The organism is Microcoleus sp. M2_D5 (genome assembly GCF_036701935.1).
In the GTDB taxonomy this organism is placed as follows: domain Bacteria; phylum Cyanobacteriota; class Cyanobacteriia; order Cyanobacteriales; family Microcoleaceae; genus Microcoleus.
This window is the reverse complement of sequence record NZ_JAUBRP010000016.1, coordinates 39,623-95,041: the sequence shown is the minus strand read 5'-3', so window position 1 is coordinate 95,041 and position 55,419 is coordinate 39,623. Positions and strand designations below refer to the sequence as shown.

Here is a 55,419-nt window from a genome sequence, read left to right as displayed (position 1 = left end):
AAACCGAAGGCGAAAAAAGCAACTTGTATGTAATTAATCGGGACGGTTCAGGATTGACTAAATTGACAAATGACAAAGATTTGTATCCTAGCAATCCGGTTTGGCAACCGCAGTAAACTTAAGAGCAACAATATGCTGTAGGGGTGAGTTTTAGCACAGATCAACCCCGCAGCACGGGCCATATTGGCATTCCCCCGCAGCGAAAGCGGGTTACTTAACAAGAAAAAATCCACCAAACTCAACACTCAGAAAAATTCTCAAATTGGGGAAGATGAAAGAATTTTTTTCTCCTTTAATGGCTGGTGAACTTGCAATTCATTTGACTCAACTTCCTGCTGTTTTTCATCCTGCACCTGTTTATCAATTTTGGGCAACTTTAAAATCGCTCCAGCTAAAACCCAATAATACACCGACACTGGATCTACATCCAGCGGATAATATTGAGTATTGATCGTAATAAATGCCACAAACACCCAAAAACTAGCTCCGTAACTCCGCAAACTTTTGTCCTTGACAGATCGGTAAGCTCTAAAAGTTAGAAAAGCTAAGTGTAAAAGCATCATCTGAAAACTAATCATTCCCGGATAACCGAGTTCGTAGATCAACTTAGGTTGAAAAGTTTCAATTAGCTGCGTTGCACCAAATATTCGCGTTGAATTAGTTGCACGTCCCACACCTCTACCCAGAGGTTTGTCAATGATAAAATTGTTGCTCTGCTCGAACTGATTAAAGAGAAACTGTTGGGGCGGTGCAGCATTCCAGCGACTAACAAAACTATCCCACCGCTGCTCGATAATTCCCGGGTTAATAGCTGCACCGACAAATAGCAGAATCGCCAGTCCAGCACCAATGGGAATAAATCGTTTTAAATTAACTAATTGACCGGTGAGAACTAGCAGGATTGCTGTAGCAACGGGAACCATAACTAAAGCAGCTCTTTGACCCGAAATAACTGCATTGGCAAATACTAATGCCATGCCAAATAAACCGATAACTCGCCACCAGAAGGAAGGATCGCAAAAGGCAGAGGCAAAGGTTAAAAAAGCATTAGAAATTAAAAACCACGCCCACTGCCAAGGCGCGACAAAAGTTCCCGGCAAGCGGACAAACTTGACTTCTGGACTGAACACCAAGGAACCGCCGACAAAACATCTAGCTTCCAACGTTGCTTTATATAATTCTGCTCCGATCATGCCTCTGGTTCCCGCACACTTTCCACTTTGCAGCAACAGGTACTGAATCAAACCGAGAAGGCAGCAAACGATCGCCAAAACGATGTGCATTCGACTAAAAAATACCAAATCCTTCTTAGTGCGGAGCAGATAATAGGTACAAGCAATCAGCGGTATGTAACCTATCAATACTTTTAAGCCGAGAATTCCTTGCAGAATTGGTTTGTCGCCCCCCCTAGGGTTGAGCTGCATCTCCCCGTTGACAAAAATTAAAGTCAGCATTGCCATCATCAACAGGATGCTGAAGGTAGAAAGCATTTGTTTGGGAATGAACAGGGGCAACTGTTTCTTTTTGCAGCTTTGAATTAGGGCGATGAGAGCTGGTATGTAGAAAGCATCTTTGGCTACTTGAAATGCAGCATTCCCGCCGCCAATTGCGTAGGTAATTGTACCGCCAAAAGGCAGGTAAATTAGAAAAGTCCACAAAGCTTGACGGGGGTATTTGTAGGAAAGCAGCAAGATGGCTGCGGCTGCGCCTCCTCCAATAGCAATCTTAGGGCCGGCTACGAAAAACACGGGAATGCTGAGAGCAACAGTGATTAAGCAGCTTATGGCGATCGCCTGCACCACTTCATTGCGCTTTTGGGAAATTTTGCGTTTTTGTGCAGTTACTTCTTTTTTGCTGAGCGCTGTTGTTTTTTCGCTGTGCTTGTGTTTGGATTTCTTGGATTTGCGCTTGGTTTTCAACATAACTTCTAAAAGGCACTTATGTAGAAGGCTGAAGGCACTCTGATGTAGAAGACACTCTGATGTACAAGGTAGAAGGCAGAATGAAGAGAATCAAAAATAGGTCGGCAGATATGGTTAGGGATGAGAATTAAATAAAATCCACTTTTCATGACTGTTGTGGGATGGGCCTGAAAGCCCGTCCTTTCTGGACGGGCTTTCAGGCCCATCCCACAAGAAAAAAGGGAAATGATTTAATTGACGATCGTTACTTATTCTTAAAGTCAAGATAAGAAAAAGTCTCGGTCGAGATTGTCGGTGTGACGCGGGCACAAATTAGACTGGCGACCTTGTAGAATATAACTGCTGCATCTATACTGTACAATGTACAAAAATGTACAAATCTCGAAAAAATAATTTTAATGTTGCGGTGAATATGAAATTAACAAAATTTGTATCGATCGGCATTGCCCTACTTTTAGGAGCAAGCGGGAGCATATTATCTAGCAGCAGTAGAGCATTAGGGGCCGAAAAAGTTGTCCTCACATTTGGCCCGATCAGACAAGCCATCAACATCAGCGACTTAGAAGAATTTGCTAAAAACGGCACGACGACGCCAACCCTCCAACAAATTATCCGGTTCTCCAAAATGGACGCGCAAATACTGCGGGGGTTCATGGGTTTAGAAATTGGTTTAAAGCCTGCTAATCTGGCGAGGGTAGTTTACAGCACCCCAGGAGAAAAAATCACTGACGACATCGGTCAAGCAATTCGGACTCAGCGCCGCACAGAAAGCGGAAAAGCTTTGCGGGCAGCGGTGATCCTGGCATCCGGGGATGACGGTAAGGTATCGCTGCTGGAAATTCTGAAAAAGTATCCTCTCAACGAGGTTTATGTAGATGTTGCCAGCCTTCGCACCGCCGCCCAGAAAGTTCAGAGTATAGCCGGAACTCTGCAAAGCCTGCTTCAAGATGTGACGCGATCGACAACTCGCACAACTGAAACAAATTCCACCGAAAGTCCGATCGAACCTCGCCGCAGCGTGCAGCCCACAACTCCGCCTCCAGCGCCGCGCCGCGCCGCGCCATTGCCAGCACCCGCACCGCAGCCTGTGACGCCGGTCAGAGGGCTTTGGTGAAAAAATTATAAATTTGTCCTAAAGGCGGGTTGAAGGGGCTGTTGTGGCATTCTGCAGACACTTTTGAGACCCAACCTGCCCCCGCCCTACCCAGGGCTGTTTCATTCTCAGGGAAATCATCGTTTTGTAGGGGTAGTGCTACCCCTACTCCCCGTGCCTACCCCCTCCACGGACGAGGGAATCGGTGTTTCAAATATAGGGGCTGCCACGGGGGCAGCCCCTACAATAGAATGAAACAGCCCTGCCGCCCTACCCCGATCGCAACCGCCAAGACGGTTAGGACTGTTGTGAAAACTCCCAAAGCAATCAATTTTTATCGAGCAATTTTTTGAGCAACTTCGGAACCTCAGAAGGCCGAGCTGCCACAGGTATGTCCGCCTCTTCAAAGGCCGCCATTTTGTTTGGGGCCGAAACTCCAAAGGCTTTCTGGGCAGCCGCGCGAGAACTGATCAGGATGCCGGCGTGGCCCAAAGACGGGCCCTTGGGAGCGTAGCGGCCGGCCAGATAAGCAACCACGGGTTTGTCGATCGCCGAGGCGATGTAAGAAGCAGCAGCTTGTTCGCTCCACCCGCCAACTTCCCCCACCAAAACTATCGCTTCCGTACTGTCGTCTTCGTCCAAAATTTGCAGCCACTGCATAAAAGAAGAACCGACAATCGCGTCGCAGCCAATACAAACCGCCATCGACTGTCCCAACCGGGCCTCCGTCAGTTCTAGGGCAACTTCGTAAGTCAAACTGCTGCTGCGGCTGATCACTCCCACCGGGCCGGGAGTGTAAAATTCCTTGGGGTGAGTTCCCAGCAGCAGTTTGTCGGGCACAATAATCCCCGGACTGTTGGGCCCGATTACCAAAGTTTCCGTGGCTTCTGCTTTTCTGACTAAGTGAACCATATCCAGAGGAGGCACTCCCCCAGTAACGATCGCGATTTGCCGAATTCCTCCGGCGATCGCTTCTAGAGCCGCATCCAGCACCGAGTAAGCATCTACCAAAATTACCGCAGTGTCAACGTGACCCACTGCCGCCACTGCTTGTTCTACCAAATCAAAAATCGGAATTCCCTCCACTTCCTGCCCCCCCCGACCGGGACTGACACCGGCGACTACATTCGTGCCGTATGCTTTCATCATCAGGGCGGCGCGGGTAGACGCGGGAGATTCTGTAATGCCCTGTACTAGGACTTTGCTTTCAGGAGTTAAATTCATCTTTCTTCCCCCTTGGAGACTCCCGCTGTACCTGTACCCAGGTCACCGGCGAGAGGAAAAGGGGGGCAAGGTTTATGCCGCATACGAATAACCATCTTTTCTGTGAATAACTGAACAATACTTGTGGCTAATCCCTGACACTAATTCTGAGGCGGAAATATTGAATGAGCCACTGGTTCTTACGGCAACACGTCCAACGTATGTACCAATTTTTTTGCCAGAGGTTACAATCGCTTTGACAATATCTCCCGTTTGAAAACCTTTAACAAACTTAAACCGGGGAACATAGCGAGATGGAAAGCCGAATTTACCAGTGCGGCACATTTGACGTGTCCCGTGACCAGTTGCTTTGATCGATAGTGGCTTGCTTGTTAAAATCTTCAATGACTCAACCTTTCCGATACAAGCTGCATCTAGCCAATGAGTTTTAGGTAAATTTAATTGAATGCGGTTGAACTTCGTTAAGCCACCACTACCTGTAGAAACAGGCAAGCCAGTTGTACGGAGTCGATTAAATAATGTCCAACGAGTTGAGTTAACGGCTGCTGCGTCTTTTAACGGACGTTTTGCTTGAGATAGAATCCGCTTCAAAATCTCTGGCTTTTTAGACAAGAATTGCTCAACATCTTGAGTACCTTTCTTTTTGTTGCAAGCATCGCAAGCAAGGCAAAGATTAGAAATGCGATTAGCTCCGCCTTTGGCTTTGGGATGAATGTGATCGACTTGTAATGGTGTATTTATTTCACCACAGTAAGCGCATTTTCTCTCCCATTTGTTCAACAAATACTCGCGGATCTCATAGCCATGCAAAACGCCTTGTTGGTACTCGATTCCAGCAATCTCTGGGTTTTCTAATTGCTGTAAGTCAAATCGGACAAGCTCTTGAGCAATAGAAGCAATGGGGGCGAGTTTAATCAATCTAGTCACCCATGTTAGGGTTGTTTCGACACGATGTTGCAAACTTGGTGCTAACCAACCTTTAGGGCGAGTCCTGTTTGAGAATCTAGCCCGACGATAGCGGGTATGGCGATTTCTCCTGACTCTACGCAATGAACGGCGAGATTCAAGGCTGGCTTTAATAGCTTGTCCTCGGTGTGTTAGCTCTGCACCAAAGATTACGTTTTCTCCTTGTATTAACGCAATTCCAGTAGTTCGAGAGCCAGGATCTATTTTGAGAGTAATTGGTTTTTGCGGTACTGTTACCTCTACTTTGAGAATTAGGTTGAATGGATACCTTTTGAAGACAGCAGCTTTGCCATTAGTTAGCAATTTACGTGCCAATCCTGGGCGGATTGGATTGAGCGGTCGTTTTTTGGTATCAAGTACAAAAACCAAATTAGACATTTAAGTCCTCCCTTACGGGGTAATGTTTGCTTCGTCAATGTTTAAGGTCGGTAACTATCTTAAAAGCACTGGCTTAACCCTTACACCTGTTTAACTTTTAAGTTCTAGAGCAGAAAACTAGCACGCATTTTCTGGTAGGTACTTGAACGCTTACCTTAAACGTAGTGGGCGCACCACTTAGACTGGTCAACTAGGCAATTTCTGTGCCCGCGCTGTCTCGGTACTCCGAGCAGCGCCGGGTGATTGACTTTTTCCCACTTGACACTCGATCTGTAAAAAGCAGAAGGCCTTCATCTGTAAAGAAATCTCATTTTTTGCCGGTCTACTGCCGCTACTTGACGGATGATACAGAAGCGGCCGCGGCCTCATCCAAAGTGCTAGCTAGCTGCACCGGCAACTGTCCCAAACGCTTTTTAACAGCATCAGCATCGATCTCTACCAGTCGCAGCACAACTTGGATGTGGCGGTTAGCGCGAGCTTTCCGTTCCAAATAGCCGGCTACTGCAGCGATTATTTCCTCGGTCTTGGAGGCGCTGCCCAAAATATTTACAAGTATCACCTTAACGCTTTTATCCTGAGCGACTAACTCCAGACCCAACTCCACGCGATCGCGCAGGGCATTTGCTGCATAGTAGCGGTCTAGAGAACCAATATTCACAAAATTAGCTGGTTTTCCTCCTTGGTGGGTTACAGCATCTAGAGTTGCCATTGTCAGGCCCACTCCGTTGCACAAAATCGCGATATTCCCGTCTAGTTCGATTAATTGCAGGGATTCGGAATTCGAGATTGGGGATTTAGATTTGGGGTCAAACTCCGGCGACTGCTGAACCTTGGACTGGGAATGGGAGCGATCGCCCCCAGAATGGGGACTTCTTCTTTCCCGTGCCAACCCGCCCAAGAGCTTCTTCTCCGAGAGTGCTGCCAAATCTGGATGTCGTCCCAAGGCATCGTCGTTGGCGGTGACTTTACCGTCTAAAGCCATTACCTCTCCCCTTGGACTGATGCCGAGAGGATTGATTTCTACTAGGTCTAAATCTTTTTCGACAAACAGTCGATACATTTTTTCGACAATAGTGCTCACCGATTGAATCAAGTCTCCCTGCAATCCCATTTTCAGCGTGAGACGCCTCGCATAGAATGGCGAAAATTCTTGATCTACGGCAACTTGCTGCATTTGCTCGATCGACCCTTCGACATCCATACCTCCTTGGCTCGAACCCAGAAGCACCGGGCGGCGCGCTACGGGGTCTAGGAGTACCGCTAAGTACAATTCTTGGTCGGCGTTGTACTTTGCTTCTGCCAGCAGGACTTGGGGATATTCATCCTCGATCGGCAAATTAAAAATTGTTTGAGCCGCTGCTACTGCATCGATCGTATTTTCCACAAACTTGATACCGCCCGCCCTGCCCCGTCCCCCAGCCCGCACTTGCGATTTGAGTACAACGGGGTAAGGAATTTTCAGTCCTTTGAGGTCGGCGGGATTGTCAATCCGCTGCGACGGCAAAATCGGAATTGCCATCTGGCGAAATAATGATTTAGCTTGGTACTCTAACAAATCCATTTATCAATTACGGGTGACGGGTAGTTGGCAACAAGCAATTCGTCCTAATTGGCAATTCATAATTAATAGATAGTAATTGGTTTTTTGTCAAGTTAAAAGTTAAAAATTCTCGCTTTTATCTTTTAATTTTAGACTTTTGTATGGCCGATTACTTATTCGCTATTACCGCTCGCCGATTACCTATTACCTAAGCTGTTTCAAAGTGTTTTTTTCTCGAAATTGCCAAATTTTACTCTTAGGATCTGGCAGGGAGATATTTGGCGAGCGTTGGTGTTTTTTTGTCTCGCAAAATCTTCGGACTTTCGGCCATACTGTGCCGATATATTTCTGCGAATTGTTTACTTGAGGCTATTAACAGCGCCTTGATGGACGGTTTTGACCCATTTGAGCCGCTTGGGCCGTACCGCAATCCGAGCCGTTACAGTCCCTACGAGCAGCCAGTGGAACATATACACAGTACCCCGCAGCGTTTGCAGCCCGGTGACAAAAACTCGCCTTACGTCAAATTTGGTTTCTTTGCGAGTGCGGCGCAAACCGACAAACATTCCCACCACCGACAATGTAAGGGTCATAAAAGTTATGGGACTGGCGATCGGCATCCGGCGCAGCGCAATTGACATCACAAAGTCGGGTAGGGCTACTGTGGGCAAGAAATATTGAGATACCCAAAATCCAAATAAATCCCAAGTTTTCCCAGTTCCCATGCGGTTTCGCAAAATTAGCCGCCAGTAGTCAAGATAACGCTGATAGCCACCTTCTGCCCAGCGATTGCGCTGGTGCCACAGAGCGCGAGCGTTAGTGACTCCTTCTTCTGACACGGCTGGGAAAGCGAGAAATTCAATGTCCCATCGGTTTAGGTGCAGCCTCACCGTCAAATCCAGGTCGTCGGTAATCGTCTCCTCGTTCCAGCCTCCGCAGCTTTCCAAGGCGGTGCGGCGCATGAATTGGCCGTTACCGCGCAATTCTCCAATGCCGCCGATCGCAATCCGCTGCTGCTGGAAAAAACTGTCGAGAGCCATTTCTGCTTCTTGGCCGCGAGTCCAAAAATTTACCGCAGCATTGGCGATGGCTTTTCTGACTTGCACAGCCCCTACCTTTTCTCCATCGAACACCGGCAGCACCAGGCGCAGCAAATCCGGCGTTACCGTCGCGTCGGCGTCAAATATTCCCACAAATTCCCCGCGAGTCAGGGGCAACACTTGATTGAGTGCTCCAGACTTGCCGCCGCTGGCATTTGCTCCTCTGCGAAATACTTTGAGCTGGGGGTACTTTTTGGTTAGCTGTTCCAATACTAGCGGCGTGGCGTCGCTGCTGTGATCGTCGATCGCCCAAACTTCGTAGCGGTCGATCGGATAATCTACATTGCAGATGGATTCTACGAATCGGGCAATCACCGCTTCCTCATTTTTCGCCGCCACCAGCAGCGACACGTAAGGCCAATCCTCTCGATTTTCATCGGCAAGAGGCGGCAGTGCGGGCTTGGGTTCGGCAAACAACACTCGAAATGCTTGCATCCACAGCAGTCCCGTCAACCCCCACACTACCCACGCACCCCAAGAAATCAAGTGCAGGGCGATCGTGCCGGCCCAAATCGCAGTCAGCACTGCGGCGGCTTTTCCGCGCCTTCCCCGGTACAGATTTTGAGGAAAAGAGGGAGTTCCCGGCACAGAAACCGCAACCGGGAGCTCTGCTTTTGTTTCCGCGTCAAACACCCTGTCGCCCATGTCTGGTATAGCAAATACTTTGCTGAGCTTCGAGTGCGAGGTCAAACTCTTGAGCTCTTCTTGAGCTAAATCAGAGATGTCCAAGTTAAGCTCGCTGCGAGCGTCGTTTTCTGGCCAAGAACTCTCCTGCATAGGTTACTTGATTCAACCACCAATAGTTTTTGATTTTAGATATAAGCATCTACTGTATCAGTTTCTGGGCTTTTGTCGAAAGCAGGCGCTTGCAGGGCACCGCAGGAGAACCTGTTGCTGGTACGGCCCTGGTAAACCGGCACTGCATACTGGATAAACTATTTGGCTTTACCCGCAAATGGATGCAAGCCTCCAGACTTCAGTTGTTCGCCACCCCAAATTTTAAACTCCCCTTCTTGCTGGCAGATTCATCTTTTGTGCTGTAAATCTAAAATCTAAAATCTAAAATCTAAAATCGACTGACTTTTGCTTGCGATCGACCAGGAATATCTGCTAGTTTTTTCTGGGGATCTAAACTATCTGTTAGTAATAATTGTCTGAGGTGGAAATATGTCTATTCCTCAACTCAAGCCAGCCGATGACAAAGAAGTGAAAGTCTACGCGCCTTTCTGTCAAGAGCCCAGGCGCAAGTTTTTGCCGCACGCTATTGGCCTCTACAAGCTCAAAACCTTGGAGGGGGCAAGAAAAATTGACGGCGGGGAGAGCGTGCCGTTTGTCGCTAGTTGGAATATCTCCTCGCTGCCGATCGACTTAACCCGCTGTCGCGTGTTGTTTGACGGCAATGCTGAACTCAGCTACGAAGTGACTATGCAAAGCTCTGAGTTTGTTAGTTGCTTAATTGAGGTTCTCCTGACTTTTCAGCGAACTCGTACCGTCGATTTTTCTAAAACGTTTTACCGCAAGCTGATGCGAATGGATGAATAACTTTCACCGCAGCAGCACTCTCGAAAGTCCGCAATTGACGATCGAGCAATTTAGTCCGGGGCCTCCGAATTGATTCGCGGATCGAGAAAAAAGCTCCTCGCTCCCCATCGCCAGCCCCCGGATTTATCAGTGGGGTTGCTTTCTTCAATCTAAAATCTAAAATCGATTGACTGGCGCTATAACTGCAGCACCAATAGTGTAGAGCGACGGTGGCAACATTACATGATTTGTGCGCCAGCTCTAGTTGAAAAGCGGAAAGAGTAAGTGAGTTCTTGGATCATTCTCAATAATCCCTTTGGGGGTCAGCACTTATCCCATTGCTAAAGTAAATCTACAGCAGTTTTCAGTTGAGCGCGATACAGATTTTGCGTAGGAACTTAGGCAAAACCTGAGTCCCTACCTGTATTTAATCCAATTGAAAACTGCTGTATTTGTTGTGGGACAAGCGCAAAAGCCTATTTCGGACATCGATTGGTGCTGCGCGAGTACGCGCGAGCGAAGCTATCGCCGTGAGGCGAATCGCGCCGTCCGATTTCGTTCCAATTTTGCGACTCGGTAGCTGAGAGGAAAGCGCTGTAGAGGCAAGGAAAATCAATATACAGCCCTTAAACTGCCATTGGGCTAGCATCGCAATCAGCCTAAAGGCTGCCGAAATTCCAGCCCGCGCCGCCCGACAATTTATGTGTTTAGGATCGCGAATTAAATAACTTACAATTTTAATTGTTATTGTGGGATGGCCGTCCCGCCCGTGCTTAAAAGACGGGCGGGACGCCCATCCCACTTTCAAGAGTGGAAGTTATTTAATTCTCATTCCTTAGAAACTAGAATTCCGATTCTAAGCAGCTTATTGCTCGCAGTGCCACCGATCGGTTTAAACGCGGTTACTCCCACTAATAATAAATAATACCTATCGATTTTCGATTGTATACAAAAATGAGCAGGCAATTACCAAGGTTTATTCCTACAAACTACCTATATTATAAAAATCACAAATGAGAGTTTTTTTACCCCACTTCAGCCTCCATTACCAAGGGTAGGGGGTAAAAAAATAACAAATTATTTATGACGTATATACACCAAACAAAAAATTAATCACCTATGTCTATACATATTTCGCCGTAAAAATGCACGTTTATCCGTCTCATTTTTTAATATTTATAAAATTAAGTTTAATCTTTTGGAGTGCGAAAAAGTAGGGCAAAAACTTGATAATTGAAGTTTGTTTTCCAAGTGGTTTTGAGCTATAAAATTTTATAAAAAGCTGCTGGAAAAACAAATAATTTAAAAACAGATTTTCCAAAATCAAGTAAAAAGAATGGGAAGAAAATGGTTGCGAACAGGTAAATAAAAATTTTTCGCTAAAAAACAATCTGCCCAAAAGCGACAAAATCGAGTATAATATAGTATTGCTAAACTGAGGCTCAGTTCAAAAATACTGTTGAAAAACTAAATTTATTGAAATAGACAGGTGCACATTGAGGATTGAAGGCGTACCCAAATTGACTAAATATTTGCTGATCGGTTCCACAAAAGCTTACAGTGGCAAGTCTGCCATCGCCCTAGGGATGGCACTCGGACTCCGGGGAAAAGGACTGGCCGTCGCCTACGGCAAACCTCTGGGAACCTGTTTGAGCTCGCCAGGAGCTGGGATAGAGGACGAAGACGTGCGGTTCGCCGTAGAGACGCTGAATCTCTCAGAAAGTCAGATGCCGTCAACACTGCTGTATTTGGATGAAGAGACGGTTCACAAGCGTTTGCGGGGAGAAGACAAGACAGATTACCTCCAGTCTTTAGCGCAATATTTGCAAGCTCCCAGCGGAGACTTGGCGCTGTTAGAAGGCCCAGCTAATTTGGAGGAAGGGAGTCTGTTTGACTTGTCTTTGGCTCAAGTCGCTGAGGCAATTGATGCCTCTGTGCTGTTGGTAGCCCGCCCGATCGATCTGTATGTAGACGATTTGCTGTCGGCTAAACAGCGTTTGGGTTCGCGGTTGCTGGGCGTGGTACTCAATGACGTTCCCTCGGACAAACTCGAATCGGTAACGGCGACTGTGCGGCCTTTTCTGGAGGCTGCGGGTATTCCAGTTTTGGGAATGCTGCCGAGAAGTGCTTTGCTGCGAAGTGTCAGCGTCAAAGAATTGGTGCACCAATTGAAAGCTGATGTGCTGTGCCGTCCTGACCGTTTGGACTTGATGGTGGAAACCTTGACAATTGGCGCGATGAATGTTAGTTCGGCTATGAAGTATTTCCGCAAAGCGAGAAATATGGCGGTGGTGACGGGGGGCGATCGCACGGACATTCAGCTAGCGGCTCTGGAGAGCTCGACTCAGTGCTTAATTTTGACAGGCCACTTGCCTCCTTCTCCCCTAGTGATTGGCAGGGCAGAAGAAATGGAAATTCCGGTTTTGTCTGTTGATTTGGATACCTTAACCACGGTAGAAATTATCGACAGCACCTTTGGCAGCGTGCGCCTGCACGAACCGATCAAGGTGGAATGCGTTACTCAGCTAATGGCAGAACACTTTGACTTGGATGGCATGATGGCATCCTTGGGCCTGGGCGATCTAGTCCATTAAGAAGAGAGCCGGAGCTGAGGGAAGAAGGTATTCGGCAGAGAGAACTTTTTGTTTAAATAAATAAAAAGGTAAAATTCTTAAATTCTCAATTTTTCTTGAATTCTACCTTGAGCTCTGGCTTCCTCAACTCTCCCGCTCCTCTAGTCCGATCGGGCAAATCAGCAATTCTTAACTTCTTTTTGGTGGCAATGGCTAGTGAGTCTGCTAAAATCCACAACGTAGTTTTATTTAATTTAATAAATTCTTTGAGTCAATCAATTGAGCTACCCAGAGTAGATGATTTTTTACAAGAACTTGCGGCGATCCAGCAAACCGGCTCCAAGCGGATTGCTCTTTTGGGTTCTCGCCACGTTCCTATTACCCACCAGCAGCTAATTGAGATGCTGAGCTACGCCATAGTTCTGGGAGGCAATCAGCTCATCACTTCTGGCGCTACAGGCACCAATTCAGCGGCAATTCGGGGGGCCATGCGAGCAGATCCTAATCTGCTGACAGTGATTTTGCCACAAAGTATGAGTCGCCAGCCCCGGGAGTCTCGCGACCAACTCGAACAAGTGATACATTTGGTAGAAAATCCCAAAAATGATAGCTTGTCTCTCCCGGAAGCAAGCGCCATGTGCAATCAGGAGATTATTTCTCGCTGCCAGCAACTGATCTGTTTTGCTTTTCACGAAAGCCACACTTTGCTGAAAACTTGCCAGGATGCGGAGGAACAGCGCAAGGTGGTTACTCTGTTCTATTTTGATTGAAATGCGAGGCGGATGATGCTCTTGGGATTGCCTGTGTCGGTTATTCTGCTTGATTGTATTGCTGCAGCTGCAGCGCTGGTTTACGCACCGTTTTTGGTGGTGGCGTTCGCCCGCTTGCAGCTAGGCTACGACCAAGCAGCCCCCCGCGCTATGTTTGATAGGTTGCCTGCTTACGCTCAGCGGGCAACTTGGGCTCACCAAAATTCGTTTGAGACGTTTATGCTGTTTTCAGCGGCGGCTTTGATGGCTTTTGTGACGGGGGTAGATTCGGAACTCGCGGGTTGGGCTGCGATCGCTTTTACGATCGCCCGGTTGTTGTTTTCGGTTTTCTATATCCTGAATATACCGCTGGGGCGATCGCTCATGTTTGCGATTAGTTCTTCTTGCACTGTTTCTTTATTCTATTTCAGTTTGATGGCTGTTAACGGCTAATTTTCAGTATTCATTGGTTATTGGTTATTGGTTATTGGTTATTGGTTAGTTGTTAATGCCCAATGCCCTGTTTTGCCAATGCCCAATGCCCAATGCCCAATGCCCCATTACCAATTATAATTTTATGGCAGGTAGCTATTCATTTGATATTGTCAGCGAGTTCGATCGGCAAGAGTTAGTCAATGCTGTTGACCAAACAACGCGAGAAATTCAAAGCCGTTACGACTTGAAAGATACCAAAACCACTCTAGAATTGGGCGCAGAATCCATTACTGTCAATACGGACAGCGAATTTACTCTCGACGCAATTCACACTGTTTTGCAAACGAAAGCCGCCAAGCGCAATTTGTCTCTGAAGATTTTTGATTATGGGAAAATTGAAGCTGCTAGTGGTACTAGAGTACGCCAAGAAATCAAACTGAAAAAAGGGATTGACCAGGAAATTGCCAAGAAAATCACTAAATTAATTCGAGATGAGTTTAAAAAGATTCAAGGCTCGATTCAAGGTGATGCAGTGCGCGTTTCGGCTAAGGATAAGGATGATTTGCAGTTGGTAATTCAACGGTTGAAGCAAGAAGATTATCCGATGGCTTTGCAGTTTACCAATTACAGGTAAATTTGATAGTTTATCGGGACTTCAGTCCTCATAGTTCTGGCGAATAAGGACTAAAGTCCTGATTAGAAACAACTTTTTACCTACTTAATATTAAATATCTAAACCCGTGACTGTTAAGTCGGGAGGATGTTCGACAACAAATTGATAATATAACTCTTGCTTTGCTTGCGCTGGCAGAGACATTATCCATTCCAGCAGTCCCATTTCACCTGCTACTATCTTCGGATTAGTGAGAGTCGATCGCACTTTAATTTGTTCATTGCGGCTGACTGGCAATTGCTCTTGTAGTGTCAGGTGTACCTGCACCTGATGCAAGTTTGTCACATTTAAGCGATAAGCGTAACTCGTGCGCCTCTGCTGACCGATCAGTTTTTTATCTACTTGTCTTTCTACTAATTCCCGCTCTATTTTTAGCCCTTCATCTATTCCTAAATTCAGTTTATATTCTTGGCCGGGGGAAACATTTTCTAACTGCACACTGCCGACAAAAGTGTTGTCGCGAAAGATATTTGCTTTACCGGGAAGCAGAGTTGCACCTGTCAGCGGATTCACCACAACTGCTTGCAAATAGGCAAAACTGACTAATCGCGGGACGGCAATATATTCAGGTTTAAAGGGATTATTTTCGCTAAAAATCGTGACTTTGTGCGGTGTGCCGTCGCTAGGAATATTAGTATTTCCGCCGACTTGAAATGTGATAGTGCCTCCTTCTCTCGATATTTGGGCTGTGGCGGTTTGAGCTTCTATGGGTTCGGGTGCTGCAGAAACACTAGGCTCAGTCATCATGGCTAATGCTACTTCTTTTGCACCTGATTTAGAATCGTATGATGCCATACTTCTTGTCATTCCCGCTCTGTGAAATTCTGCTGGAGGCGATTTTGAGCGAAGAATATCGATATACCAGGATTCTAATTTGGGGGGTAGCATTCCCATTCCGGGTTTGGCTGTAGATAAAGTAAGCCCTACTCCCGTCCAATCTTCGCCTGTATTTTGATTGACTTCGGCTAGGTAATTGAGATTAATTTGGTTGTTGGTAGTGTTGACTCGCAAGTCGTAAAGGGGAGTCCAACGGGCTCGCATGACTACATAGGAAACTTCTAGTTCAAAATTGCCGCTGCCGCTGGGTTCTACGGCGACAATGATGTTAAAACTCTGCTGGGAATGGGGAGTTTGTACTTGCCACAACTGCTGCTGCAAAGCTTCTATTTGCTTGTCTAATTCGTGCTGTTGTCTTTCGTGCTGGGCGATCGCACTTACATATTTTAGGTAATTAGTTCCTAAAAAGTTGAGCAATTCGCCAGTTTCGTTTAAACCTACCTGCTGTTTGGCGATGCTGCTGGAAAAGAAACCGACGCTTTTTTCGCTCAAACCTTCAACAAATTTGAGCTGAATTTTTCGGGCGGTTATTTTGTCGTTAATTGCCCGTTTTTGGGTTTGTAACTCCTGGATTTGTTGGGTTAATTCGGCAGTGCGATCGCCCACTGGTTCGCTGCTAAACACTGTTTCGGTTCGCACTCCCAGCAATCGCACTGCAACTGTACCCGCACCGGTGGCCCTGACTGACTCTGTTTCGAGGGTTGCGGGAACCGAGGCGATCGCCAATTCTCGTTCGTTTCCCGTCAAAGCGACTGTACCGCGGCGCGTCACCAAAGCGCGATCGGTGTAAACTGTAACTTCTGATATGCTAGTTTCTAGTGTTTTGATGGTATCAGAATTAAGGATTTCTGAGTCAGTCATTGCCAGTTGCTCCTATTAATAAGCGTTTAGTCGAGCGTGCATTTTGCAAAGTAGTTTATAGATCAATTTTGCCGATCGCCCATTCCTCTAGAAAACTCTTCAAGCGCATCCAAAGGCGAAGCAAACAAAATGCAGCGTTTGAGCAAACACAAGTCTAACTCCGGCAGTATTTCGCTGCTAGCAATGCGATCGTAACCTTCCTCTCGTAGATGGTAAAGCTCTAAAGTGCCATCTTCCCAAAACCAGACTTCCCGGACTCCCATCAGTCGGTATTTCTGAAGTTTAATCGGACTACCGCTAGTAATGACTACCTCAATACACAAATCGGGAACATCTTTATCTGTTCCGAAACAATAAGACAAATCTGCCTGATACTCGACTTTCCCCTCAACAATTTGACTGTAACTGCCACTCGGAAAAAATTGTATTCTATTAAATTGAAAAAAATTTATCAGTAGCGCTGCAATCAGACATCTAGTTGCCTCGTGAGGTTTACTAATTCCCACAATTTCTAAAACTCCCTCACAATAAAATAAGCGTACATTCGCCACATCCTCAAAGCCAGCTTGAATTGCCTTGAATTGATGCCATGTCAAACCGCGCCAAGTGAAACGCTGTTCGGCGGCAGGAGAAGTTGTTGGATTGTCTATAGTTTGAACCATGACTGTCCTGTTGATGTTCAAATGGGTAGCGCGGGATGGGCGGGTTTACGATTTTGCGAAATCGTTAGTTTTAGGAATTGATAGTGGGTAAAACCCGCCCCTACGTATAATCTTAGCTCAGCGGCTCGATTCCTGCCAAATCCAAAATTTGAGGAATTAAATCTTCTCGTTTGACTGCCATCATGTGAACTCCTTGACAAATCTGCCGCGCTAGCTTAACTTGTTCAGCAGCAATTTTTATGCCTTCCTGCAATGGTTCTGGAGCTTTAGCCAAACGGTCGATAGTCTCTTGTGGGATGTGAACTCCCGGCACGTATTTTTTAATAAATTCAGCATTTTTAGCTGATTTAAACAGAAAGATTCCTGCTAAAATTGGTTTGTTGCAGCCAGCAGCAATATTGTGCATAAACTTATCTAAAAGTTCAAAGTCTGTAATTAATTGACTTTGAAAAAATTGCGCTCCAGCCTCTACTTTTTTCTCAAATCGACTTTGCAAACCAGACCAACTGGGGCATTGCGGATCGACTGCAGCACCGACAAATAAATCGGTAACTCCGTCTGTTAAAGGTTTGTCATTCCAGTCTTGGCCGCCGTTCATTTTTTGAATGACTTGCAACAGCCGAACTGATTCCAAATCGAATACACTTTTTGCTTTAGGATGGTCGCCGGCTTTGACGGGATCGCCTGTCAGTGCTAATACATTGCGAATGCCTAAAGCGTGGGCTCCCATGAGATCCGCTTGCAAGCCAATTAGATTGCGATCGCGACAAGCAACTTGACAAATTGGCTCAATTCCGTGCTGCACTAAAATCGCCGAAACTGCTAGGGGACACATTCGCATCACTGCGCGACTCCCGTCGGTGATATTAATGGCGTGCACTCTGTTTTTGAGGCGTTGGGCCATTTGAATTGTGTGAGTCATGTCGCCACCTTTTGGCGGGGCAACTTCGGCGGTAATTATAAATTCTCCGGGGGTGGTGCAGGCTGTGCGAAAACGGTTCATGATTATTTGTCTGTTATTGGTTATTTGTTATTTTACAGTTGACAGTTGACAGTTGGCAGTTGTTAGTTGGCAGTTGGCAGTTGTTATTCTTAACCAGTAACCAATAACAACTAACCACAAACCACTAAACAGGTAAAGAATAACCGAAAGCTGTCTTAACCTTAGTTAGAGTTTGATTGGCAATAGCTTCTGCTTGTTCTCTTCCGCGACGCAGTACAGACTCTAAATATCCCGGATCGTCCATTATTTCCTTGTATTTATCCTGAATTGGTTTGAGCGCATTAATTGTCGTCTCTGTCAGCAAGGGTTTAAATTCTCCCCAACCCATATTTTCACACTCCGCTGCTACTTCTTCCTTAGATTTGCCGGAAAGCAGGAGATAAAGTGTCAGCAAATTTCTAGCTTCGGGGCGATCTGGGTCGTCAAAAGTCAAACCCCGCACGGCATCTGTTTTGCAGCGCTTAATTTTTTTGGCGATCGTATCTGGCGAATCCAATAAATTAATTCGACTTTGTTCGGAAGGGTCAGATTTCGACATTTTGCGCGTGCCATCTGTCAAACTCATCACCCTCGCACCGTCAGTCCGAATTAAGGGTTCGGGAAGTTTCAAGACTGGCTTTTCGGGTGTGCCGAATTGGTGATTTAATCTGATGACAATATCGCGGGTGAGTTCCAAATGCTGTTTTTGGTCTTCTCCCACTGGCACTTTGTCGGCATCGTAAAGCAAAATGTCTGCTGCCATTAACACGGGATAATTTAGCAAACCGGCGTTGACATTTTCACCTTGTTTAACTGCTTTTTCTTTAAACTGAATCATATCTTCGAGCCAGTTAATCGGCGTAATACAGTTGAGCAGCCATGCTAGTTCTGTGTGCGCCGAGACGTGGGATTGCACGAAAATAGTAGAATATTCTAAATCGATGCCGCAAGCTAAATACAGTGCCGCGATCGTGTAAGTGTCGGAGGCTAGAGTTGCTGGATTGTGCGGTGCGGTAATTGCGTGCAAATCGACTACGCAGAAGTAATTTTCGTACTGACTTTGATTTTCTACCCAGTTGCGAATGGCACCGAGATAATTGCCGAGGTGAAGATTGCCTGTTGGCTGAACTCCTGAAAGAACGCGCTGTTTGCCCATGAGGAAAGAATAGAATTGAACTCACATTTCTATATTGACACGTTATTTTGATTTAAGATCCTTTGATTTTTTGGCGATGGCCATTAGCAACGGGCTAGAAGCCCGTTCCACAAGACATAATTTTGGGGTAGGGATTAGCAACGGGCTAGAAGCCCGTTCCACAAAGCATTTTTTTTGATTAGGCTCCTACCCAATGCCCTATGCCCTATGCCTTATGCCCTATGACTAATTTCGATTACCAATCTGTCAGCAACCTTGCTTTACGCAAAACAAATGTCAGAACAGTTTCTTCGCCAGTAATAATATCGGCTCTGCCTTCCATTCCCGATTGAATCGAATACTGGCGGGGGACATTTGCCTGGGAGTTTCCGAAGAATTGGCCGTGGGCGGATTTGAGTTTTGTTAAATAAGTTTGTTCGGGCTTAATTGCCACTTCGTAATAAGCTGTACCTAAATTATTAGCCGGATTTTGAGTGGCGATCGCATCTGGGGCAATTTCGCTGACAGTTCCTTTTAATGTGCCGTAATCGGGGAAAGGCAAAGCCGAAATCCTGATCTGTACGGGTTGGCCGATTTGGATGCGGGCGATGTCTTGGGATGCCACCTTGGCTTTGACTACCAGGGGTACATCGCTGGGGACGATTTGGGCGATCGCGCTGCCGGCTTGTACGGTTTGACCAGTATTTCGTACTTCCAATCTGAGAATTGTACCATCAGCGGGGGCGCGGATTACGCTATTTTCGAGTTTTAACTCAATTTGATTTAGTTCTTTTTTAGCTTGAATTAATTGTTGTTGAAGGGACGATTCCTTGACGAGCAAAACCCGCCGACTTCGGCCCAGTCTTTCGGCGACATCCGGCAGCGGTGTGGCGATTTTTACTAAAGCTGATTCGATTAATTCCTGTTGGGCGGAACTTTCACTTTGGATGCTTTTAAATTGGGCGCTGGCCAAAATTTGATTTTCTAAGTCGCGCAGTTGCTGGTTGATTTGCAGTGCTGTGGTTTGAGACTGATTAATTATTTCTTCTAACTGTTTTTTTTGAGCGCCCAAACGCGAAGCGTCTACAACTGCGATCGCATCTCCTTCTTTTACTGTCTGATTCTCGCTGACAGCAATGCTTTCGACGGTTCCTTCGGTGGCGGCTTGCACGAGGCGCACTTCTCCGGCTGGACGGACGATCGCATCTGCTTTGACTGTAGCGCTGTATTTGGTGACGCTAGCAAGGGCGATCGCCCCGCCAAAGGTCGCCACCATCAAAATGCCCCCCAAAGTCGTCCAGTGGCTGACAGGGGGCAAAAACTGGTCGTTATCAAAGGTTTCAGCGGGTGTGGCTTCGGGAGTGAGAGACATGGCGGCTGGGGGAGAGGGGAATAGTTTGGAGTTTGGAGTTTTGAGTTGGGGGAGAGGCAGAGATCGCTGATTTGTTTTGTCACCTTTACTCTCACCTTTCCGGAAACCAAGAATAGGTTTAGAAGTCTAAATCAAAATTCACAGGGTAAAGGTAAAAATCCGCACAGCTTTGCCGTTCCCACCCACAAACTTCGCCAAATATCAAGAGGAGTGAAGCCAGAGGGCTACAGTCATTCGAGTTTAGATTTTAGATTTTAGATTTTGGATTGACTTGCGCGAGATAAATGCTCTTTCTTGAGAATTTTCGATTTGGGATTGATTCCACGGATAAATCACGTGGCGGGTATCACCTTTGAAATTCGCGGTCATGAAAATACGGCGTTTCCGCCATGAGTTTTGGCGCTGTTACCGGGTTTTTACTGTATGCGTAGGTAGTAAGTAAGTACATAGGTATTAATAGGAGTTATTTATGTCAGAAAATCAAGAAGGTTCACTCTTCATCGAACTAACCGATGGAGAATCTGCTACTGTCAACGGTGGCAGCATTACCAGCGGTGTTAGCGGTGCTAATAACAACAGCGAGACGGATAACAGCAGCAGCTATGGCCTGAATATGCTGTTTTTCCTGCCACCGCCTAGGCAGTTTTATCTGTACGATCCGAGCCGCGATCGCCCTTACCCAACCCTAGTGGTTTAGATAGCTGAGTCAAGTTGTGCGATCGAGTAAATTTTGAAAATTTATCCGTAGTATTCCGGATGTCGCACAGGACTACAAGAAGTATTACTCAGTATTTACACGAGACTCTAGAAATTAAATAATATTTCTAGTTTCCCTTCAATTTTATTAAGTTAAACGGAGTCCAATCATGAAAGAAACAAAGGACAATTCACTGTTTGCTGAACTTACATCTGAAGAATCAGCTAGCGTCAACGGCGGTCACTATTATGCCAATCGATACAATTGTCACCCGCAGCGGCGCAGTTGGGTCGTGTACCGCCGGAATTGCGACGGTTCATACAGAAGAGTAGTCCGCTACGCCTACTACTAAAGTTGAGTGCTAGGCAATTCAGATTTATAACTGTGGAATCGAGAAAGCACCCATAACTTTATGGGTGCTTTTTGCTGATTGGGTAGTTGGTGATGAGTAATCTTCTTTATGCTCTACCATTATTCATTTTGCAAAATGTTCAAGAACATCCCTTTGATCGGCAAAATGCCATTATTCGGACAAGTTAACAGGTTTAAGAAATATCAGGTTGTTCTCCAGCAGAGCGAAGAAGATTGCGGCGCGGCTTGTTTGGCTTCGATCGCGAAATTTTACGGACAAAATTTTACTATTAGCCGCTTGCGAGAATGTGCGGGCACCGGCCAAAAAGGGACGAGTTTACTTGGCTTGAAACAAGGTGCTGAGGCGATCGGCTTTAATGCTCGATCTGTGCGAGCAGCCGCTGCTATTTTAGACAAGCTCGATGATGCCCCTCTACCGATGATTATTCACTGGAGCGGCTCTCACTGGGTTGTTTTGTACGGAAAACAGGGCAACCAATATGCGATCGGCGATCCGGCTGTCGGTATGCGCTATGTTTCTAAAGCAGAATTAGCAGCAGCTTGGACAGATTGGCTGTGCTTGCTAGTAGAACCCGATGCGGAGCGGTTTTTTGCAGCCGCAGAGGGTCAACCGCCCGCTAATTCCTTAGAAAAATGGATGCGCCGGATTGGGATTTATAGCCCGATTTTAATGGAAGCATTTTTGCTGAATGCAGTGTTGGGTTTGCTGTCAATTTCTTCGCCTTTTCTAGTTCAAATGCTCACCGACGACATCCTGGTGCGGGGCGACAGACAACTCCTGGCGAGTGTGGCGCTCGCAGTTATAGTTATGAACCTTTTTAGCAGCAGTTTAGGATTGGTACAATCGAACTTAATTGCTCAGTTTTCCCAGCGTTTAGAATTGGGATTGGTGATGGAATTTGCGCGCAAGTTCCTGCGATTGCCTTTGAGTTTTTACGAAACTAGACGCAGTGGCGAAATTGTCAGTAGATTACAAGATATTCAAGAAATCAATAAATTAGTTTCTCAAGTCGCTATCAGCTTGCCCAGTCAATTTTTTATAGCTGTAGTTTCTTTTATTTTTATGTTATTTTACAGCAAGGAGCTGACGTTAGCAGCTACAGCTATAGCTCTGTTAATGACTGCCTCTACAGTGGTGTTTCTGCCCGCACTGCAGCAAAAAACGCGCAGTTTATTGGTATTGGAAGCCGAAACTCAAGGCGTTTTAGTAGAAACTTTTAAAGGCGCGCTGACTGTCAAAACTACTAGCAGCGGTCAGCAACTTTGGGAAGAATTTCAAACCCGCTTCGGTCGCTTAGCAAAGCTCACTTTTCGCACTACACAAATTGGCATTTTGAACAATATATTTTCTGATTTTTTTGCCTCTGCTGGCAGCATTACTCTGCTGTGGATTGGTAGCGGTTTAGTGATTGACAAGGTATTGAGTATAGGTCAGTTGCTAGCGTTTATTAGCATGAATCAAAACGTTACTACTTGGGTAAATTCGCTAGTAGGATTTACTGATGAAATGACTCGCGTGCAAACAGCTACTCAACGCCTGTCGGAAGTCATCGATGCTGAACCGGAAACTAAAGACGATACGAATAAACCTTTCGTAACAATTCAGAACCGCGACGGTATTGTTTGCAAGAGTGTTAATTTTCACTACCCCGGCAGACTTGACTTGCTGGAAAATTTTTCTGTCACATTTCCCGGCGGTCAAGCAATTGCTTTAATCGGTCATTCCGGCTGCGGAAAAAGTACGCTAGCCAAAGTAATTGCTGGTCTGTATCCGCTGCAATCTGGTAATATTAGAATTGGCGCTTATAACTTGCAGGATTTGTCTCTCGACAGTCTCAGACAGCAGGTAGTATTGGTTCCTCAAGAAGCGCATTTTTGGAGCCGTTCGATTATGGAAAATTTTCGTTTGGGCAGTCCAGATATCAGCTTTGAACAGATTGTTAAAGTCTGCAAAATTGCGGGGGCGGATGAATTTATCAGCCAATTGCCTGATAAATATCAAACAGTTTTAGGGGAGTTTGGAGCGAATATTTCTGGCGGACAAAGACAGAGATTGGCGATCGCCCGCGCCATTCTCAACAACCCTCCCGTATTGATTTTAGACGAATCTACCGCAGGGCTTGACCCCGCAAGCGAAGCGGAAGTCTTAGAAAATTTATTGATGTACCGGCACGGGAAAACGACGATTTTTATCAGTCACAGGCCGCGAGTGATCGATCGCGCCGATTGGATTATCATGTTAGAGCGCGGCCGGTTGAAAATGCAAGGCTCTGCTGCAAAATTGCGCTCTATTCCAGGAGACCATTTAGAGTTTTTGCATCCTTGAGCGAGTTAATAAAACGATAGGTTAAAATCTGTCGCTACACAAACAAAACCCGCCTGCGCGGTTCGACACCGAGTCAATCGATTTTAGATTTTAGATTTTAGATTAAAGAATTGAAGCATTGACTTGCGCGAGATAAATTCGGGGGATCCTTTATCGGATACAGGTTTTTTATTTCTCCGTCCTGAGTCTGCTTTCGGAATGAATCACGTGGCGGGTATCCTGGATGCTTTCGGTCAACACTCAACAGTCAACAGTCAACAATCATTTCGCTCGTGCAACCGGAATTGATGTCACTCATGACTAAGAACTTCTCTAAGGAATGAGAATTAAATAACTTCCACTCTAGAAAGTGGGATGGGCCTAAGAGCCCGTCTTTTAAGGACGGGCGGGACGCCCATCCCACAATAACCATTAAAATTGTAAGTTATTTAATTCGCGATCCTAAGATTCTTGAGCCAAAGTACACCGACCGCACAATCCGAAAAACTCCAAAGTGTGATAATAAATCTTGAAAGAATGAGATTGTTGCAGTTGGCTTTCTAAGTGGTGGACGGGGCATTCGTCGATCGTAATTGATGTGCCGCATTCGAGACAAGTTAAGTGATGTTGGTCTTGGTGGGCGGCACCGTAGAGAGACTCTCCACTAGCAAGCGTTCTGACGTGAACGAACCCCTCTCGCTTTAAACCGTCGAGGGAACGGTAAACGGTTGCTAGGCCCATGCTTTGGTCGCTGTTACGCAGTTCTAAGTAGATATCTTGGGCTGAGAGCGATCGATTCAGGACTTTGAGCAAGTTTAAAATACGCTCCTGACTGCGGGTGCGGTTGGTTCTCATAATTTTTTTGTGTAATCTGCTGGAATCAAATCTGTCGCTGTTTCTAGGCTATCTTACTTGGGCTAACCAAATGGCGATCGGCGCGCAGCTCGGTTGTAGAATACAATGGGGCTAACTTTCACATCACATACCGCAACATTCCCGTGACTCAGAAATATCTTGCCCAAATCTATGTTACCCTCCGCCCTTCTGTTTTAGATCCCGCCGGCACTGCCGTACAGTCTGGTTTGCAACACATGGGATACGACAATGTTGAGCGCGTGCGAATCGGGAAATACGTTGAATTGACGCTGACGGCTGCTGGTGAATCGGAGGCCCGCGAACAACTCGATCGCGTTTGCGACCAACTTTTGGCCAATCCAGTGATTGAAAATTATCGCTTTGATTTGACTGAAATTCCTGTTGCTGTGGAGACAGCGGCGCCATAAATGCGATCGTCCGTAGGGTGTTTTTAAACCCGGAGATCCCCCCTAACCCCCCTTAATAAGGGGAGTAGGGGGTGGGACAAGAGTTTTCAAAGTCTCTGTTAAAAACACGAAAACTCGCAATACTCAAAGTCAACCCCTACTCCCCTTCTTAATGGGGATTTAGGGGGATCGAGACTTCGATACAAGGGAGAAAAACATAAGATTTCAGTCTTAAGTTGACACCTCTTCCTTCTATCCGTTACATCCGTTACATCCGTTACAAAATCTGTTGCCGAACTTCCTTCTGCTTATGAAATTTGGAGTTATTGTTTTTCCTGGTTCAAATTGCGATCGCGATGTAGTGTGGGTGACTCAAGGGTTACTGCACCAACCAACTCGCATGATTTGGCACGAAGATACCGATATTTCGGATATTGATGTCATTGTAATTCCCGGTGGTTTCAGTTACGGAGATTATTTGCGGTGCGGCGCGATCGCCCGTTTTTCTCCGGCAATGCGGGCTACTGCGGAACACGCGAAACAAGGAAAGCTTGTATTGGGTATCTGCAACGGTTTTCAGGTGTTGACTGAAGCTGGTTTGTTGCCCGGTGCTCTGGTGCGGAATGCGGGATTGAATTTTATTTGCGATCGCGCTTCTTTGAAAGTCGAACGCGGTAATACTCGTTGGACTGCCGCTTATACTACGGGTGAAATCATCGATTTGCCGATCGCCCACGGTGAAGGCAACTATTATGCTGATGCCGATACATTAGCAGAACTAGAAGAGCACGAGCAAGTGCTGTTTCGCTACTGCACAGAGGCGGGCAAAATTAGCGATGCTGGCAATCCCAACGGTTCGTTAAATAATATTGCCGGCATTTGCAATCGCCAAGGCAATGTGTTAGGAATGATGCCGCATCCTGAGAGAGCTTCCGATCCGATGTTGGGCGAAACTGATGGGGTGAAATTGTTTCAAGGGTTGTTGATGGCAACTGTTGCTGCTGTTTTGTAGTTGATATTTGGAGTGTCTATAATTTTAGGAACAGGCAAGATGCCTGTTCCACAACAGATTAAATTTATTGTGGGGCGGGCCGGAAAGCCCGCTCTTTGCAACAGGCTTTCCGGCCTGTTGCACAACAGATTAAATTCATCTACAAATAGACATCTCCAATAATTACTGTGGAACAGTCATCCTGCCTGTTTTTGACAAGCTTTAACTGGTTCCCAGCCTCAGCCTGGGAACCTATATCCAGAGGCTCTGCCTCGCTTTAAAGCGACGCACCTACCAAATTAAAAATGCTAAAATGATTGGAAAGTCAATACATCGGAAAACAGTCCTATGCCTTCACCCTTTCCTGGAATGGACCCCTACTTAGAACACCCCGATTTCTGGCAGGAAAATCACAATCGATTGATTATCGCGATCGCGGATACCATCATGCCTCAAATTCGCCCTAAATATGAGGTTGCAATCGACAAACGCATCTATGAAATTACCGATCCAAATGACAGTAACAGCGACTCCCTTTTAGTAGGTATCCCCGATGTCGCGATTAAGCGTCAATCTAATAACCCGAATATTCCTACAGGTTCAGTTGCCACTTTAACTATAACACTTCCGACTACCGTCAAAGTGCCTGCTCCTCAAAAAATTAAACAGACTTACTTGGAAGTGCGAGAAATGGCAACTAAACAAGTTGTCACCGCAATTGAAATTCTTTCTCCCGTGAACAAACGTAGTGGAGAAGGAAGAATTACTTATCTCAAAAAACGCCAGAGTATTTTAGGTAGTTTAACCAATTTAGTCGAAATCGATTTACTGCGAAAATGGGAATCTATGCCCATCCTTAACAATTCTATTCAAAGCGATTATCGGATTTTAGTCAGTCCCAGTAATCGCCGTCCGTTTGCCGAACTTTATGCTTTTAATCTCCGCGATTCTCTACCTATATTTCCGCTTCCCTTGCGCGAGGAAGATGTAGAACCTATTGTTAATTTCCCAGAAATATTTGCAGGTGTTTACGATCGCGCTGGCTATGATTATCGGATCGACTATAATCAAGAACCCGTACCGTCTCTATCGGAAGAAGATCGGGTTTGGGCTATCCAACTTTTGCAAGAAAAAGAACTTCGAGATAATTAATTATATTTTACTTTATATCGTAGGGTGCGTCGCGATCGACAATCTCTAAATCAACTTGAAAATCTCCCAGCGACGCACCCTACAAATATCTCGCATTTTAGCTATGATAATTCACGCAATATTGTTTCTACCGTCATATCTGGCAGACCGAGCAACTGAGCGATTTGGCATGGTTCGATACCTTGACTGTGCAACTTACAAACGACATCAGCAACATCAATTTCGAGGCGTTCTATCTGAGTTTTGAATCTGGATTCAGTGGCGTATTTGTTGTCAGATTTGCTAGGTTCAGAAAGACAGGGGTTGAGGTTGAGGGTGTGGACGTATTCGACGTATTGATGAATATAATCTCTGCCGAAGTTTGAGTTATTACTGGAGGTATTGCTAATATTTCTGCGATCGACAGCAGCTTTGAGATTGCCTTTTTGCATCTCTTCATCCATCACTGCGGAGAGAGTTTTGAGTAGCTTGTAGCCGACTTCTCGGACGTATTTGGTAGTGTAGCGGGTGTCGCGAGCGATCGCTTCGTAGGTTTTACCATCATACATTCCCTGAAACAGTAGCCGTTGCAGCGTGTTGAGATGTTTACCTGTTTTTTCAAATATTAGACCATCGACCAATTTTAGCAGTTCGTTATCGTCAGGGACGGCTTGCAACGGGCGATCGTCGTTGGGCTGCATGGGTTAAGTGAAGAAATATAAAGTTAAGGAAACTTCGGGCTTTTTCAGTCTTTTTCGGGCTTTTTTGGTCAAGACATAGATGAGACAGGTGAGGTAGATTTCTTAAATCACCAACACAAAGCAACAGTATATGCGTGACAATTTAGCTTTGCTGGACAAGAACGATGACATATTGAACGGTAGCAGCGCCAAGAATCAAGCTGATTGCGGCTGTGGCTCAAAAAAAGCCACAACTCAAGAAACAGTATCGAATGCTCAGAATATCCAGAATATCTTTAGCTTGGGAAGCAACGATACGCTAGAAAGTTCGATCGCGCCATACTTTTTGAATGGTAACACGGGAAACGACTTTATCTCCGGTAGTCTTGATGGGGATATTGGGCGATCGACTTCTCAAGTCAGCAGTGGCTCACTTTCGATCGATGGTAGTGCATACATTTTAACTGAGCAAAGCGACACATTTACAATTCCCCTTGGCTTGCTGGATACTCTCATCGGCGGTTTGCGGGGTTTAGGCGGTGCGGATTCGATTACTGGTTCGGAATCTGGGGATGTCGTCTATGGCGACGAAGGAAATGACCGAATTGAAGGCCGAGGTGGTGCTGATTTGCTCTACGGCGGCTTGGGGAACGATTTTCTGAACGGAAATCAAGGAAACGATACTCTTTCCGGTGGCGAAGGGAACGACACAATTTATGGAGGAAAGGGCGATGACTTAATAGGCGGTAGCAACGGCGATGATGTCTTGTACGGTGACTTTGGGATAGATACTTTGACTGGCAGTACGGGTCAAGATATTTTTGTTTTGCCCAGTGGTAGTGCTGCGAGCACGACCTCTGCTGCCGATATAATCACCGACTTCAATAAAGACGATGATTTTATTGGACTAACTGACGGTTTAACAGAAGCAGGAGTGACTTTAGAAGCAGCTTCTATCGTACCAGGAACTTCAGATACGGTAATTAAAAATAGCGCTACTGGTGCGATCTTGGGTCGAGTTGTAGGAGTCTCACCAGCAGATGTGCAAGGACGCTTAGTAAAGGCAAACATTGTAACTTACGACACCCCGACAGCTAGACAAATATCAGCAGATACTTATGAAATGATTCTAGCAGGCAGTGATGGAAGTCAGTTTGTTTCTACCATCAAGAAAACTGACACTCAAGTGTATCAGGAATCTGTCAGATACACACCATCGAATCAAGACAACAGCAGCCTTCAACCCTACACAGTTCGCTACAATCCAGAAGGAACGCGAGCGGAACTCCAGCAAGCAGGTTCCTCCAATTCAGTCATTCTGCAACGAATTGACAATAACTCAGCCAGCGTAATAGAAAAAAGTGCGACAGGCGAAACAGAAGTTGGGAGAATTGGAGACTTGGGAACTGACTTTGCCCAAGGTTTAGCATTAGAGATTAGTTGCATTTTTGGCAAAGGTTTTTGTGAAGCAGTTGCGAAAACAGCAGAGATGGTAGCTCCATTGAATAACGTTGCTAAAGCTGGCTCTGCGTTGGCAAAATTTGGATTACCAACAAATGGAAGAAGCAGTGTCATTGAGGCATTTGCAGGAATGAGCCAAAATTCTAGTGTTATTTGTGCAGCTTTGTTTGGCAACGACGAAGACCTCAAAAAAGCAGTACAAAAGAAAAATCCCTTGGAAAAATTCATTAAGATTGGCGATTCAGTTCAAAACTTATTTAGTGGAATCAACAAATTTTTCTTTGATGGTAAGGGCGAACTATCATCTAATCTTCGCAAAGAATTAGGAATCAATGCTTGCGATCCGCAATCTCCAACAGTTCCACCACCGCCAAGTACAAATCCAAGTCCCCCAGCACCATCCACTGCCTCTTTAAAAATAGAGATACAACCGTCTGCTATCCCTTATCTGGGGACTGCTAACCTGAATGTCAAATACTCGAATCCAGACAACGACAGCAGAATTGTAGAGATCACGGGTACTGGTCAAAAAGGTCTTGGATCTACCAGTTTTCTAATTCCAGAAGATAAAAAGGGTCAAGGAGAGTTAAATTTCACTTTGACAAATCGTGGCAGAGAGCTAGGAGGACCAGGTAGTGAAAGCTTGGATAATTTCTTAGACGTTGGGATTGGGAATGGACAGGGAGGAGGACTATTTGCTGATGATTACAAACAACTATCATTTGATCTTCTTGCAGCTCCTAATCCCCTAGATTTCTTGCCTAATGTCTATACCCTTACTTCGGTAGAGGGCTTGACGCGGCGGTGATAATGGGTATAGTCGGGCGGGCACGGGGGCACCGCCCCTACAGGAATTATTGGGAATTTCAGTGTGATGTAGAGTTTGCTTAAGGCCGATCGCATTTTTTGTGGATGGGCGATCGAATTTGAGAGAAATGTGCGATCGAATTTGATTTGTTAGTCCGTTAGTTAGTCCGCGCCAGGGGCTAGTTGGTTCGTCGCCGAGTCCGCCAGGGGTTGAAACCCCCGGCTCATAGCGAAAGTCCTCTGAAAGAGGACTGAAGAATTAGATTGATTTAAGGATGAATTTTCAGTCGGTTTTCAACCGACTTGCGCTATGAGACGGGGGTTTGAACCCCCGGCGGGCCGTGCGACAAAGCAGACAAATTTTAAGTCGGTTTCAGGGCGATCGAATTTGAGAGAAATGTGCGATCGGGCAATAAGTTGTTCACCAATAAGTGATTAATGGGAACCCGATTAGTGCGATCGTTACTTGTTTCTCGGATTCTATCAGATTCAAAAAGATTGTGAGTAAAATAAACCGGGTTTGCGTCAGTTGTTTTTGTAAGTGAGTCTCGTAAAATGTTGGTAACATATTTTTTGGTATAGGCAATCGTGTAATAATTCTGCTGCCTATCTTTTTTAACCACAACACAGCTCAATCCTTACCCCGTCTGGATGTGGGGCGGGTTGTCACCCCCCCCTGCACACTAACAATCCTATTTTTTAATAGTCGCTTGCAAATAAAGCAGCGGGTCTTCAGCAACCCAACCCAAACCCGAATTGTACCGAACTTCAAAATGCAAATGAGATGGCGGAATGTCCCGTTTTCCCGTCGTCCCCACAGTTCCCAAAACTTCTCCAGACAGCACTTTTTGACCGACTTTTACCGCAATATCTTTCAAATGAGCGTAGCGCGTTTGCTTCCCCGCTTCATGGTTCACCACTACTAAATTCCCGTAATCCCCCTGCTGCCCGGCAAAGGCGACAGTCCCTTCGCCCGCCGCCAAAACCTGCGTACCCTCCGACGCCAAAAAATCTACGCCGCTGTGGAAAAAAAATTCGCGCCGCGCCTGATGCAATTGCCGCCCGTAACGCAAAGCTTCCACTGCAGGGGCGGGCAGCGGAAATCCTTGCACCGATGGCGCTGCATCGGGATTGATAGAAGGCCCGATCGACCTATTCACCGCAGGCACAAACACCGTTTTCCCCAAAGGCCTGCACCCATTCGCCTCAAATAGCAAATCTGCAGGCACTTTGTAAGCTTCTGCTAGTTTTTGCCAATTCCAGCCCGCAGGCACTTCTACCTCGCTGCCACTGTACGGAGGAATGACGATCGCACTTCCAGCAGATACTCCACCGCCCCGCAACATCGGATTGATCCCGATCAGCGCCGCAGGATTCACATTGTACTGCCGCGCGATGCTTTCTATTGTTTCGCCCTGGGCCACAGTGTGGCGGCGCAACCGAGACATAGCCGGACTCGGGCAATCGCGGGCGGGGTCGGGGTTTTCGACAGGTGCACCTAAAGGAAGATTTGCAGGTGGGATCTCGGTATTTGCCGCCGTTTTCCCAACGGGTGCGATCGACCAAATTAATGCAAAAATCAGCGGAAATAAGCGTTTCCAAGTCATTTTGTACATAAAAAAGTATTCATTTCGGACAGTTGACAATTTTAAAATCCTGTGAAACTACATATTTGACAGCTCTAGCCACCCCCCAGACTGTAAATCCCAGGCTAAGCCAAGTTAGGATGAGAATTATTAGTTTGATTCGCTCTTGGCAAATCCGGCAAAATTGCCTGTGATGCCGATGGGCGCCTGCCTGTTAACAGCTATGTTCTTGAGGAAGCGGTACGCCCCGCCCCGCTTCCTTCCCGTCGCCAAGACAAAAATGCTTGATTCGGAACCTGTCTGCGGGGATGAGGTACTTAGCGGGAGTTATTAAATGAGTTTATCTTTTAAGCAAGCGACCCTTTATGTGACTTTGCTGTCAATCGGCGGAGGTATGGGATGGTTGGGAAATCGCTATCTGCAAGGCTCAAACAATCTGGAAACCGGATTGGTTTTGCCAGTAGTACGCCAGCAAATTCCCCCCTATGCGTCTCCTCCTGTTCTGGAAAATCGGGCGGTCGATCGCAGCAATCCCAATTTTATTGCTGAAGCAGCCGAAAAAGTCGGCCCGGCTGTAGTGCGGATTGACGCCTCAAGCAAGGTGGCGAATCAAGTGCCGGAAGCATTCAAAAATCCTTTGTTTCGCCGGTTTTTTGGGGACAATTTGCCGCAGCCGGAAGAACGAGTCAAGAGAGGTACGGGTTCCGGGTTTATTCTCACTTCTGACGGCCGCATCGTTACTAATGCTCACGTTGTCTCCGGGACGGATACTGTCAAGGTGACGCTTAAAGACGGCCGCGAGTTTGAGGGTAAGGTGCAGGGAGTCGATCCGCTGACGGATGTGGCTGTGGTTAAAATTAATGCTAAGGAACTGCCGCAGGTGGCTTTGGGTCGATCGGACAATATTGTACCGGGACAGTGGGCGATCGCGATCGGCAATCCTTTAGGTCTCGACAATACCGTGACTGTGGGCATTATCAGCGCTACAGGGCGATCGAGTTCCCAAGTCGGCATCCCCGACAAGCGAGTCCGCTTCATCCAAACTGACGCCGCCATCAACCCCGGCAATTCTGGCGGGCCGCTACTCAATGACCAAGGCGAAGTAATTGGTATCAATACCGCCATTCGCGCGGACGCTCAAGGCTTGGGATTTGCAATTCCGATCGAAACCGCCAAACGAGTTTCCGATCAGCTATTCGCCAAAGGTAGAGCCGAACATCCCTATCTCGGCATTCAAATGGTCAGCTTGACTGCCGCCACTAAGGCAGAACTCAACAAACAGCTCGATAATAATAAAATTAACCTCGATCGAGGCGTAGCCGTGACGCGAGTCGTGGAAAATTCCCCCGCTCAAAAAGCCGACTTGCGCCCTGGAGATGTCATTCAAAAAGTTGACGGAATTGCGGTTAACACTCCCAGTGACGTGCAAGAACGGGTGGAAAACACTGTTGTGGGTAAAGAACTAGAACTGGAAATTAACCGTTTGGGTCAAGTTCAGAATATTAAAGTACGTCCGGGTGCTTTTCCCCTATCGGGTAGCTCCGCCGGTGGGTAATACCATTTTCGATTTTCGATTTTCGATTAAATAATTAAGAATGACTTACTGCATAAGGATTTGGAGCTTATCTGCAGTTGCATTCTTTTTTGCAATTGGTATTAGTTGCAAGGGTGGAGGATGGAAGATGAATCGGATGCTTTATAGTCTAGGAAGCAGTAACCAACCGAGTTTTTTCACCAAAAGCCTCGGTGTAGCGCGAGGGATAGCCGGTTAACAGCCCGGTTTCTTAATTCCCTCTGCCTCCATGATTCAGGATTATGGATTTTTCTGAACAACTTTCATCTTTTTGACTTCCCCAACCCGTCGATTTTTTTACTTGTCTTTGGGCGAGTTTGGTTTAATCGAGCTGGTGCTTGCTAAATTTTCTTCGAGGTGCATCCTTTGCTCCATTTGCCTCAAAAAATAGCCTGTCATCATCGCTGAAGCTAGCAAACCTGCTAAGTTTTCGCGATCGGTGGTAATTTCGACGTTAAAATTTTCTGAAGGCAAAACGCCGACAAGTCCTTGAACGTTATGAGAGATTATTTCTCTGATGTCGGGGCTGACGGACTTGGCGACGTGGGCTAGAACCTCCGGGGATTGGTGTTGGAGGTACTTCAGCAGTGGATTGACTGCGGTTTGTTGGGCATTGGATGTGTCAAAGTCAGGCTGAAAAACCATTTGGCGATTCTTAATTTCTGGCTGGTTACATTCTACTTCAAACTACTCGTCATTGCTTGGGTACAAATTTGCCTGAAAGTCAAGTTGCAATTGTTTTGGCATTTGGTCTACTTGAAAGTACCGATGAAATTTCTCGGTAACTTGTAACCAATACGACCGCCCTTCACTCGATCGCCGTTTGCGGACGAAACCCATTTCTACAAGTTCCTGCACTTGTTGGTAAGCTCCAGAACCTCGCAAGTTAACTAAATCTGGCTGAGCGATGCCGCCTTTGAGGGCGATCGCAGCCAGCGTCCGCAAAGCTCCCACACCTAATTCTGGAGGTATTAAAGTTTGCATTAAACTGGCAAACTCTTCTCTGAGTTGCAGGCTGTATCCTGTGGGGGTTTCGACGACTTCTAATGCACTGTCGCGGTGGGATGAGTCAGACATGAGTTCGATGATGGCGTCTTCGGCTTCGGCTCGATCGCACTTGGCAATCTCGGCAATTTCTGCGATCGACACTGGCTGACCTTTTAGGTAAAGTATGGCTTCTATTGTTGTGGCTAAGCGAGTCATTGGGGAATTAGTAACAAGGAATTGGGACGTTGAAAGAAAAAGCAAGAAGCAAGGAAGAAGGACTCAGGAAAACAACAGTTATCCGTATTTCCGTAACTTCGGTGTCGTGAATAATGAGAGTTAGTAATAAACATTCCCCTTACACAAATTATTAATAGTTTAGGTTAGGTTGAGAAACAAAACCTACACTATTAATTTTATTTTTTTAGATTAGTCCGAGACACAGAAATATATAACGTTTCTGCCTCTCCTGAGCTTAACCCTCTTTTCTAAATCTACGCAGAGGAAAACTGAAAATAAGGGAGATTGAGGTTTTGACAAATTGAACGATTTAAGTTGGTGACAAGGATTTGAAGTTGAAAAAAGCCTTCGGATAACTTAGGAACAGTAAAAACTTCTAGCCCAATTTTAATAAATTTAAATAGTACAAATGGTTGAACTATTAAACGGAGGTTGTTAAGAATATTCTGACACCCCTTTCCTTCATCCCACCCTGGATGTGATGAAAAATTAAACTCAGATTGTGGTGATAATTTTAGCAGTTGTTCAGAGTGGAGACTAACCATCAAATAAGCGCTAAAAATAATTTCCCACCATTGTTTTATTTGTGGATAATTATTTAAGCTAAAATCTGCCCATCCTAATTCGTTTTTACTTTGCTTCAAACCATATTCTACCCAAGTTCTTAAACCATAAAAATTACTAACTTCTGTGGGTGTAATGTTGGAAAACTTACTCATTACATACCAAGTAGTTTTTTTGGATAGCTCCTCTTTATCAGTTGTGATTTCCCCATATTTAATTTCCGGATTATCACCACAAATAATCTCTCTTATATATCTGTCTTCCGAGCTGAAATCTGAGAAGACACGTTTGAATATTGGCCTATTTGAATATTTGACTTTCGCGTCTGTAACTCCCCATTTTTTGTGGTTATAGCGGATTATTACAATAAAATTAAAATTCACTTTATCTAGTATTTGAAAAAAATTTTTACTACTTTCTCCGTATAAACTATCTGCTAGAACAAGATTAACTTTCAATCCAATCACACGCAATTGTTCGCTCATTTTTGCTACAAGTTCAGGTTGAGTTAGATATTCATCTCCTGGTTGCAGTCTTTCTCTCGGTTTATAAACTTCAAATAATAGAGGAAAAGTCATACCAGATAAAACACCATATGCTGTAACTGCAACGATACCATTATCTGTTTTACCTAAATTTCCAATGTACTGCCGTTTTACATAATCAGTAGCTTCCCCCTTTTTTTTATATCCTGTATCGTCAATTTTTAGTAGTATTAGGCGCAGTTGAACTACATACAATATTAATTCAAATCGTTGCCGACTTAAGTTTTTTACATCCCAAAGTGATTGTGTTATAAAATGGTGTAATGCTTGATGATCTAGCCCTATAACTTTCGCTATAGATGGTAGCATTTTGCGTTTGAGATCCGAGATCATACCGATATGTAAGTAATTAAAAGCTTCAAAGCTCCCAACTTCTGGAAATATGTTTTGGTATATTTGACAGTATTCATCTATAAATTTGATTGTGGGTACTGGTTGACGAGGCTCTACCATAGGACTGGCAATGCTTTTGGGGTGTGTCACTGCTTATACTACCACGAAAGTGACAAAAGAGGGTTAGGGTGTAAAATATATCAACCAATACAGATGACGGGGTTATGACATATTTTTGGTAAAAAAAGATAGCGTCAGTCTTGTTAAGAAGCCCCATCATTTAAAAATGTTACCTCAAGCATACCAAATTTGTTTCCAACAGCAGCTCAAAAACACCGAATACTTGACTCTGACTATTTTAGTTTTTCTCGTCCTAACCCATAAAAAAGTGAGTATTGAGTTATTGGCGAAATTGATGCCATACCCAATCATTTTGGAGAGCCGACAACGTTTTATTCAACGATTTCTCAAGGTGCCTATCCTCAAGATTGAAAAGCTTTGGTTTCCTCTGCTTAAATATATCGGGAGAACTCAGTTTAAAAATAAACAAGAGTTGAAGGTCGCCATCGCTCGAACGCCGTGGCGAGATAAAAATCTGTTGATGATTAGCCTAATTGGGGACAAGAGAGCTTTACCTTTGTACTGGCAGATAAGCTGATACGCAGCTACATTGTATAATATAAACATAACATAAGCGCTCATTAGTTATAATGTATCCCAGCCAAAAACCATCTCTCTAAACATCAAAAACAGAGACTCATTAAACTCTTAAAAGAGTCTGATGATAATTATGTGAGGTAAAATTTTCTAATCTTATTGCTAATAAATGACGGAAAACTTTATTAATAAATCAGTGGTTTTATGGAGATTGCTTACACAACGGTAGCTTATCGGTCAGTTGATGGAGAGCCCGATAATTTGGATATTTTTTTAGATAAAAGAAGCCCAGGTAATTTTCGCAAAGTCACTCCCGAGTCTGAAAAAATATTGATAAATACAATCGCTCTCCACCTACAACAACAACTAAAAGCCACCGAATATGTAACTCTAAAGATTTTGGTATATCTGTTTACTTGCCATAAACAAGTAAGCCTGAAATTGCTAGCTTCTTTAATGCTTTATCCAATTCAAGTTGAAAGCCACAGGCACAGCTTACAAAGATTTAAAAAATTGAATTTACTCCCAATATAACGCCTGTGGTTCCGTATTGTTCAAGAAATATTGAAAGAAAAATTAAAAAATCATAAATCGTTAAAGGTAGCTATAGATCGCACGAGCGTGGCGCGACAAAAACGTTTTTGTAATTAGTCTGATTTGGGACAAGCGAGGTATTCCTTTATACTGGCAGCTCTTAAACAAAATGGGTAGCAGGAATATCGCCGAGCAGCAATATCTAATTAGCCCGGTAAAAGAACTGCTTAAAGATTATGAAATAATTATATTAGGCGACCGTGAATTTGGGAGCGTCAAGCTGGCGTCTTGGCTGTGTGAGCAGCAAGTAAAGTTTGTTCTTAGAATTAAACAGGAGCGTTATATCGAATCAGAAGAAGCCGATTATGTCCACTTATCTGAGTTAGGATTACTACCAAGAAGTAGCTTCGATCTAACCCGAGTTAAAGTGACCCAACAAAAAGGGTTTAGTTATTTTGATGTCGCCGGTTATTGGAGCCGTAAATATCTAGGAAAAGTGGATGAAGAAGGTTGGTATCTGCTGACTAATTTAGGGTAATTGAGGTCAGCAATTGCTGCTTTTAAATGTCGCAGCGGTATTGAAGGTATGTTCAAGAACTGTAAGACAGCTAGTTACAATGAGCGAGAAGAGTCACGCTAACAATGAGCGATTAAAAAGCTCGATTTTAGTCATTGCTATTGCTTACAGTTGTGCTGTTATCCAAGGAAACAAAATCTAGCAAATGGTAATTCAAAAATATACGGGAGGGTTGACTGAATGCAAGCTATCCTATCACCGTCACAGCAGTTGTTGGATGGAATTATCTGGTCAATTTTGGGTGGTTGGAATAGAGTTCGGCCAAGAAATAGTTGCGCTTATTAATGAGAATTAGACGTAACAATCTGCTATTTTTTCAGAGGAATTTGAGAGCAATGTCCTTGATTTTATCAAGATTTTGACTCTTTTGTCACTCCGTCAGGAACTCGAATGCTTCTATGAGTAGATAATTCCTTGACTAACTCAGTCCAACCAATGTCGTTGGGTGAAACATCCAAGTAAACGGCAATTGGTATACCGATTAAATTAGCTTGAGCGGCTATAGCTGTCGCAATACTAAGAATGTGTTTTATGCTATCAATTATTTGAACTTTAAAGCGCGATTTGTCTGAAAAGAATTGGCGAAGATAGCGAAATGCTAAAGTTGTCTTGCCTTTGCCAGAAGCGCCGTGGATAATAACGACTATGTTTTCTTCAAATCTTTTAGCTATTTGTTGTAAGTTTTTATGACGCAAGACATCAACATCCGCCAAAATATGCTAGTAACGAGCTGAAATTCCGCGATAAAATTCATCGGATAATTCATTTTTTACTTGGGCATCAATCTCTTGCTCTTCTAGAGGCACAATTACCCGTTCCCCTTCTAGCGAATTCAGTCAGAAGTTTTGAGTAAGGTTCGGGTTAAAACCTCCTTGAATGTTTCCATAAATTTTGTCTGCCATGTTCGTAATATTCTGACTTGTTTGTGGCTGAGACTTCACAGCGTCAGCCAAAGCTTGAACTGCCAGCGCGATTTCAGAGTCTGATTTTGCTGCTGACTCTACTTTTTCCACCAAAACGGCTTGTCCATAATCCTATGGCTGCTGTTCAACTAATTCTGGATGTTGTCCTACTAATTCTATTGCCCTTGCTGTATCAGGAGATTTGCGCTTGAGCAGTTGCATCAAGTGGCTGCCTTTCTCCAATACTTTTTCTCCTAAAATTTCGCCTTTCTTTTCAATGGCTTTCGTTAAAACCAAAGTTGCGATCGCGCCAGCCGTGAAGGGTTCCATATCTTACCAATTGTAAATGGAGTGAGTTAGGTAGGTAGCTTTTCATTAACTATCCTAGCTTCCAGAGTAGAGAAGCCTCAATCATGCACATCCAGACAAGTCTTTAGTTTGAGCCACATATCCCTCCTAAAAAGAGCGATCGCCCCTACATTAACCAATCTAACTGAAGGGCGATCGCCCTTTCATTCCCAAAAAGCGATCGCCCTAAAAAGGAATATACTCAACAGCATTCCTCCATTCATCGGATTCTGAGGCTAAAGCAAGGAGTTCCAAATACCACTTACAACAACCCCTTAGCTCGCATTCTCACGAAAAATGGTGAAGGCGAAAGCAGAGATTTGTTCTGTTGTACCTGCTCCCATTCCCTCCGAATCTCCTGCTCAATTTTAGCTTGAAAGTCGAAGTCATAAATCATTGCTGTATGAGCCTCTGACTGCATCAAATAAGGATGCTGGCGACACATTTCTTCCACTGACCAACCGTAAGCTAGATAATCCATCACAATCTGAGCAACTCGCACGCGGGTTGACCCGCTACTTTCTCGATATGAGGATAAATTAAAGCTGATGTCATTGCTTTTTGGATCTATCTCTACAGGAGCTTAGCATAAATAGTATTATAACAGTCCGCCAAATAGGACTTAGCATGGGATCCAGAAACCGGGTTTTTTACGAAAATACTTTGTTGTTACCCGCAAATAAGGTAAAAAACCCGGTTTCTTTGGCGGAGTCCATAAATTTTGTTATTGATGATTGTCGCCGATCGCCGTTACAATTATTACAGTATTCGATTCTCAACAAACCCGATGACCATCAAACCGATTCGGTGGGTTGGCGCTGCCCGCGAAGAAATCCAATCTCTTCCTGAAGAAGCCCGAAAAGATGCTGGTTTTGCACTTTGGACGATCCAGCAAGGCATACCACCATCAGACTTTAAACCCATGTCGATCGTAGGTAAAGGCGTTGAGGAAATTCGGATTCGGACAGAAGATGCCTATCGGGTATTCTATATTGCTAGATTTGAAGAAGCTATTTACGTCCTCCATGCCTTCCAGAAGAAAACCCAGAAGACAGCCAAGAAAAATATCGAATTTGGACAGAAACGCTACCAACAACTTTTACAAAATCGTTTGAATTCAATAGAATCTGAACAATGAGCGAAAATACCATTACCCAAGCCAACGATAATATCTTTCTCGACCTCGGATTTTCAGCCGAAGAAGCCGATAATTTACTAATCCGATCGCAACTAATGCTAGCCCTGCAAAATCAGATTAAACATCACGGTTGGACAATCGACCAAACGGCTCAACATCTCAAACACTCAAGGAACGAAATCAAAGCTTTGACTCAAGGTAAAATTGGGCAGTTCTCCGTTGATACTTTGATTGTAATGCTCAACCAAGTAGGCATGACTGTCAAAGTCGAAATTTTTCCCAAGGTAGCTTAGGGCGATCGCCCTTTCATTCCCAAAAACCGATCGCCCTTTCATTCACCTGACCAAAAAAGCCGCACACTCAACATGAGAAGTCTGAGGAAAGAAATCCGCCGGCTGCACTCGCGCTAACTTATAATCCCCATTTTTGCACAAAATCTTGAGGTCGCGAGCCAAAGTAGCGGGCTTGCAGCTAACATAAACAATGCGATTTGGTTTGATTTCCTCGATCGCTTCCAAAACCGCGCGATCGCACCCTTTCCTCGGCGGGTCTAGCAGCAAAATATCCGGTGTCAATCCCAAGGAAGGCAGCAAACTCTCTACAGTTCCCGCCTGAAACTCGACATTTCTCACGTCATTTAACTCAGCATTTAATTGGGCTTGTTCGATCGCCGCCGGTTGCACTTCTAAACCTATGGCTATTTTTACTTGTTTTGCCAGGGGTAAAGTAAAAGTACCAACTCCGCAGAAAGCGTCAACCAAAATCTCGTTTCCCTGCAAATTCAATTCCCCTACAATCGTCTCTAACAACGCTTCAGCCGCCTCTGTATTTACCTGAAAAAAAGTATCGGCTCTTAGCTGAAAATTCAAACCAGCAAATCTTTCTCGCAGATAAGAACGACCCGCAATGCAGCGAGTTTCGGTCCCAAAAATTACATTAGTTTGAGCGGGATTTATATTCAAACAAACACCTGCCAGTTGAGGATATTGTTTCAACCACTCTGATGCTTGCTCTTCGAGTCCCGGTAACTCTCCAGTGCGAACTATTAAAGTTAGCAGCATCTCGCCGGTGCGCCGTCCGATCCGCAAGGACAAGTGACGCAATTCTCCTGTATGTTTCTTTTCGTCGTAGACTTGCCAATCGCGCCAGTGGATGTCTTCTTTGACTTCTTTTAACAAAGGATTGAGGCGCGGGTCTTGCACCGGACACTGATTGAGATTGACTAATTTGTGGGTGCTTTTTTGATAGTAACCTGCTTGGACTTGACCTGTCGCAGATATTGCCACGGGATAAGTCGCTTTGTTGCGGTATCCTAAAAATTGAGGAAATCCCTCGATTTTTCCCGTTAAAATTTCATCAACTTGGGGATTGCTAAATCCGCCAATCCGTTCTAAGGCTTGAATGATTTGATTTTGCTTGGCTGCAAGCTGATATTGATAATCTACGTGCTGCCACTGACAGCCGCCGCACTTGTCGGCGACAATGCAGTTAGCTCGGATGCGGTGTTCGGAGGTTTCGAGAAGTGTGTCCAGCTTGCCTGTAGCATAGGTGGATTTGACTTGTACGAGGCGCACAAGGACTCGATCGCCCGTCACGGTATCGGGCACAAACACTACTAAATCACCAAAACGACCAACTCCGTCGCCGGTGTCTGTCAAGTCGGTAATCTCTATCTCAATCAGTTGACCTTGCTGGCAAGGGTTTGCCAATTTCGTCGAGTTTGGGGTCGGGAATTTAGATTTGGTCACAAGTAGTCGTGGTAGGATTTAATATGGTAATGCAATATCGCTCTCTCTTTCCTGAGATAAGTCGTAGCGAAGAAGCGGAGCGCAAGCCACCGCACTCAAACTCTATTGCAGGCTGTCTTCCTGCTGCTGAACGTCTTGCTGCTAAAGCCAAGCTTCAACCGGGGAGTCGAGCTTGTCGCGAGTTGCCTCGATATCGTCGGTGCGATATGCTGTTGGGGCGATTTAGCAAAAACACGTTAAACAGTCAAAGTGTCTGCCGACATCCAAACTCTCACTCGCAATTTTTGAGTTTTTCCTGCAGTACCTTGGAACACAAGGAAACTGGCTTGAACATCAAGCATAACGCTTGGGGAGATTTACCCTCTACTTCTAGGATTGATAAATGTTAGGAGCAAGGCGAGTCTGCGAACCAAGAATCCCGTCGCCAACTGATGGGAATGTTTATTAATGTTATCCTCAAATTTGAATAACAATGAGCGTAGTTAGCCAATTAATTCTCCAAGCCGACGACGAACTTCGTTATCCCAGTACCGGCGAACTCCAAAGTATCAATGATTTCTTTAAAACCGGAGAACAGCGGGTGCGTATTGCTACTGCGCTGTCTGACAGTGAGAAGAAAATTGTTGAAGAAGCTAGTAAAAAACTCTGGAAAAAACGACCTGATTTTATCTCTCCTGGGGGCAATGCTTACGGCCAGCGCGAACGGGCTTTGTGTCTGCGCGACTACGGCTGGTACTTGCGCCTGATTACCTACGGTATCTTGGCCGGTGACAAGGAGCCGATCGAGAGCATCGGTTTGATTGGCGTTCGGGAAATGTATAATTCTCTCGGCGTTCCCGTTCCTGGCATGGTGGAAGCTATCCGCTGTTTGAAGGAAGCTTCTTTGGCTTTGCTCAATCAGGATGATGCTAAGGAAGCAGCTCCTTATTTTGATTATATCGCTCAGGCAATGTCTTAATTGCTTTTGTGGAACGGGCGGAGCATTCGCGGGTGATTTTTGGGGTGATTCGATCTCGCAATTGCTCGCAAATGTTTCGCTTCTGTTTTTGGGAAGGAAATCTGCCTAATTTCTGCTAGGAAGCAATGCAGTTTAAGTTTTCCCAGATGTTGAGTTCGTCTTGTCTTTCAATGCACATTTGATTTAAAAAGTCAAGGGTTTTTGGGAGACATTGTTTTTGGAATTTCCGGCTGTCGTAGTGAATGGATGTTTTGAGCTGCGAGAGTTCTCCAAGGGTGGGGCAGGTTTGGATATGATGGGCGATCCTCTTCGAGGGCTTCGCTAACGCATTTTGCCATTCTTCCAGCCTGCGGTACGAGATAAATTGTCCGCCTCTGTCCCGCCGATGTACAAAAACCACGAAAGCCCAGGATTCGACTCGCTTAATTTGATTTTGGCTGATTTTGAGCAGTTGGGCGATCGACCTGACGGTGATGCGGAGCTTTTTCGAGGGTTGGATGCGGCGAAACAGTGGTGTCATGGCTGTATACTCAGGGCTTGAGAGGCAAGTTCGGTTTAGAGTCAATTACATATTACTATATCAGACTCTTATTGCACAAGTGCAAAGAAACTTAATTTAAACTTCTTAAGCTCAGATGTTGCTCGTGCAACCCTCAATCATTGATGCTGTGCTAGTTTGAGAGTTAACGTAGGTGGGAAAAATGTCAGGACTCTCTAACAAAGCTGTGGTAGACAAAGAGCAGGAATTGCGTCCCGTTCGCTTCACTGAAACGGGGCGGATGCGTTTGGGGAAGATTTTAAAAGCAGCAAGACAGACAACAGGTTGGTCTGTCAGCGAAACAGAGTTCAAAACAAAGGGATATGAAGAGGCCCTGTTCACAGCTACAAATCAACCCGTACCCAAAGATGTGGGTATCAGTGCGGCAACAGTCAACCGTTACGAACGCGGGAAGCTAGATAATTTGGATTGGCGATCGCTCAGTCTGTTATGCTTTGTCCTCAAGCCGATCGACCCCGTGACAGGAGAGGCACTAGAACCGACAAATGCGCTTTACATCGCGTGCGAACATCCGCCATACAACGATGCGAAGCTCTACGACTAGATTATTTGCAGATAGGTGATGACTGATGGTGGTAGCAGAAGCTAAGCCAGAAAAAGAATACTTGAGACGGAGATTTACTGATACCGGGCTGCGGCGGTTGGGTAAATTCCTGCGATCGTGGCGGGAAGCTAGGGGGTGGAGCGTTCACGAACTGAGCGAAAAGACCAAGCAGCATGAGGCTCAATTTTATAATCTAGGGGGAGAGCCTTTGCCCAAAGTTTTGGGGGTCAGCATTGCAGGCATTTCGAGAATCGAAAATGGCTATTACAACAAGCCTGCACCCGATCTTTTGTAGCTGTTCCTCGATGTTCTCGAACCAGTTCACCCAGTTGAAAAGCGGTTGGTTACTCTAGAAGACTTACTGTTGATCGGAACTGAATTTTGGAACCCCAACGTCGAGGCGTAGGATTGACTTAATAGTTAAATTGGATCTGTAAAATGCCGGGATTTCTTGACTTTAAGGCTGTCGTCGATCGGGAAAAACTGCGCCCTGTGCGATTTACGGATACGGGACGCGGTAGATTGGGCAAACTTCTGAAAGCAGCTAGAGAGATTCGGGGCTGGTCAATTATTGAAACAGAAATGGTCACAAAAGAATACGAGGCCGCTCTGTTTCGGACAGCCGGAGATCCAGTACCAAAAGATGTCGGTATTAGTAATGCTACTGTTAGTCGCTACGAACGCGGGAAGTTAGAAAGTTTGGATTGGCGATCGCTCTCTCTGTTATGCTTTGTACTCAAGCCGATCGATCCGGTGACAGGAGAAGCCCTGGAACCGACAAATGCGCTTTACATTGCTTGCGAACATCCCCCATACAATGATGCGAAGCTCTACGAGTAGTTGATATCTGAACTGATTAAACCAAATTAGTTAGATTTGGAGTTTTTAACCGCAGAGAGCGCAGAGGGCGCCCAGAAGGAGAAAAGAGAGAGATTTATCATTCTGATACTAACGGATTTGATATTAAGCATCGCCCTTTTGAGCCACTATAGCTTTAGCCTGCTGCCAAATTGCTTCTATTTCTTCCACCGGATAATCGGACAAAGGTCGATCGCACTTGGCTTCAACTAAGGCAAACCGCTGCACAAACCGCTGATTCGTTCCCTGCAAAGCAGCCGACGGATCTAAATCGTACCAGCGGGCTAATTGAATCAATACGAACATAATATCTCCCAATTCTGACTCCTGCGCTGCTTTGTCCTCGTGTTTGAGAGCGTGTTCAAATTCTGCCATTTCTTCGTGAAATTTATCCCAAACGCCGTCTACGCTGTCCCAATCAAAATTCGCTTCCGCAGCTTTTTGCGAAATTTTCATCCCGGCGGCGATCGGGGGCAAAGTGCTGGCATAACGGCTCATTTTCGAGGCTAAAGTTGGCGGCTTTTCCGAAGTCGTGCCTTTTTCTGCTGCTTTGATTTTTTCCCAGTTTTCGTTGACTTCATCGACGCTGTTGAGTTCGACATCGCCGAAGACGTGCGGATGGCGGCGAATCAGTTTTTCTGTAATTCCGCCGGCGATTTCTGCGAGGGTGAATTGACTCGATTCGCTAGCAATTTGAGCTTGCAGAATTACCTGTAACAGTAAATCGCCCAATTCTTCGACGATCGCATCTTTATCTCCTTTGCGAATCGCGTCGGCGGTTTCATAAGCTTCTTCAATGATGTGGGGAATTAGAGTTTGGGGAGTTTGGGCTAAATCCCAAGGACATCCGCCGTCGGGCGATCGCAATTTAGCCACAACTTCTATAAGTTCTTGGAGTGCTGCGAGCGATCGACTCTGGGAATCAGACATAATAATTTACCTTTTAGATTTACTAGATGTGCGGCTGCGAGGTTTGCGTTTGCGCTTCTTAATTGAGCTTGGCGGGCGCAATTCATTCAATTCTTGCTTTTTGAATCTTTTGTAAGCAGAGCCGCCCCAATCGCTGAGATAGTGGCTCATCGCGCCCAATTCTAAGCCGATGTAAACAGCTAAAAATTCGATCGGGTGTTCCCAGAGCGATCGCCAACAACCTACAACCACATCCTCCCAAGTCCACCCAGGCGGGCCAATTTTTTCGGCAATTACCAATCCCAATATCCCGAAAACAGCGATCCAGGCAGTCAGGTACAAAATTCGCAAAGCAGTGCCGATCAGAGGGCCGTGGGACAGCAAAGAGCGGTGGCGCAGGCTTTTTTGGTACGGAAGCCAAATCATTTTGAAGCATCCCCAGCGCTGATACTGGCAGGAGTAGATATCCAAGTCGGGGCCAAACATCAGCCCGCCGAATAAAAAGCTGCCGGAAACCAGCAGAGTCAGGTTGCTGCTGCTCGTCTGGCCAAAGGTGAGGGCTGCCACAGCGGGCAAACTCCACATGGTTATTCGATCGTGGGTGCGGCCAGAGGGCATTTAAAGTTTAGGATTTTTTTTACTTGATCTTTCTGAGTTACTGTGATATGATAAATCCTTGTGAGTGCAATTGGGTGATTAGCTCAGTGGTAGAGCGCCTGCTTTACACGCAGGATGCCGTAGGTTCAAATCCTACATTACCCATCCGATAACTCAATATCAACAGTTTCAGCCGTTTTTAGCCGTCGAGCCGAGAACGGCTATTGCTGTTTAGGGTAGACTGTTGAATTGGGTGACAGAAAACAATGGGATACAAGCCTCCCCCTTTTAGGGGGACTTTTGGTTCTGAATTTCTCCGAAGAGGATTTTGAATAAATGCAGTGCTGTTTGTTCAGACTTGCTCTACAATGGCTGTATGTTAAATCTCACCTACGAGTACAAGCTCATTCCTACCGATACGCAACGCCAAACTTTCGACCAGTGGCTCAATATTTGCCGCAAGGTCTATAACTTTGCATTGCGAGAACGAAAAGATTGGGTCAATTCTCGTAAGTGTGATATCAACTCGTGCAGCATGAAGCAGGAATACATTATCCCTGCTGAAGCACCGCGTCCAACCTTTGCAGGCCAATGCAAATCATTGGCAATCGCAAAGAAGTTAATTCCTGAGTTGAAACTGCCTCACACCCATGTCTTGCAACAGGCGTTGCGCCAATTAGAGGCCGCGTTTGTGGCGATGTGGGAACGAGGACACGGTTTTCCTAGATTCAAAAAGCGGATGCGCTCATTTGTGTTCCCTCAATTGAATCTAGAATCTGTTAAACACTTTAATGGCGCTGATTGGGTTAACCTGCCCAAGATTGGTTTAGTTAAAATGCACCTGTCGCGTCCAATCCCTCAAGGGTTTGAGGTTAAGCAAATTCGCGTTGTTAAGAGGGCTTCTGGCTACTATGCCATGCTCTCTTTGCAATGTGATGTCGCAGTACCTCAAGCCTCACCTTCAGGACATGGATTAGGGATTGATTTAGGGTTAAAACATTTTTTGGCAACTTCTGATGGTGAATTGATTGATAGACCTCGATTCTTTGTGGATGGACAACGCAAGCTGAAATTGCTGCAACGTCAACTCAAGCGCAAGAAAAAAGGCTCTAGAAAGTCCCGTCAAATTCATCACCAAATAGCGAAGCACTACGAATACATCTCGAACAGTCGCAAAGATTTTCATTTTAAGACCGCACATCATTTATGCGACGCAGCTCAAACAGTATTTGCTGAGGATTTGAACCTCAAAGCAATGTCAGCCGGAATGGTTGGCAAACACACGCTTGATGCAGGGTTTGGTCAGTTCTTGAAGATATTGAGCCATGTTTGCTTTAAGCGAGGTGCATACTTTGCAAAAGTAGACCCCAACGGAACAAGTCAGACTTGTCCCTTATGTCAAACCCATACAGGTAAAAAAGAGTTATCTCAACGGGTGCATAAATGTCAAACCTGTGGCTATGAAACAAATCGAGATGTTGCAGCAGCGCAAGTGGTGTTGCAGCGTGGATATACAGCGGTTGGGCAAATCGCAGTGAATTTTGGGGAGGGCAAGCTACATGAGTAGTCCCAATGAACCAAGAATCCCTGCTCCTTTAGGACAGGGAGTTGTCAAGACTAAATTTAACATTCTGTGGCGGATGTCTCAAAAGTTGGCATCCAATGCTAGACAATTAATTTATTGATTTTCTTTTTTAGAACCAGCTATATGAAGCCTAAAATAACTAGCCCGATCGCTTGGCAGCAAGCTGAACTGCTCATGCAGCCAGCAATGATCCGAGTGCTCGATAACATCCGCAAACAATTAGAGGAGTCAGTTTGGACGGGTACTTATCAAGAAGTGCAGATTCCCATTCCGGGCTATCAACTAATTTTAGAGCTTCAAGGCGAGCAAAGATGTGTCGATATTTGGGAACTTTGCTATCGAGTCTGCTTTGTCAACTACCAGCCCGCCCACAGTCAAATCCAAAGCCAAGAAGTTGTAATTGATACTAGCTTGATTGATGATGAGACTGGCGATGTAGATTGGAATCGTCTAGATGCTAAAGCCAGCCAATTAATCCAAGAAATATTCGCTAATTTGGACAAATAGTCAGTTGTTAGTTGTCAGTTGACAAGAAAGCAGTAGTTAATAGTCAACAGTCATCAGTCAACAGTTAACAGTCAACAAAATCTTATGATTCAGCAATTGCACGACATTCAAGCAGCCGCCGGTGCTACTTTTGCAGAGTTAACAACCAAAGAAATTGTGCCAGTCAGTTTTGGTAACGACGCAGAAGCGATCGCAGCAACGAAAGAAGGTGCCGCTTTGTACGATCGCACTCACTGGGGACGCATTCAAATCTCAGACAGCGATCGACTGCGGTTCTTGCACAATCAAAGTACCAATAACTTTAATATACTCAAACCCGGTCAAGGTTGCGACACCGTTTTCGTCACATCCACCGCCCGGACGATCGACCTCGCCACCGCTTACGCTATAGAAGATGCCGTACTGCTGTTAGTTTCGCCCAACCGCCGCCGACAACTGCTGGAATTGCTCGATCGCTATATTTTCCCAATGGATCGCGTCGAGTTAACAGATTTAACCGATACAACTGTTGCTTTCAGTTTCCTCGGCCCGCAATGCACTCAACTATTAGAAAAAATCGGAGTTACCGAACTTGAAAATCAACCTTACGCTACTCACAAATTGATAAATTTTGCAGGTATGGAAATCCGAGTTGCGGTTGGTAGCGGTTTAGCAACTCCCGGATACACGTTAATTGCGCCAGCAAGCGATGCAGCCCAGTTATGGCAGGAATTAGTCAAAGCTGGGGCCGTACCGATGGGCGATCGAGTTTGGGAACAACTGCGAATCGAACAAGGACGCCCCGCCCCCGATTTTGAACTCACAGACGATTACAACCCCCTAGAAGCCCGTCTTTTACACACGATTACCTATGACAAAGGCTGCTACATCGGTCAAGAAACAATTGCCCGGTTGAACACCTACAAAGGAGTCAAACAGCAACTTTGGGGCGTGCAGTTGACCGGTGCTGTTGAACCCGGAACAGCAGTCACAATCGGAGAAGAAAAAGTCGGCAAACTCACCAGTTTTACGGAAACTGAATCCGGATTTTTTGGTCTTGCTTACATCCGCACAAAAGCGGGCGGCGAAGGACTGAAAGTGCAGGTAGGAGAAATGACCGGGGAAGTAGTAAACGTGCCTTTTTTAAGTTGGTAAGCTTGGGAGCATCTCATATTTCTAAAAACCCTGCTTCTGACTACTTCCTTCTGACTCTTTCCTCCTGATTCCTAACTCTAATTTCTAGCTTTGCTGCTTTCATTGAGATGCTCCCGTTCTACTGGAAATCATAAGCTAGCTCAGTATTTAAATTTCACGTCAACAAATAATCAAACTCTTGTGGGCTGTTGCTCCGGCGCCACCCCAAGTATGCAGTTTAAATGCACAATAGCTGATTAAATTATGACATAATCTTCGCGCACCACAGCTTGAGCGACCTGTGGTTCCGGCTCTATTGGGTCACTGTAATGAGTGTCAATGTATTTCATGAAACTTTCCCGATAAGCTTTGAGATGCGAGTTAAGTGCTTCGATATCCTGCTCTCCTGTCGCGAAACCCCTCTCTCTTCTGAAGTGACCGGATTCCTTCACAAAAGCCATGTCAACTTGCCACAAAGCTGAATCAACCGGGCGATATGACAAATCAACAATATCGTAAGCTGCGAATCCTTGGGACTTCATAAAACTCATTACATCATACATCTGACCGAACAATGTAACTTCTACAATTACATATTCAGTCTGCTGCAAAATCTCAGTTGCGCCTGCTAAAACATCTAATTCCTGTCCGTCTACATCAACTTTAATTAAATACGGGCCTGGCAAGTTTCTTTCCCTGCATATTCCATCCAAGGTAATGGCTGGTATGTTTCTCACATAAGGATTGCTGCTGTCAGTAATGCGATTTTCAGAAAGTGAAGAATGTACCATACCGGGACTGACGTTGAGGGTGAAAACTCCCGCTTCTTTGGTAGCGGCTGCAATAATGTATTCTGCACTTTTGAGCTTGCGGCAAATTTTGGCGAGGTAAGGTTCATTTTCGGCGATAGGCTCAATTAGCAAATGTCGCGCATCGGGGAAAGTTTCGTAAAGATTAAAAGTTCCCAAGGCGGCACCGACATCAATCACAGTTTTTGGTTGAAAACCTAACTTTTTAGCCAGCAGCAAGCTGCCTGACATCGAGTTTCTGAGAATTCCTGTTTGTTGTTTGCTCACAATTTTTTCCAGATTTTAATGTGGATAAAGTTAATATTATGTCTTGCAGCAGAGTTATTGTATGTCTGAATCAAGAAACGAAGCAATCGCAAACCTCGGCGATTGCTTCGTGTAGGATGGCAATGACAGAAATAGGTTTTAAAGTAACCTCCTACTATTTCGCCGACTTCTGCGCCTTGTTTTCCGGTTCTACAGATTGCAAAGCTTCGTCGAGAATGGCCCGTGCTTCTTCGGCTTTACTTCTAGCTTCTCGATAGCGGACGTTAGCTTGAGCAAAGTTTTTGAGAACTTTGAAACCATCTTTCAAACGACCAATTTCCTCGGCAGTCACAGCCTCATCTGTAAACAAAATGTCGATCGCCGCCCGGATTTTAAGTGCTTCTTCGCGGGATTCCATCACTTTCAATTTGAGACTTGCCAAATTGCTCAAAATCTGCACGGCTTCAGTAATCGCATCCTCGCCGTCAGATGCAGCATCTTCGATATCCTTAACTTCAACAAACTGCTTGGGCCCAAATCCCTCCACGAGTTCCGTAGGCAGCTTGCCCTCATCCATGAGATCCATCAGCCGATCCATCGCTTCTTCCCGGGCTTTGGCTGAATCTTTTCCTTTGACAGTTAAAATAATTTCGGGGCTTTGAGGAAGTGTATAGCGAACCATATTTTGACAGCCTGTGCGCGAAAACAATTGAATGATATTTTATCTTTATTCGATCGCCAGTTGCAGCTATCAATCCGCTCCTTGACCAACCGCTTGCCAAAACTTGACACATATACACTCAAAAGGAACCTTCGACAATGAAAGATAAATTTCTTAACTTGCTCAACTTGCTTTTAGTAGCTGATGTATTTTTCGTCTTTGCCATTTTTGGGTGGTTTGCGATCGCAGTAGCAGGTCGATCGACCGGCGTGAATCTCGGTTTTGATTTGTGGTACAGTCTCTGGCAACCGGTATTTAATCCCGCCCTGGGAATTCTTATGGGCGGTGCTATTCTCAGCGGTATAATTAACCAAGTTTCTAAACGCCTCAATCCGAAGTAAAATTGATGTTTTGTTAGAGACGGTGATTGGCTATGCTACTTAGTGGGCGATCGAACTTGTGGGACGCGTCAGAGATGAGGCACTGAATTAGGTCGATGAAGCTCGAAAATACATAAGTAGTCAAAAACGAGTCAAACACTCCCCAAAGGAGCGATCTCTTATGAAAGCAATCACAAAAGTTATGATTGCTTTACATTTTGTTACAGGGGAAAGTTTATTTTCGCCTACCTATTTAGGTCGAAAATAAAGATTGGACGATCGGAATCTAAAAATATCAACTCATATTCGGAGTAACAAAAGTCGGGCAATTATGGGAGAACAAAAATGTATCGGTATCCTCACCAGCGGAGGTGACTGTGCAGGCTTAAACGCAGTTATTCGAGCAGTTGTTTACCGCGCAACGGGAACTTACAATTGGAAAGTGATGGGGATTCGTCAAGCCACCAAGGGATTGATGAGTCATCCCCCTCAAGCAATTCCCCTGGATATTGAGAAAGTAGACTCGTGGCTCACCATTGGCGGTACGATGCTAGGCACGACAAATGAGGGCAATCCTTTTGCCTTCCCGATGTCTGACGGGACTCTACGCGATCGTTCTGAAGACATTATCGAAGGTTATCATCAGCTAGGTCTGGATGCCTTAATTGGCATAGGTGGCGACGGCAGTCTTGCCATTCTCAGGAAGATTGCCCAACAAGGCAATTTGAATTTAGTTGCTATTCCTAAAACTATTGATAATGATGTCGGAATTACCGAGCGTTCTATCGGTTTTGATACTGCTGTCAATATTGCTACTGAAGCACTAGATCGGTTGCATTTTACTGCGGCCAGTCACAGTCGCGTCATGATTGTTGAAGTCATGGGACGCGATGCCGGACATATTGCGATCAGTGCCGGAATTTCAGGGGGAGCTGATATAATTCTGATTCCAGAAATCCCTTACAAAATTTCCCAAATCTGCGCCCAAATCCAAGAACGCCAAGACCGGGGAAAAAACTACTGTTTAATTATAGTAGCGGAGGCAGTTCGCACTGAAGCAGGCGAGTTAGTAATGCACACAAATCGCTTAGGTCAAAGTCGATTAGGCGGAATTGGTCAGTATTTAGCTGATACAATTTCTGAGTGTAGCGGTGCAGAAACTCGCGTCACCGTTTTGGGACATACTCAACGCGGGGGAACTCCTTCACCGCTAGAAAGATTAATTGCTTCGGCTTTTGGGGTGGCAGCAGTTGATTTAGTTGCCGAAGAGAAATACGACTGCATGGTATCTTGGCAAAAGCGGGAAGTTGTGAGCGTTCCTCTGGAAGATGCGATCGCCAAATACAGACCTGTAGACTTCGATGGTACTCTGGTTAAAACTGCCCGCGGTTTGGGAATTTGTCTGGGAGACTAAACAATTACCCGTCCGATTTCTCAAAGGTTTAGTCGGGGACGCACTCAGAACCGCGAAACTGAGTTTTTCAACCGAGACTTAGGGCTTTAAGCCAGTGTATTGTCGTAAAAAAAACCAAGGTGATGACAAGCGAATTTCAAAGGTGGTATCCGCCACGTGATTTATCCGTGGAATCAATCCAAAATCGAAAATCGAAAATCCTTGCGTCCCCCGCATTTATCCGTGGGATCAATCTAAAATCTAAAATCTAAAATCCAAAATCGATTGACCGTCTGTGCTTCCAGGACTAAGGTTAACCTGGAAGCAGTGACGTTTCAACTATTGAGTGTAACTTGCAATCAGTTCCGAGCGAGAATCGACCCAGAGTGCGATCGCACTCGGAACTACAAAATACCGCAACAAGTGCAAAGGTGAGAAATTGACACCATTTACTACAGAAATTAGAGTGCGACATTACGAAATGGATGCTCTCGGTCACGTAAATAATGCTGTTTACCAGCATTATTTAGAACACGCTGCGATCGAACATTTAGAACATTTGGGATTTACTCTCGATCGCTACCGGGAATTGGGCGGCGTCTTTGTAATGCGGCGGATAGAGATTGACTATTTGCGATCGGCAGCCTCGGGCGATCGACTTGAAATATCCACTTGGATAGAACAAATGCGCGGCCCGCGCGCCGTCCGCCGCTACGAAATTCGCTTACTTGGAAATGACGAAATATTGTTAAAAGCCGAGGCGCTTTGGGTTTGGGTTGAAGTTACCACCATGCGCCCGCGAGCAATTCCCAAACAAATAATTGATATTTTTGAATCGCAATCTCAAGCATTACCAACATAGAGAAAAAATCAACTATTATATTTGCCAAATCCTGTAAAAATCTATTGGTTTGTAGTGAGGACTTCAGTCATTCATTCCCCGTTTGTAGAACTGCAAAAAGTTGATTGTCGCCGAGGCCGCAAATCCCGATCGCAAAAAGTCGGATCGCCCGCCTGCCAGTTTGGATGCCGCAGAGGTACGATGGAATAGAGGGAGGGAGGCCAAGCCCGGTAAGGTTAAGCTTGGCGACAATACCCAGAGGAAGGGAAAAATGACACTTAACTTGCGGCGACCGATTTTAATAGGTGGAATAGGACTTTCAGCAGCGCTGTGGCTGCTGGAAACTCTACAGCATTCGGGTTCAGAAATGGGCGAAACGGCACTCATCGGCTTGGCGGCTGCCGGTGCGGGGTATTGGTGGTGGAAACAACAATCCCCCAAACTCGAACTCGCACTCCCGCAACCCCTGGCCAACCGGGAAGCAGCCGAAAAAGCGATCGCGGCTTCGGAAGCAGCAATTAAATTGCTAGCCTCAGAAGCTCAAAACTCCGCCGATCCTGCTAATCTAACAGCAAAGCTCGATCGGCTCAGAAGCGAATTAGATAGACAAGATTTGCGGATTACCGTAACAGGCGGCAAAGCTGTCGGCAAAACTGCCTTAATTCAAGTTTTAAATTCTAATTGGGTCTCTCAACACCCGCAAAAGCTTAGTTTACAAGAAACAGCAGCGCTGTTTGCAAATACAAATGCCGATGCCAAAATCAACGGTGATTTAGTGCTGTTTGTGACAGCGGGCGACATCACAGATTCCGAATTTAAAACATTATCTCAGCTAGCATCCGCTGGTCAGCGAGTGCTGCTAGTCTGGAACAAGCAAGACCAATATTTACCAGAACAGCAGTCGCAGGTTTTGAACTCTTTGCAGCAGAAAATGCAAGGAATATTGGGAACAGAAGAGATAATTGCGATCGCAGCTTCTCCCAATTCTATTAAAGTGCGGCAGCACCAAGCGGACGGCACATTTAAAGAACGGATTGAAAAGCAAGTCTCTCAACTCGACGCGCTGACGGAAAGATTGACTAAAATCTTAACTGAAGAACGGCAACAGTTGGTCTGGGCGAGTGCAGTGCGCGAAGCTGCAAGTATCAAATTAGAGGCAAAAACCTTCTTAAATGCAGTCAGGCGCGATCGGGCAATTCCCATTATCGAACAATATCAGTACATCGCCGCCGCCGCCGTCTTTACTAACCCGGTTCCCGCTTTAGACTTGCTAGCAACAACCGCCATCAGCACCCAACTTGTAATCGACCTCGGCGCTATCTACAAGCAACAGTTTTCCTTAGACCAAGCTAAGACAGTAGCGGCAACTTTGGCAAGTCAAATGTTTAAATTGGGATTAGTAGAAATGTCTACTCAAACTATTTCTGGGATGCTCAAAAGCAATGCTGTTACCTACGTAGCAGGAGGCGCCGTGCAGGGAATTAGTGCAGCATATTTTACCAGAATTGCGGGACTGAGTTTAATTGAATATTTCCAAAGTCAAGAACTGGAAAATGCTGCCAAAGGCATTTTCAGTCTCGACCAGTTGACTAAAACTTTGCAAGCAGTATTTACGCAAAATCAGCAAGTTTCCTTCTTGCAATCTTTCGTCAACCAAGTGGCGAGTCGCCTTTCATCTCAGGTATCTGGGCCCGAAACCGTTAAGTCGGCGGTCAATTAAGTAAAATAAAGGAACAGGCAAGATGCCTGTTCCACAAGAAATTTTTTGTGATTGTGGAAGAACAGGCAAGATGCCTGTTCCACAAGAAATTTTTTGTGATTGTGGAACAACAGGCAAGATGCCTGTTCCACAAGAAATTTTTTGTAATTGTGGAAGAACAGGCAAGATGCCTGTTCCACAAGAAATTTTCTGTGATTGTGGAACAACAGGCAAGATGCCTGTTCCACAAGAAATTTTTTGTGATTGTGGAACAACAGGCAAGATGCCTGTTCCACAAGAAA

General features: G+C 45.3%; 65 protein-coding genes and 1 tRNA gene (1 of these 66 running past the window's edge). 38 read left to right on the top strand and 28 right to left on the bottom strand.

What is annotated here, in order from left to right:
• Positions 1–116: the 3' end of a hypothetical protein gene (locus QUA50_RS09580; protein WP_333263278.1), read on the top strand. 1,246 nt of this gene lie to the left of the window's left edge; the window shows 116 of its 1,362 coding nt (coding positions 1,247–1,362); the start codon falls outside the window, past its left edge; its stop codon occupies positions 114–116.
• Positions 117–257: 141 nt separating this feature from the next.
• Here QUA50_RS09580 and hpsL read toward each other — a convergent pair whose 3' ends face one another.
• Entirely contained in the window at positions 258–1,922 is a 1,665-nt protein-coding gene (gene hpsL / locus QUA50_RS09575; RefSeq protein WP_333263275.1) for a hormogonium polysaccharide biosynthesis protein HpsL, read from the bottom strand.
• Between the two features lie 412 nt (positions 1,923–2,334).
• Between hpsL and QUA50_RS09570 the strand changes: the two genes are divergently transcribed.
• Positions 2,335–3,036 (top strand): alpha/beta hydrolase, encoded by a 702-nt coding sequence (locus QUA50_RS09570; protein WP_333263272.1) that lies wholly within the window; start codon positions 2,335–2,337, stop codon positions 3,034–3,036.
• 306 nt (positions 3,037–3,342) lie between these two features.
• On the opposite strand, the gene QUA50_RS09565 is transcribed toward QUA50_RS09570, so the two are convergent.
• The 4 genes from QUA50_RS09565 to QUA50_RS09550 all read right to left on the bottom strand — a co-directional run bounded on the left by QUA50_RS09565 (position 3,343) and on the right by QUA50_RS09550 (position 9,000).
• Positions 3,343–4,239 carry a CoA-binding protein gene (locus QUA50_RS09565; protein ID WP_333263269.1) on the bottom strand — a complete coding sequence of 299 codons (897 nt, stop codon included), beginning with the start codon at positions 4,237–4,239 and terminating at the stop codon, positions 3,343–3,345.
• A 72-nt stretch (positions 4,240–4,311) separates the two neighbouring features.
• The gene (gene iscB / locus QUA50_RS09560; RefSeq protein WP_333263267.1) at positions 4,312–5,583 is read right to left on the bottom strand and encodes an RNA-guided endonuclease IscB; all 1,272 of its coding nucleotides are present in this window, start codon (positions 5,581–5,583) and stop codon (positions 4,312–4,314) included.
• Between the two features lie 331 nt (positions 5,584–5,914).
• Complete coding sequence (locus tag QUA50_RS09555) at positions 5,915–7,144, bottom strand: succinate--CoA ligase subunit beta (RefSeq protein ID WP_333263264.1); 1,230 nt, start codon at positions 7,142–7,144, stop codon at positions 5,915–5,917.
• A 338-nt stretch (positions 7,145–7,482) separates the two neighbouring features.
• Positions 7,483–9,000 carry a glycosyltransferase family 2 protein gene (locus tag QUA50_RS09550; RefSeq protein WP_333263262.1) on the bottom strand — a complete coding sequence of 506 codons (1,518 nt, stop codon included), beginning with the start codon at positions 8,998–9,000 and terminating at the stop codon, positions 7,483–7,485.
• Between the two features lie 29 nt (positions 9,001–9,029).
• Between QUA50_RS09550 and QUA50_RS09545 the strand changes: the two genes are divergently transcribed.
• Positions 9,030–9,266: a hypothetical protein gene (locus QUA50_RS09545; protein WP_333298660.1), complete on the top strand. Its 237-nt coding sequence runs from the start codon at positions 9,030–9,032 to the stop codon at positions 9,264–9,266.
• A gap of 124 nt (positions 9,267–9,390) precedes the next feature.
• Positions 9,391–9,765 carry a type IV pilus biogenesis protein EbsA gene (ebsA, locus tag QUA50_RS09540; protein WP_190737140.1) on the top strand — a complete coding sequence of 125 codons (375 nt, stop codon included), beginning with the start codon at positions 9,391–9,393 and terminating at the stop codon, positions 9,763–9,765.
• Between the two features lie 406 nt (positions 9,766–10,171).
• Here the strand turns inward: ebsA and QUA50_RS09535 are convergent, their stop codons facing one another.
• A complete protein-coding gene (locus QUA50_RS09535; protein WP_333298658.1) occupies positions 10,172–10,546 on the bottom strand; it encodes a hypothetical protein in 375 nt (124 codons plus the stop codon).
• 694 nt (positions 10,547–11,240) lie between these two features.
• Here QUA50_RS09535 and QUA50_RS09530 point away from each other — a divergent pair.
• From QUA50_RS09530 to QUA50_RS09515, 4 genes are all read left to right on the top strand, one after another.
• Positions 11,241–12,338: a phosphotransacetylase family protein gene (locus QUA50_RS09530; RefSeq protein ID WP_333263259.1), complete on the top strand. Its 1,098-nt coding sequence runs from the start codon at positions 11,241–11,243 to the stop codon at positions 12,336–12,338.
• Between the two features lie 245 nt (positions 12,339–12,583).
• On the top strand, positions 12,584–13,087 hold the full coding sequence (locus QUA50_RS09525; protein ID WP_190744281.1) for a DNA recombination-mediator protein A: 504 nt from the start codon (positions 12,584–12,586) through the stop codon (positions 13,085–13,087).
• Positions 13,088–13,102: 15 nt separating this feature from the next.
• On the top strand, positions 13,103–13,519 hold the full coding sequence (locus QUA50_RS09520; protein ID WP_333263312.1) for an MAPEG family protein: 417 nt from the start codon (positions 13,103–13,105) through the stop codon (positions 13,517–13,519).
• A 124-nt stretch (positions 13,520–13,643) separates the two neighbouring features.
• A complete protein-coding gene (locus QUA50_RS09515) occupies positions 13,644–14,135 on the top strand; it encodes a YajQ family cyclic di-GMP-binding protein (protein ID WP_333263309.1) in 492 nt (163 codons plus the stop codon).
• 90 nt (positions 14,136–14,225) lie between these two features.
• Here the strand turns inward: QUA50_RS09515 and QUA50_RS09510 are convergent, their stop codons facing one another.
• The 5 genes from QUA50_RS09510 to QUA50_RS09490 form a co-directional block, all read right to left on the bottom strand.
• Entirely contained in the window at positions 14,226–15,872 is a 1,647-nt protein-coding gene (locus QUA50_RS09510) for a mucoidy inhibitor MuiA family protein (RefSeq protein WP_333263256.1), read from the bottom strand.
• Between the two features lie 62 nt (positions 15,873–15,934).
• Positions 15,935–16,534, bottom strand: a complete 600-nt coding sequence (locus tag QUA50_RS09505; protein WP_333263253.1) for a Uma2 family endonuclease — start codon at positions 16,532–16,534, stop codon at positions 15,935–15,937.
• A gap of 112 nt (positions 16,535–16,646) precedes the next feature.
• Positions 16,647–17,537 (bottom strand): methylenetetrahydrofolate reductase, encoded by an 891-nt coding sequence (locus QUA50_RS09500; protein ID WP_333263251.1) that lies wholly within the window; start codon positions 17,535–17,537, stop codon positions 16,647–16,649.
• Between the two features lie 124 nt (positions 17,538–17,661).
• Positions 17,662–18,672 (bottom strand): tryptophan--tRNA ligase, encoded by a 1,011-nt coding sequence (gene trpS / locus QUA50_RS09495; protein WP_333263248.1) that lies wholly within the window; start codon positions 18,670–18,672, stop codon positions 17,662–17,664.
• A gap of 235 nt (positions 18,673–18,907) precedes the next feature.
• On the bottom strand, positions 18,908–20,023 hold the full coding sequence (locus tag QUA50_RS09490) for an HlyD family efflux transporter periplasmic adaptor subunit (RefSeq protein WP_333263245.1): 1,116 nt from the start codon (positions 20,021–20,023) through the stop codon (positions 18,908–18,910).
• 469 nt (positions 20,024–20,492) lie between these two features.
• On the opposite strand from QUA50_RS09490, the gene QUA50_RS09485 reads away from it, so the two are divergent.
• From QUA50_RS09485 to QUA50_RS09475, 3 genes are all read left to right on the top strand, one after another.
• Positions 20,493–20,720 carry a secretion protein HlyD gene (locus QUA50_RS09485; RefSeq protein ID WP_333263244.1) on the top strand — a complete coding sequence of 76 codons (228 nt, stop codon included), beginning with the start codon at positions 20,493–20,495 and terminating at the stop codon, positions 20,718–20,720.
• A 169-nt stretch (positions 20,721–20,889) separates the two neighbouring features.
• Entirely contained in the window at positions 20,890–21,072 is a 183-nt protein-coding gene (locus QUA50_RS09480; RefSeq protein ID WP_333263241.1) for a hypothetical protein, read from the top strand.
• A gap of 135 nt (positions 21,073–21,207) precedes the next feature.
• Positions 21,208–23,418, top strand: coding sequence for a peptidase domain-containing ABC transporter (locus QUA50_RS09475; RefSeq protein ID WP_333263238.1), 2,211 nt, complete (start codon positions 21,208–21,210; stop codon positions 23,416–23,418).
• Positions 23,419–23,859: 441 nt separating this feature from the next.
• Here the strand turns inward: QUA50_RS09475 and QUA50_RS09470 are convergent, their stop codons facing one another.
• Positions 23,860–24,252, bottom strand: coding sequence for a Fur family transcriptional regulator (locus tag QUA50_RS09470; RefSeq protein ID WP_333263234.1), 393 nt, complete (start codon positions 24,250–24,252; stop codon positions 23,860–23,862).
• 143 nt (positions 24,253–24,395) lie between these two features.
• Between QUA50_RS09470 and purS the strand changes: the two genes are divergently transcribed.
• The 3 genes from purS to QUA50_RS09455 all read left to right on the top strand — a co-directional run bounded on the left by purS (position 24,396) and on the right by QUA50_RS09455 (position 26,802).
• Positions 24,396–24,680, top strand: a complete 285-nt coding sequence (gene purS, locus QUA50_RS09465; protein ID WP_333263231.1) for a phosphoribosylformylglycinamidine synthase subunit PurS — start codon at positions 24,396–24,398, stop codon at positions 24,678–24,680.
• Between the two features lie 289 nt (positions 24,681–24,969).
• On the top strand, positions 24,970–25,671 hold the full coding sequence (purQ, locus tag QUA50_RS09460) for a phosphoribosylformylglycinamidine synthase subunit PurQ (protein WP_015177256.1): 702 nt from the start codon (positions 24,970–24,972) through the stop codon (positions 25,669–25,671).
• Positions 25,672–25,998: 327 nt separating this feature from the next.
• On the top strand, positions 25,999–26,802 hold the full coding sequence (locus QUA50_RS09455) for a DUF4058 family protein (RefSeq protein ID WP_333263226.1): 804 nt from the start codon (positions 25,999–26,001) through the stop codon (positions 26,800–26,802).
• A gap of 101 nt (positions 26,803–26,903) precedes the next feature.
• Here QUA50_RS09455 and QUA50_RS09450 read toward each other — a convergent pair whose 3' ends face one another.
• Positions 26,904–27,482, bottom strand: coding sequence for a hypothetical protein (locus QUA50_RS09450; RefSeq protein WP_333263223.1), 579 nt, complete (start codon positions 27,480–27,482; stop codon positions 26,904–26,906).
• A 130-nt stretch (positions 27,483–27,612) separates the two neighbouring features.
• On the opposite strand from QUA50_RS09450, the gene QUA50_RS09445 reads away from it, so the two are divergent.
• On the top strand, positions 27,613–29,730 hold the full coding sequence (locus tag QUA50_RS09445; protein WP_333263220.1) for a calcium-binding protein: 2,118 nt from the start codon (positions 27,613–27,615) through the stop codon (positions 29,728–29,730).
• Positions 29,731–30,091: 361 nt separating this feature from the next.
• Here QUA50_RS09445 and QUA50_RS09440 read toward each other — a convergent pair whose 3' ends face one another.
• Both QUA50_RS09440 and QUA50_RS09435 read right to left on the bottom strand, forming a co-directional pair.
• Positions 30,092–30,352 carry a hypothetical protein gene (locus QUA50_RS09440; RefSeq protein WP_333298656.1) on the bottom strand — a complete coding sequence of 87 codons (261 nt, stop codon included), beginning with the start codon at positions 30,350–30,352 and terminating at the stop codon, positions 30,092–30,094.
• A gap of 69 nt (positions 30,353–30,421) precedes the next feature.
• On the bottom strand, positions 30,422–31,345 hold the full coding sequence (locus QUA50_RS09435; protein WP_333263218.1) for a M23 family metallopeptidase: 924 nt from the start codon (positions 31,343–31,345) through the stop codon (positions 30,422–30,424).
• A 304-nt stretch (positions 31,346–31,649) separates the two neighbouring features.
• Between QUA50_RS09435 and QUA50_RS09430 the strand changes: the two genes are divergently transcribed.
• A complete protein-coding gene (locus QUA50_RS09430; protein ID WP_333263216.1) occupies positions 31,650–32,870 on the top strand; it encodes an HhoA/HhoB/HtrA family serine endopeptidase in 1,221 nt (406 codons plus the stop codon).
• 315 nt (positions 32,871–33,185) lie between these two features.
• Here the strand turns inward: QUA50_RS09430 and QUA50_RS09425 are convergent, their stop codons facing one another.
• The 3 genes from QUA50_RS09425 to QUA50_RS09415 all read right to left on the bottom strand — a co-directional run bounded on the left by QUA50_RS09425 (position 33,186) and on the right by QUA50_RS09415 (position 35,674).
• Complete coding sequence (locus tag QUA50_RS09425) at positions 33,186–33,533, bottom strand: DUF760 domain-containing protein (protein ID WP_333263214.1); 348 nt, start codon at positions 33,531–33,533, stop codon at positions 33,186–33,188.
• A gap of 42 nt (positions 33,534–33,575) precedes the next feature.
• Positions 33,576–34,091, bottom strand: coding sequence for an SMC-Scp complex subunit ScpB (gene scpB, locus QUA50_RS09420; protein WP_333263211.1), 516 nt, complete (start codon positions 34,089–34,091; stop codon positions 33,576–33,578).
• 275 nt (positions 34,092–34,366) lie between these two features.
• Entirely contained in the window at positions 34,367–35,674 is a 1,308-nt protein-coding gene (locus QUA50_RS09415; RefSeq protein WP_333263307.1) for an IS701 family transposase, read from the bottom strand.
• A 115-nt stretch (positions 35,675–35,789) separates the two neighbouring features.
• Between QUA50_RS09415 and QUA50_RS09410 the strand changes: the two genes are divergently transcribed.
• The 3 genes from QUA50_RS09410 to QUA50_RS09400 all read left to right on the top strand — a co-directional run bounded on the left by QUA50_RS09410 (position 35,790) and on the right by QUA50_RS09400 (position 37,283).
• A complete protein-coding gene (locus tag QUA50_RS09410; RefSeq protein WP_333263210.1) occupies positions 35,790–36,212 on the top strand; it encodes a hypothetical protein in 423 nt (140 codons plus the stop codon).
• Positions 36,213–36,415: 203 nt separating this feature from the next.
• Complete coding sequence (locus QUA50_RS09405) at positions 36,416–36,745, top strand: hypothetical protein (protein WP_333298654.1); 330 nt, start codon at positions 36,416–36,418, stop codon at positions 36,743–36,745.
• Between the two features lie 169 nt (positions 36,746–36,914).
• Positions 36,915–37,283 carry a transposase gene (locus QUA50_RS09400; RefSeq protein ID WP_333263207.1) on the top strand — a complete coding sequence of 123 codons (369 nt, stop codon included), beginning with the start codon at positions 36,915–36,917 and terminating at the stop codon, positions 37,281–37,283.
• Between the two features lie 389 nt (positions 37,284–37,672).
• Here QUA50_RS09400 and QUA50_RS09395 read toward each other — a convergent pair whose 3' ends face one another.
• From QUA50_RS09395 to QUA50_RS09385, 3 genes are all read right to left on the bottom strand, one after another.
• On the bottom strand, positions 37,673–38,035 hold the full coding sequence (locus QUA50_RS09395; protein ID WP_333263204.1) for an nSTAND3 domain-containing NTPase: 363 nt from the start codon (positions 38,033–38,035) through the stop codon (positions 37,673–37,675).
• 123 nt (positions 38,036–38,158) lie between these two features.
• Entirely contained in the window at positions 38,159–38,335 is a 177-nt protein-coding gene (locus QUA50_RS09390) for a hypothetical protein (RefSeq protein ID WP_333299361.1), read from the bottom strand.
• A 21-nt stretch (positions 38,336–38,356) separates the two neighbouring features.
• Positions 38,357–38,554, bottom strand: a complete 198-nt coding sequence (locus QUA50_RS09385) for a hypothetical protein (RefSeq protein ID WP_333263199.1) — start codon at positions 38,552–38,554, stop codon at positions 38,357–38,359.
• Positions 38,555–38,662: 108 nt separating this feature from the next.
• On the opposite strand from QUA50_RS09385, the gene QUA50_RS09380 reads away from it, so the two are divergent.
• Entirely contained in the window at positions 38,663–38,806 is a 144-nt protein-coding gene (locus QUA50_RS09380) for a hypothetical protein (protein WP_333263196.1), read from the top strand.
• A gap of 28 nt (positions 38,807–38,834) precedes the next feature.
• Here QUA50_RS09380 and QUA50_RS09375 read toward each other — a convergent pair whose 3' ends face one another.
• Positions 38,835–39,074, bottom strand: coding sequence for a DUF433 domain-containing protein (locus tag QUA50_RS09375; protein ID WP_333263193.1), 240 nt, complete (start codon positions 39,072–39,074; stop codon positions 38,835–38,837).
• A 228-nt stretch (positions 39,075–39,302) separates the two neighbouring features.
• Between QUA50_RS09375 and QUA50_RS09370 the strand changes: the two genes are divergently transcribed.
• Entirely contained in the window at positions 39,303–39,710 is a 408-nt protein-coding gene (locus QUA50_RS09370) for a type II toxin-antitoxin system RelE/ParE family toxin (protein ID WP_333298662.1), read from the top strand.
• Complete coding sequence (locus QUA50_RS09365) at positions 39,707–40,003, top strand: XRE family transcriptional regulator (RefSeq protein ID WP_333263188.1); 297 nt, start codon at positions 39,707–39,709, stop codon at positions 40,001–40,003. Before QUA50_RS09370 ends, QUA50_RS09365 begins: the two co-directional genes overlap by 4 nt.
• Before the next feature lie 42 nt (positions 40,004–40,045).
• Here QUA50_RS09365 and rlmD read toward each other — a convergent pair whose 3' ends face one another.
• Positions 40,046–41,458, bottom strand: a complete 1,413-nt coding sequence (gene rlmD, locus QUA50_RS09360; RefSeq protein WP_333263187.1) for a 23S rRNA (uracil(1939)-C(5))-methyltransferase RlmD — start codon at positions 41,456–41,458, stop codon at positions 40,046–40,048.
• A 23-nt stretch (positions 41,459–41,481) separates the two neighbouring features.
• Here rlmD and QUA50_RS09355 point away from each other — a divergent pair, with 23 nt between their 5' ends.
• Positions 41,482–41,847 (top strand): hypothetical protein, encoded by a 366-nt coding sequence (locus tag QUA50_RS09355; RefSeq protein ID WP_333263185.1) that lies wholly within the window; start codon positions 41,482–41,484, stop codon positions 41,845–41,847.
• Between the two features lie 83 nt (positions 41,848–41,930).
• The gene (locus tag QUA50_RS09350; protein ID WP_015178782.1) at positions 41,931–42,416 is read left to right on the top strand and encodes an allophycocyanin subunit alpha-B; all 486 of its coding nucleotides are present in this window, start codon (positions 41,931–41,933) and stop codon (positions 42,414–42,416) included.
• Positions 42,417–42,531: 115 nt separating this feature from the next.
• On the opposite strand, the gene QUA50_RS09345 is transcribed toward QUA50_RS09350, so the two are convergent.
• Positions 42,532–42,936 (bottom strand): hypothetical protein, encoded by a 405-nt coding sequence (locus tag QUA50_RS09345; RefSeq protein ID WP_333263181.1) that lies wholly within the window; start codon positions 42,934–42,936, stop codon positions 42,532–42,534.
• Positions 42,937–43,117: 181 nt separating this feature from the next.
• On the opposite strand from QUA50_RS09345, the gene QUA50_RS09340 reads away from it, so the two are divergent.
• The 3 genes from QUA50_RS09340 (at position 43,118) to QUA50_RS09330 (ending at position 44,359) form a co-directional block, all read left to right on the top strand.
• Positions 43,118–43,519, top strand: a complete 402-nt coding sequence (locus QUA50_RS09340) for a helix-turn-helix transcriptional regulator (RefSeq protein ID WP_190655959.1) — start codon at positions 43,118–43,120, stop codon at positions 43,517–43,519.
• Positions 43,520–43,544: 25 nt separating this feature from the next.
• Positions 43,545–43,814, top strand: a complete 270-nt coding sequence (locus tag QUA50_RS09335; protein ID WP_333263178.1) for a helix-turn-helix transcriptional regulator — start codon at positions 43,545–43,547, stop codon at positions 43,812–43,814.
• 143 nt (positions 43,815–43,957) lie between these two features.
• Complete coding sequence (locus QUA50_RS09330; protein WP_333091252.1) at positions 43,958–44,359, top strand: helix-turn-helix transcriptional regulator; 402 nt, start codon at positions 43,958–43,960, stop codon at positions 44,357–44,359.
• Between the two features lie 123 nt (positions 44,360–44,482).
• Here QUA50_RS09330 and mazG read toward each other — a convergent pair whose 3' ends face one another.
• Positions 44,483–45,307, bottom strand: a complete 825-nt coding sequence (gene mazG, locus QUA50_RS09325) for a nucleoside triphosphate pyrophosphohydrolase (protein WP_333263175.1) — start codon at positions 45,305–45,307, stop codon at positions 44,483–44,485.
• A gap of 6 nt (positions 45,308–45,313) precedes the next feature.
• Entirely contained in the window at positions 45,314–45,904 is a 591-nt protein-coding gene (locus QUA50_RS09320; RefSeq protein WP_333263172.1) for a metal-binding protein, read from the bottom strand.
• Between the two features lie 72 nt (positions 45,905–45,976).
• On the opposite strand from QUA50_RS09320, the gene QUA50_RS09315 reads away from it, so the two are divergent.
• The 5 genes from QUA50_RS09315 (at position 45,977) to ygfZ (ending at position 49,109) form a co-directional block, all read left to right on the top strand.
• Positions 45,977–46,048 (top strand) — tRNA-Val (locus tag QUA50_RS09315).
• Between the two features lie 211 nt (positions 46,049–46,259).
• Positions 46,260–47,450 carry a transposase gene (locus QUA50_RS09310; RefSeq protein ID WP_333263169.1) on the top strand — a complete coding sequence of 397 codons (1,191 nt, stop codon included), beginning with the start codon at positions 46,260–46,262 and terminating at the stop codon, positions 47,448–47,450.
• Positions 47,443–47,568: a hypothetical protein gene (locus tag QUA50_RS09305; protein ID WP_333298652.1), complete on the top strand. Its 126-nt coding sequence runs from the start codon at positions 47,443–47,445 to the stop codon at positions 47,566–47,568. The genes QUA50_RS09310 and QUA50_RS09305 overlap by 8 nt, the downstream gene beginning before the upstream one ends.
• Before the next feature lie 23 nt (positions 47,569–47,591).
• Positions 47,592–47,975, top strand: a complete 384-nt coding sequence (locus tag QUA50_RS09300) for a hypothetical protein (RefSeq protein WP_333263167.1) — start codon at positions 47,592–47,594, stop codon at positions 47,973–47,975.
• Positions 47,976–48,059: 84 nt separating this feature from the next.
• Positions 48,060–49,109, top strand: coding sequence for a CAF17-like 4Fe-4S cluster assembly/insertion protein YgfZ (gene ygfZ, locus QUA50_RS09295; RefSeq protein WP_333263164.1), 1,050 nt, complete (start codon positions 48,060–48,062; stop codon positions 49,107–49,109).
• A 236-nt stretch (positions 49,110–49,345) separates the two neighbouring features.
• On the opposite strand, the gene QUA50_RS09290 is transcribed toward ygfZ, so the two are convergent.
• Positions 49,346–50,164 carry an FkbM family methyltransferase gene (locus QUA50_RS09290; RefSeq protein WP_333263161.1) on the bottom strand — a complete coding sequence of 273 codons (819 nt, stop codon included), beginning with the start codon at positions 50,162–50,164 and terminating at the stop codon, positions 49,346–49,348.
• A 154-nt stretch (positions 50,165–50,318) separates the two neighbouring features.
• On the bottom strand, positions 50,319–50,825 hold the full coding sequence (locus tag QUA50_RS09285; RefSeq protein WP_333048859.1) for a hypothetical protein: 507 nt from the start codon (positions 50,823–50,825) through the stop codon (positions 50,319–50,321).
• A 137-nt stretch (positions 50,826–50,962) separates the two neighbouring features.
• Between QUA50_RS09285 and QUA50_RS09280 the strand changes: the two genes are divergently transcribed.
• The 6 genes from QUA50_RS09280 to QUA50_RS09255 form a co-directional block, all read left to right on the top strand.
• A complete protein-coding gene (locus QUA50_RS09280; RefSeq protein WP_332953011.1) occupies positions 50,963–51,205 on the top strand; it encodes a hypothetical protein in 243 nt (80 codons plus the stop codon).
• Between the two features lie 310 nt (positions 51,206–51,515).
• Complete coding sequence (locus QUA50_RS09275; RefSeq protein ID WP_333263304.1) at positions 51,516–52,598, top strand: ATP-dependent 6-phosphofructokinase; 1,083 nt, start codon at positions 51,516–51,518, stop codon at positions 52,596–52,598.
• Positions 52,599–52,862: 264 nt separating this feature from the next.
• Positions 52,863–53,012, top strand: coding sequence for a hypothetical protein (locus QUA50_RS09270; RefSeq protein WP_333298650.1), 150 nt, complete (start codon positions 52,863–52,865; stop codon positions 53,010–53,012).
• A 4-nt stretch (positions 53,013–53,016) separates the two neighbouring features.
• Positions 53,017–53,439: a thioesterase family protein gene (locus QUA50_RS09265; RefSeq protein ID WP_333263157.1), complete on the top strand. Its 423-nt coding sequence runs from the start codon at positions 53,017–53,019 to the stop codon at positions 53,437–53,439.
• A 250-nt stretch (positions 53,440–53,689) separates the two neighbouring features.
• On the top strand, positions 53,690–55,138 hold the full coding sequence (locus QUA50_RS09260; protein ID WP_333298648.1) for a slr1306 family protein: 1,449 nt from the start codon (positions 53,690–53,692) through the stop codon (positions 55,136–55,138).
• A gap of 22 nt (positions 55,139–55,160) precedes the next feature.
• A partial coding sequence (locus QUA50_RS09255) for a hypothetical protein (protein ID WP_333263151.1) occupies positions 55,161–55,419 on the top strand: 259 nt, incomplete at its 3' end.

Excerpts from the sequence above, each read along its gene's own strand:
- hpsL (WP_333263275.1), bottom strand. The coding sequence starts at position 1,922 with ATGTTGAAAACCAAGCGCAAATCCAAGAAATCCAAACACAAGCACAGC.
- QUA50_RS09570 (WP_333263272.1), top strand. The coding sequence starts at position 2,335 with ATGAAATTAACAAAATTTGTATCGATCGGCATTGCCCTACTTTTAGGA.
- QUA50_RS09565 (WP_333263269.1), bottom strand. The coding sequence starts at position 4,239 with ATGAATTTAACTCCTGAAAGCAAAGTCCTAGTACAGGGCATTACAGAA.
- iscB (WP_333263267.1), bottom strand. The coding sequence starts at position 5,583 with ATGTCTAATTTGGTTTTTGTACTTGATACCAAAAAACGACCGCTCAAT.
- QUA50_RS09555 (WP_333263264.1), bottom strand. The coding sequence starts at position 7,144 with ATGGATTTGTTAGAGTACCAAGCTAAATCATTATTTCGCCAGATGGCA.
- QUA50_RS09550 (WP_333263262.1), bottom strand. The coding sequence starts at position 9,000 with ATGCAGGAGAGTTCTTGGCCAGAAAACGACGCTCGCAGCGAGCTTAAC.
- ebsA (WP_190737140.1), top strand. The coding sequence starts at position 9,391 with ATGTCTATTCCTCAACTCAAGCCAGCCGATGACAAAGAAGTGAAAGTC.
- QUA50_RS09520 (WP_333263312.1), top strand. The coding sequence starts at position 13,103 with ATGCTCTTGGGATTGCCTGTGTCGGTTATTCTGCTTGATTGTATTGCT.
- QUA50_RS09515 (WP_333263309.1), top strand. The coding sequence starts at position 13,644 with ATGGCAGGTAGCTATTCATTTGATATTGTCAGCGAGTTCGATCGGCAA.
- QUA50_RS09510 (WP_333263256.1), bottom strand. The coding sequence starts at position 15,872 with ATGACTGACTCAGAAATCCTTAATTCTGATACCATCAAAACACTAGAA.
- QUA50_RS09505 (WP_333263253.1), bottom strand. The coding sequence starts at position 16,534 with ATGGTTCAAACTATAGACAATCCAACAACTTCTCCTGCCGCCGAACAG.
- QUA50_RS09500 (WP_333263251.1), bottom strand. The coding sequence starts at position 17,537 with ATGAACCGTTTTCGCACAGCCTGCACCACCCCCGGAGAATTTATAATT.
- trpS (WP_333263248.1), bottom strand. The coding sequence starts at position 18,672 with ATGGGCAAACAGCGCGTTCTTTCAGGAGTTCAGCCAACAGGCAATCTT.
- QUA50_RS09490 (WP_333263245.1), bottom strand. The coding sequence starts at position 20,023 with ATGTCTCTCACTCCCGAAGCCACACCCGCTGAAACCTTTGATAACGAC.
- QUA50_RS09485 (WP_333263244.1), top strand. The coding sequence starts at position 20,493 with ATGTCAGAAAATCAAGAAGGTTCACTCTTCATCGAACTAACCGATGGA.
- QUA50_RS09480 (WP_333263241.1), top strand. The coding sequence starts at position 20,890 with ATGAAAGAAACAAAGGACAATTCACTGTTTGCTGAACTTACATCTGAA.
- QUA50_RS09475 (WP_333263238.1), top strand. The coding sequence starts at position 21,208 with ATGTTCAAGAACATCCCTTTGATCGGCAAAATGCCATTATTCGGACAA.
- QUA50_RS09470 (WP_333263234.1), bottom strand. The coding sequence starts at position 24,252 with ATGAGAACCAACCGCACCCGCAGTCAGGAGCGTATTTTAAACTTGCTC.
- purQ (WP_015177256.1), top strand. The coding sequence starts at position 24,970 with ATGAAATTTGGAGTTATTGTTTTTCCTGGTTCAAATTGCGATCGCGAT.
- QUA50_RS09455 (WP_333263226.1), top strand. The coding sequence starts at position 25,999 with ATGCCTTCACCCTTTCCTGGAATGGACCCCTACTTAGAACACCCCGAT.
- QUA50_RS09450 (WP_333263223.1), bottom strand. The coding sequence starts at position 27,482 with ATGCAGCCCAACGACGATCGCCCGTTGCAAGCCGTCCCTGACGATAAC.
- QUA50_RS09445 (WP_333263220.1), top strand. The coding sequence starts at position 27,613 with ATGCGTGACAATTTAGCTTTGCTGGACAAGAACGATGACATATTGAAC.
- QUA50_RS09435 (WP_333263218.1), bottom strand. The coding sequence starts at position 31,345 with ATGTACAAAATGACTTGGAAACGCTTATTTCCGCTGATTTTTGCATTA.
- QUA50_RS09430 (WP_333263216.1), top strand. The coding sequence starts at position 31,650 with ATGAGTTTATCTTTTAAGCAAGCGACCCTTTATGTGACTTTGCTGTCA.
- QUA50_RS09425 (WP_333263214.1), bottom strand. The coding sequence starts at position 33,533 with ATGGTTTTTCAGCCTGACTTTGACACATCCAATGCCCAACAAACCGCA.
- scpB (WP_333263211.1), bottom strand. The coding sequence starts at position 34,091 with ATGACTCGCTTAGCCACAACAATAGAAGCCATACTTTACCTAAAAGGT.
- QUA50_RS09415 (WP_333263307.1), bottom strand. The coding sequence starts at position 35,674 with ATGGTAGAGCCTCGTCAACCAGTACCCACAATCAAATTTATAGATGAA.
- QUA50_RS09405 (WP_333298654.1), top strand. The coding sequence starts at position 36,416 with ATGGAGATTGCTTACACAACGGTAGCTTATCGGTCAGTTGATGGAGAG.
- QUA50_RS09400 (WP_333263207.1), top strand. The coding sequence starts at position 36,915 with ATGGGTAGCAGGAATATCGCCGAGCAGCAATATCTAATTAGCCCGGTA.
- QUA50_RS09385 (WP_333263199.1), bottom strand. The coding sequence starts at position 38,554 with ATGGAACCCTTCACGGCTGGCGCGATCGCAACTTTGGTTTTAACGAAA.
- QUA50_RS09370 (WP_333298662.1), top strand. The coding sequence starts at position 39,303 with ATGATTGTCGCCGATCGCCGTTACAATTATTACAGTATTCGATTCTCA.
- QUA50_RS09365 (WP_333263188.1), top strand. The coding sequence starts at position 39,707 with ATGAGCGAAAATACCATTACCCAAGCCAACGATAATATCTTTCTCGAC.
- QUA50_RS09355 (WP_333263185.1), top strand. The coding sequence starts at position 41,482 with ATGGTAATGCAATATCGCTCTCTCTTTCCTGAGATAAGTCGTAGCGAA.
- QUA50_RS09350 (WP_015178782.1), top strand. The coding sequence starts at position 41,931 with ATGAGCGTAGTTAGCCAATTAATTCTCCAAGCCGACGACGAACTTCGT.
- QUA50_RS09345 (WP_333263181.1), bottom strand. The coding sequence starts at position 42,936 with ATGACACCACTGTTTCGCCGCATCCAACCCTCGAAAAAGCTCCGCATC.
- QUA50_RS09340 (WP_190655959.1), top strand. The coding sequence starts at position 43,118 with ATGTCAGGACTCTCTAACAAAGCTGTGGTAGACAAAGAGCAGGAATTG.
- QUA50_RS09335 (WP_333263178.1), top strand. The coding sequence starts at position 43,545 with ATGGTGGTAGCAGAAGCTAAGCCAGAAAAAGAATACTTGAGACGGAGA.
- QUA50_RS09330 (WP_333091252.1), top strand. The coding sequence starts at position 43,958 with ATGCCGGGATTTCTTGACTTTAAGGCTGTCGTCGATCGGGAAAAACTG.
- mazG (WP_333263175.1), bottom strand. The coding sequence starts at position 45,307 with ATGTCTGATTCCCAGAGTCGATCGCTCGCAGCACTCCAAGAACTTATA.
- QUA50_RS09320 (WP_333263172.1), bottom strand. The coding sequence starts at position 45,904 with ATGCCCTCTGGCCGCACCCACGATCGAATAACCATGTGGAGTTTGCCC.
- QUA50_RS09310 (WP_333263169.1), top strand. The coding sequence starts at position 46,260 with ATGTTAAATCTCACCTACGAGTACAAGCTCATTCCTACCGATACGCAA.
- QUA50_RS09305 (WP_333298652.1), top strand. The coding sequence starts at position 47,443 with ATGAGTAGTCCCAATGAACCAAGAATCCCTGCTCCTTTAGGACAGGGA.
- QUA50_RS09300 (WP_333263167.1), top strand. The coding sequence starts at position 47,592 with ATGAAGCCTAAAATAACTAGCCCGATCGCTTGGCAGCAAGCTGAACTG.
- ygfZ (WP_333263164.1), top strand. The coding sequence starts at position 48,060 with ATGATTCAGCAATTGCACGACATTCAAGCAGCCGCCGGTGCTACTTTT.
- QUA50_RS09285 (WP_333048859.1), bottom strand. The coding sequence starts at position 50,825 with ATGGTTCGCTATACACTTCCTCAAAGCCCCGAAATTATTTTAACTGTC.
- QUA50_RS09280 (WP_332953011.1), top strand. The coding sequence starts at position 50,963 with ATGAAAGATAAATTTCTTAACTTGCTCAACTTGCTTTTAGTAGCTGAT.
- QUA50_RS09275 (WP_333263304.1), top strand. The coding sequence starts at position 51,516 with ATGGGAGAACAAAAATGTATCGGTATCCTCACCAGCGGAGGTGACTGT.
- QUA50_RS09260 (WP_333298648.1), top strand. The coding sequence starts at position 53,690 with ATGACACTTAACTTGCGGCGACCGATTTTAATAGGTGGAATAGGACTT.